The organism is Calothrix sp. NIES-2100 (assembly GCF_963875285.1).
In the GTDB taxonomy this organism is placed as follows: domain Bacteria; phylum Cyanobacteriota; class Cyanobacteriia; order Cyanobacteriales; family Nostocaceae; genus Aulosira.
The window spans coordinates 7,481,419-7,539,089 of the sequence record NZ_CAWNLA010000001.1 but is presented as its reverse complement, the minus strand read 5'-3'; the positions used below and the strand labels follow the sequence as shown (position 1 = coordinate 7,539,089).

At 42.1% G+C, this 57,671-nt stretch carries 44 protein-coding genes (2 of these 44 only partly in view); 18 read left to right on the top strand and 26 right to left on the bottom strand.

Annotation, left to right across the window (positions count from 1 at the left end):
* Nucleotides 1-1,011, top strand: the 3' portion of a protein-coding gene (locus AACU32_RS30725) for a DICT sensory domain-containing protein (protein ID WP_096605385.1). Its footprint begins 384 nt before the window's first position; the window shows 1,011 of its 1,395 coding nt (coding positions 385-1,395); its start codon lies beyond the left edge, outside the window; its stop codon occupies nt 1,009-1,011.
* The gene (locus AACU32_RS30720; RefSeq protein WP_096605383.1) at nt 1,008-1,643 is read left to right on the top strand and encodes a pentapeptide repeat-containing protein; all 636 of its coding nucleotides are present in this window, start codon (nt 1,008-1,010) and stop codon (nt 1,641-1,643) included. Before AACU32_RS30725 ends, AACU32_RS30720 begins: the two co-directional genes overlap by 4 nt.
* 99 nt (nt 1,644-1,742) lie before the next feature.
* On the opposite strand, the gene AACU32_RS30715 is transcribed toward AACU32_RS30720, so the two are convergent.
* From AACU32_RS30715 to clpS, 4 genes are all read right to left on the bottom strand, one after another.
* Nucleotides 1,743-2,129 carry a type II toxin-antitoxin system VapC family toxin gene (locus AACU32_RS30715; protein WP_096605381.1) on the bottom strand — a complete coding sequence of 129 codons (387 nt, stop codon included), beginning with the start codon at nt 2,127-2,129 and terminating at the stop codon, nt 1,743-1,745.
* Nucleotides 2,126-2,353 (bottom strand): type II toxin-antitoxin system VapB family antitoxin, encoded by a 228-nt coding sequence (gene vapB, locus AACU32_RS30710; protein ID WP_096605379.1) that lies wholly within the window; start codon nt 2,351-2,353, stop codon nt 2,126-2,128. Before vapB ends, AACU32_RS30715 begins: the two co-directional genes overlap by 4 nt.
* 109 nt (nt 2,354-2,462) lie before the next feature.
* Nucleotides 2,463-3,287 (bottom strand): CPBP family intramembrane glutamic endopeptidase, encoded by an 825-nt coding sequence (locus tag AACU32_RS30705; protein ID WP_096605377.1) that lies wholly within the window; start codon nt 3,285-3,287, stop codon nt 2,463-2,465.
* A 64-nt stretch (nt 3,288-3,351) separates the two neighbouring features.
* Nucleotides 3,352-3,633, bottom strand: coding sequence for an ATP-dependent Clp protease adapter ClpS (clpS, locus tag AACU32_RS30700; protein ID WP_339378395.1), 282 nt, complete (start codon nt 3,631-3,633; stop codon nt 3,352-3,354).
* Between the two features lie 203 nt (nt 3,634-3,836).
* On the opposite strand from clpS, the gene AACU32_RS30695 reads away from it, so the two are divergent.
* Nucleotides 3,837-4,244 carry a hypothetical protein gene (locus tag AACU32_RS30695; RefSeq protein ID WP_339378394.1) on the top strand — a complete coding sequence of 136 codons (408 nt, stop codon included), beginning with the start codon at nt 3,837-3,839 and terminating at the stop codon, nt 4,242-4,244.
* Nucleotides 4,245-4,276: 32 nt separating this feature from the next.
* On the opposite strand, the gene AACU32_RS30690 is transcribed toward AACU32_RS30695, so the two are convergent.
* Nucleotides 4,277-5,452, bottom strand: coding sequence for a pyridoxal phosphate-dependent aminotransferase (locus AACU32_RS30690; RefSeq protein WP_096605371.1), 1,176 nt, complete (start codon nt 5,450-5,452; stop codon nt 4,277-4,279).
* Between the two features lie 295 nt (nt 5,453-5,747).
* Nucleotides 5,748-5,945, bottom strand: a complete 198-nt coding sequence (locus AACU32_RS30685) for a hypothetical protein (protein ID WP_096605369.1) — start codon at nt 5,943-5,945, stop codon at nt 5,748-5,750.
* A gap of 461 nt (nt 5,946-6,406) precedes the next feature.
* On the opposite strand from AACU32_RS30685, the gene AACU32_RS30680 reads away from it, so the two are divergent.
* The 4 genes from AACU32_RS30680 to AACU32_RS30665 all read left to right on the top strand — a co-directional run bounded on the left by AACU32_RS30680 (nt 6,407) and on the right by AACU32_RS30665 (nt 13,273).
* The gene (locus AACU32_RS30680) at nt 6,407-6,709 is read left to right on the top strand and encodes an STAS domain-containing protein (protein ID WP_096605367.1); all 303 of its coding nucleotides are present in this window, start codon (nt 6,407-6,409) and stop codon (nt 6,707-6,709) included.
* Between the two features lie 529 nt (nt 6,710-7,238).
* A complete protein-coding gene (locus AACU32_RS30675) occupies nt 7,239-9,914 on the top strand; it encodes a TIGR03960 family B12-binding radical SAM protein (RefSeq protein ID WP_096605365.1) in 2,676 nt (891 codons plus the stop codon).
* A 552-nt stretch (nt 9,915-10,466) separates the two neighbouring features.
* Nucleotides 10,467-12,605 carry an Rne/Rng family ribonuclease gene (locus tag AACU32_RS30670; protein WP_096605363.1) on the top strand — a complete coding sequence of 713 codons (2,139 nt, stop codon included), beginning with the start codon at nt 10,467-10,469 and terminating at the stop codon, nt 12,603-12,605.
* Nucleotides 12,606-12,613: 8 nt separating this feature from the next.
* Nucleotides 12,614-13,273 carry a ribonuclease HII gene (locus AACU32_RS30665; RefSeq protein WP_096605361.1) on the top strand — a complete coding sequence of 220 codons (660 nt, stop codon included), beginning with the start codon at nt 12,614-12,616 and terminating at the stop codon, nt 13,271-13,273.
* 198 nt (nt 13,274-13,471) lie between these two features.
* Here the strand turns inward: AACU32_RS30665 and AACU32_RS30660 are convergent, their stop codons facing one another.
* A complete protein-coding gene (locus AACU32_RS30660; RefSeq protein WP_096605359.1) occupies nt 13,472-14,059 on the bottom strand; it encodes a DUF1997 domain-containing protein in 588 nt (195 codons plus the stop codon).
* A 459-nt stretch (nt 14,060-14,518) separates the two neighbouring features.
* Here AACU32_RS30660 and pheA point away from each other — a divergent pair, with 459 nt between their 5' ends.
* Nucleotides 14,519-15,388, top strand: coding sequence for a prephenate dehydratase (gene pheA / locus AACU32_RS30655; RefSeq protein ID WP_096605357.1), 870 nt, complete (start codon nt 14,519-14,521; stop codon nt 15,386-15,388).
* A 155-nt stretch (nt 15,389-15,543) separates the two neighbouring features.
* Here the strand turns inward: pheA and AACU32_RS30650 are convergent, their stop codons facing one another.
* From AACU32_RS30650 to AACU32_RS30610, 9 genes are all read right to left on the bottom strand, one after another.
* Nucleotides 15,544-16,194, bottom strand: a complete 651-nt coding sequence (locus tag AACU32_RS30650; protein ID WP_096605355.1) for an LON peptidase substrate-binding domain-containing protein — start codon at nt 16,192-16,194, stop codon at nt 15,544-15,546.
* 292 nt (nt 16,195-16,486) lie between these two features.
* Nucleotides 16,487-16,804 (bottom strand): 30S ribosomal protein S10, encoded by a 318-nt coding sequence (rpsJ, locus tag AACU32_RS30645; protein WP_010998474.1) that lies wholly within the window; start codon nt 16,802-16,804, stop codon nt 16,487-16,489.
* 170 nt (nt 16,805-16,974) lie between these two features.
* On the bottom strand, nt 16,975-18,204 hold the full coding sequence (tuf, locus tag AACU32_RS30640; protein WP_096605353.1) for an elongation factor Tu: 1,230 nt from the start codon (nt 18,202-18,204) through the stop codon (nt 16,975-16,977).
* A 22-nt stretch (nt 18,205-18,226) separates the two neighbouring features.
* Nucleotides 18,227-20,305 (bottom strand): elongation factor G, encoded by a 2,079-nt coding sequence (fusA, locus tag AACU32_RS30635; RefSeq protein ID WP_096605351.1) that lies wholly within the window; start codon nt 20,303-20,305, stop codon nt 18,227-18,229.
* A 140-nt stretch (nt 20,306-20,445) separates the two neighbouring features.
* The gene (gene rpsG, locus AACU32_RS30630; RefSeq protein ID WP_096605349.1) at nt 20,446-20,916 is read right to left on the bottom strand and encodes a 30S ribosomal protein S7; all 471 of its coding nucleotides are present in this window, start codon (nt 20,914-20,916) and stop codon (nt 20,446-20,448) included.
* A 382-nt stretch (nt 20,917-21,298) separates the two neighbouring features.
* Complete coding sequence (rpsL, locus tag AACU32_RS30625; protein WP_086687982.1) at nt 21,299-21,682, bottom strand: 30S ribosomal protein S12; 384 nt, start codon at nt 21,680-21,682, stop codon at nt 21,299-21,301.
* A gap of 188 nt (nt 21,683-21,870) precedes the next feature.
* Nucleotides 21,871-22,203, bottom strand: a complete 333-nt coding sequence (locus AACU32_RS30620; RefSeq protein ID WP_096605347.1) for a HesB/IscA family protein — start codon at nt 22,201-22,203, stop codon at nt 21,871-21,873.
* Nucleotides 22,204-22,465: 262 nt separating this feature from the next.
* A complete protein-coding gene (locus AACU32_RS30615) occupies nt 22,466-22,894 on the bottom strand; it encodes a cupin domain-containing protein (protein ID WP_096605345.1) in 429 nt (142 codons plus the stop codon).
* Nucleotides 22,895-23,178: 284 nt separating this feature from the next.
* The gene (locus tag AACU32_RS30610; protein ID WP_445223201.1) at nt 23,179-25,167 is read right to left on the bottom strand and encodes a phosphodiester glycosidase family protein; all 1,989 of its coding nucleotides are present in this window, start codon (nt 25,165-25,167) and stop codon (nt 23,179-23,181) included.
* A 722-nt stretch (nt 25,168-25,889) separates the two neighbouring features.
* Here AACU32_RS30610 and gltB point away from each other — a divergent pair.
* Complete coding sequence (gene gltB, locus AACU32_RS30605) at nt 25,890-30,590, top strand: glutamate synthase large subunit (protein ID WP_096605343.1); 4,701 nt, start codon at nt 25,890-25,892, stop codon at nt 30,588-30,590.
* 100 nt (nt 30,591-30,690) lie between these two features.
* Here gltB and AACU32_RS30600 read toward each other — a convergent pair whose 3' ends face one another.
* Nucleotides 30,691-31,599 (bottom strand): polysaccharide deacetylase family protein, encoded by a 909-nt coding sequence (locus AACU32_RS30600; RefSeq protein ID WP_096605341.1) that lies wholly within the window; start codon nt 31,597-31,599, stop codon nt 30,691-30,693.
* A 1,250-nt stretch (nt 31,600-32,849) separates the two neighbouring features.
* Between AACU32_RS30600 and AACU32_RS30595 the strand changes: the two genes are divergently transcribed.
* Entirely contained in the window at nt 32,850-35,285 is a 2,436-nt protein-coding gene (locus AACU32_RS30595; RefSeq protein ID WP_096605339.1) for a hypothetical protein, read from the top strand.
* Nucleotides 35,286-35,288: 3 nt separating this feature from the next.
* The gene (locus AACU32_RS30590) at nt 35,289-36,830 is read left to right on the top strand and encodes an ArnT family glycosyltransferase (RefSeq protein WP_096605336.1); all 1,542 of its coding nucleotides are present in this window, start codon (nt 35,289-35,291) and stop codon (nt 36,828-36,830) included.
* A 21-nt stretch (nt 36,831-36,851) separates the two neighbouring features.
* On the opposite strand, the gene AACU32_RS30585 is transcribed toward AACU32_RS30590, so the two are convergent.
* Both AACU32_RS30585 and AACU32_RS30580 read right to left on the bottom strand, forming a co-directional pair.
* The gene (locus tag AACU32_RS30585; protein ID WP_339378393.1) at nt 36,852-38,243 is read right to left on the bottom strand and encodes a DUF2079 domain-containing protein; all 1,392 of its coding nucleotides are present in this window, start codon (nt 38,241-38,243) and stop codon (nt 36,852-36,854) included.
* Nucleotides 38,244-38,263: 20 nt separating this feature from the next.
* Complete coding sequence (locus tag AACU32_RS30580; RefSeq protein WP_096605334.1) at nt 38,264-39,430, bottom strand: hypothetical protein; 1,167 nt, start codon at nt 39,428-39,430, stop codon at nt 38,264-38,266.
* 346 nt (nt 39,431-39,776) lie between these two features.
* Here AACU32_RS30580 and AACU32_RS30575 point away from each other — a divergent pair, with 346 nt between their 5' ends.
* Nucleotides 39,777-41,267 (top strand): mannosyltransferase, encoded by a 1,491-nt coding sequence (locus AACU32_RS30575; protein ID WP_096605332.1) that lies wholly within the window; start codon nt 39,777-39,779, stop codon nt 41,265-41,267.
* Between the two features lie 295 nt (nt 41,268-41,562).
* Nucleotides 41,563-42,759, top strand: coding sequence for a 1-deoxy-D-xylulose-5-phosphate reductoisomerase (gene dxr / locus AACU32_RS30570; protein WP_096605330.1), 1,197 nt, complete (start codon nt 41,563-41,565; stop codon nt 42,757-42,759).
* Nucleotides 42,760-42,874: 115 nt separating this feature from the next.
* On the opposite strand, the gene AACU32_RS30565 is transcribed toward dxr, so the two are convergent.
* Nucleotides 42,875-44,434: a cation:proton antiporter gene (locus tag AACU32_RS30565; RefSeq protein ID WP_096605328.1), complete on the bottom strand. Its 1,560-nt coding sequence runs from the start codon at nt 44,432-44,434 to the stop codon at nt 42,875-42,877.
* A gap of 123 nt (nt 44,435-44,557) precedes the next feature.
* Here AACU32_RS30565 and AACU32_RS30560 point away from each other — a divergent pair, with 123 nt between their 5' ends.
* The gene (locus tag AACU32_RS30560) at nt 44,558-45,568 is read left to right on the top strand and encodes a DUF389 domain-containing protein (RefSeq protein ID WP_096605326.1); all 1,011 of its coding nucleotides are present in this window, start codon (nt 44,558-44,560) and stop codon (nt 45,566-45,568) included.
* A gap of 88 nt (nt 45,569-45,656) precedes the next feature.
* On the opposite strand, the gene AACU32_RS30555 is transcribed toward AACU32_RS30560, so the two are convergent.
* Both AACU32_RS30555 and infC read right to left on the bottom strand, forming a co-directional pair.
* Nucleotides 45,657-48,668: an Npt1/Npt2 family nucleotide transporter gene (locus AACU32_RS30555; RefSeq protein WP_096605324.1), complete on the bottom strand. Its 3,012-nt coding sequence runs from the start codon at nt 48,666-48,668 to the stop codon at nt 45,657-45,659.
* A 292-nt stretch (nt 48,669-48,960) separates the two neighbouring features.
* Nucleotides 48,961-49,494, bottom strand: coding sequence for a translation initiation factor IF-3 (gene infC / locus AACU32_RS30550; RefSeq protein WP_086687969.1), 534 nt, complete (start codon nt 49,492-49,494; stop codon nt 48,961-48,963).
* A 608-nt stretch (nt 49,495-50,102) separates the two neighbouring features.
* Here infC and AACU32_RS30545 point away from each other — a divergent pair.
* On the top strand, nt 50,103-51,056 hold the full coding sequence (locus AACU32_RS30545) for an alpha/beta fold hydrolase (protein ID WP_096605322.1): 954 nt from the start codon (nt 50,103-50,105) through the stop codon (nt 51,054-51,056).
* A gap of 184 nt (nt 51,057-51,240) precedes the next feature.
* On the opposite strand, the gene AACU32_RS30540 is transcribed toward AACU32_RS30545, so the two are convergent.
* Nucleotides 51,241-51,627: a BON domain-containing protein gene (locus AACU32_RS30540; protein WP_096605320.1), complete on the bottom strand. Its 387-nt coding sequence runs from the start codon at nt 51,625-51,627 to the stop codon at nt 51,241-51,243.
* 276 nt (nt 51,628-51,903) lie between these two features.
* Between AACU32_RS30540 and ilvN the strand changes: the two genes are divergently transcribed.
* Complete coding sequence (gene ilvN, locus AACU32_RS30535; protein WP_096608245.1) at nt 51,904-52,425, top strand: acetolactate synthase small subunit; 522 nt, start codon at nt 51,904-51,906, stop codon at nt 52,423-52,425.
* A gap of 169 nt (nt 52,426-52,594) precedes the next feature.
* On the opposite strand, the gene AACU32_RS30530 is transcribed toward ilvN, so the two are convergent.
* From AACU32_RS30530 to AACU32_RS30520, 3 genes are all read right to left on the bottom strand, one after another.
* Nucleotides 52,595-53,449, bottom strand: coding sequence for an SDR family NAD(P)-dependent oxidoreductase (locus AACU32_RS30530; protein WP_096605318.1), 855 nt, complete (start codon nt 53,447-53,449; stop codon nt 52,595-52,597).
* 360 nt (nt 53,450-53,809) lie between these two features.
* Nucleotides 53,810-54,616 carry a PhzF family phenazine biosynthesis protein gene (locus AACU32_RS30525; protein WP_096605316.1) on the bottom strand — a complete coding sequence of 269 codons (807 nt, stop codon included), beginning with the start codon at nt 54,614-54,616 and terminating at the stop codon, nt 53,810-53,812.
* 362 nt (nt 54,617-54,978) lie between these two features.
* Nucleotides 54,979-55,197: a hypothetical protein gene (locus tag AACU32_RS30520; RefSeq protein WP_096605314.1), complete on the bottom strand. Its 219-nt coding sequence runs from the start codon at nt 55,195-55,197 to the stop codon at nt 54,979-54,981.
* 432 nt (nt 55,198-55,629) lie between these two features.
* Between AACU32_RS30520 and uvsE the strand changes: the two genes are divergently transcribed.
* Together uvsE and AACU32_RS30510 are read left to right on the top strand one after the other, a co-directional pair.
* A complete protein-coding gene (gene uvsE / locus AACU32_RS30515; RefSeq protein ID WP_096605312.1) occupies nt 55,630-56,583 on the top strand; it encodes a UV DNA damage repair endonuclease UvsE in 954 nt (317 codons plus the stop codon).
* Between the two features lie 190 nt (nt 56,584-56,773).
* A protein-coding gene (locus AACU32_RS30510) for an Hsp70 family protein (protein ID WP_096605310.1) crosses the window boundary here: on the top strand, nt 56,774-57,671 show its 5' portion. 701 nt of this gene lie beyond the right edge of the window; only the first 898 of its 1,599 coding nucleotides appear in the window; the start codon lies at nt 56,774-56,776; its stop codon lies off the right edge, out of view.

Here is a 57,671-nt window from a genome sequence, read left to right as displayed (position 1 = left end):
TGTCAAGAATTATCAGAAGCTGATTATGGCAGTGCTGGTATACCTGCATCCGACTTAGAGCGTAAATTCTATGGTTTATGGACATTTGAACCAGAGTTAGTCAGAGAGACAGCAGAATTAGCGATCGCCCACATTAAAGCATACAATTCAGAACTAGCAGACAAGCTGACCGCCCATAAAAATTCGATTCCGCCTAGCCTGGTGACACCAGAAGATTTGAGTACAGTTGTCTCCCTTGTGGTCGATTACCTCCAGACTGGGCAGGAAAATATACCCGTTCCTACAGCGTTGCGTCAACAGGTGCTAGACAGCAACTTGGTTTCTAACGAAATCCAAGCATTCTTACGCATGGCGCAATTAATAGATCAAGCAGATATCAATAACCCAATGGCAGCGGCGGAAGTCGTAGCCCTAGCAGAAACAATGGGGCAGCTGTTAAATCTCCCCGCATGGCAAATTAAAAGATTACGCTTAGCCGCTTTACTGCACCGCATAGATCCGCTACAAAAAGCAGAAACCGTTCTTGTAGCTGGTAGTTCTACACGTTACCACGAAGAAGATGCCAATCGTCCCTTAAGCTGTCCCTTAGTACCAGGCGCACAAGTACTGCGAACCATGCCTAGATTGCGAGCAGTTGCGCAAATTATTACTCATCAAACCGAATGGTGGAACGGTACAGGTGAACCAGCCGGTTTAGGGGGAGATGAAATTCCCCTAGAATCGAGAATTTTAGCCTTAGTCGCCGACTTTCAATGGCGAGTCAATCAGAAAAAATCATCCCCAATCAGTCGAGAGGAAATTTTTACTCAAGCTTTAGATGAGTGTAGACAACAATCAACCCGCTTTGACCCTAAACTGGTAGATACCCTAGCTTTGTTAGTCATGGGTTTGCAACAGGGACTCGACTTACCCTTAATAGAAACTAAAGTCAGTGCTGGCATGTGGCTAATTGATTCCCGATGGGATAGTCAAAACAAGACTAGTGAGGAGATTGGTAGTTACCCACAATGAATATTGAAGCTATTAAATTAGGAAATCTCAAACAACTCCCAGGGGCAGATTTAGAAGACGAGGAACTCTGCCAACTTGATTTAAGCCGCATCAATCTTGCAGGCGCAACCCTTGTAGGTACCAATTTCACTGGTTCCAAACTCGAAGGAGGACATTTAGAAGGCGCGAATTTGATGGGAGCAAATCTCCAAGCTACCGACTTGCGGGCGAACCTCATGGGCGCAAATTTGATGCAAGCAGATTTAACTGGTGCTGACTTGCGTGGTAGCAATTTGCGCGGCGCTAATTTCATGGGGGCGACACTCACTGATGTGTCCTTGGCGGGTGCTTTCTTGAGTGGTGCTAATTTAATGAACGTCAACTTACAAGGCGTTGATTTACGCAGTGCTGACTTACGCGGTGCTAACCTAACAGGCGCAAATCTCAAAGGTGCAGACTTAACCCGTACTGATTTGCAAGGGGCGTTGTTGAGTCAAGCAAATCTCGAAGAAGCCGACTTGCGCGGGGCGAACTTAGCCGGAGCAAATTTTACTGGTGCTAATTTATTATGTGCTGAGTTAGAAGGTGCAAATTTAAACGGCGTGAATTTAGATAGGGCTTGTGTGGTGGGAACAGTTGTGGAGAAAGTTTAATGACAAATCTTTTCAGGTAAATAGACTAGGTTTACCTGAAAACTACACGGTCTAAATACAAGGAGCTACATTCGCAAGAAATCGGAGTTTTTGCCTTCTTCATAACCACACCCGCTGAATAGAATAGGCATCAAAAGCCGGATCACGACTAATTAAAATCAGTCGATAATTCATCGCCTGTGCTACCAGAATCCGATCAAACGGATCTCGATGATGCAAAGGTAAATAACGGAATTGAACAGTATCGGTAAATGTAATAGGGAGAATTGTAATACCCGCAGCAATCAGTTGCGGTTCAATCTCTTCAAAAAGACCTTGTAGGGGTAGTTTTCCAATGTTGAGTTTAATCGCCATCTCCCACAGACTGACAATGCTGAAGAAAACAGTTTCAGCAGATTCTATCTTTTCTTTAGTTGAAACTGGCAGGTTTGCATCATTAGAGACAAACCATATCAAAGCATGAGTATCCAAGAGTAATCTATTCATTCCATATATTCTTTCATATCCTCAAGTGGCTCATCAAAGTCATCAGGTAGTGGCAAAACAAACATTTCTTTCATCGTTCCCGCAACACGATATTTTTTTGTTGGCTTTTCTTGGGTAGAGTTTTTAGTGTGCTTATCTATCAAAAACTCAATGTAATGAAGCACTTCTGTCTGAAGAGATTCAGGCAGTTCTTCTAATTTTTGTAAAATCACTGGTTCTATCATTGTTTGTTCTCCTTGGCAATCTTTACTTAAAACATCAAAGCTACACTTGTTTTAATATCAAACAAATTTTGTGCAAATTGAATAAGTTGCCTGCGCCTCTGTTTATACTTTAATTCTTAACTTTCCTACCCCGCATCCACAAAGCTAATATACTCATAAAGAATACACCCATTACACCTTGCAAAGGATTATTATTCACCCCCGTAATCCAATCAGGAACCTGACCAGAATATTTCATTAATCCCCCAATATTAATAATGTAATAGCCCCACACTAAACCACCATGCAAACCAATTGGTAAGCCAAGCCTGCCTCTACGCCAGCGTTTACCCCACACCTGCGTTAACCCCAATAGTACTAAAGCAGGGAATTGTGGCAGTGTGTGAATAATTGCTTCTAATGGCTTAATAAAGTGCAATCCGGCAAATAAAATCGCATCTGTCCACAAAGAAATTCTTGGACTGTAATTACGTTGTAATTCATTCAACAACCAACCTCGGAATAATAATTCCTCAGCAAAACCTACTCCTAAACCAACAAGAAAACCTTCTAAAACCACCTTTAATAAGAAAACATGAGGTTGTTGCCAGACTAACCAACCAAAAGCACCTTGCAAGCCAAATAATACTAATACGCTAATGATGCCAATAGCCAAGCCACGTAGCAAATCTACACCGTTGTGCCGAGAAATTTCTAAGCCATAATGGCGCAGTATGTGAGATTGTTGATAAACATATTTACCCCATAACCTCAGGAGAAAAATAAACTCTACATATAGCAACACCATTGTTAATATACTTACTAAGTTAGAATCATGTACTAGTAAGTAAATTGGTGTAGCAAAAGGTAACCATAGCAATAACAAAGCCAAAATAAAACAACCCAGCCTTATAGGGGCAGGGCGTTGAGCTAGATGGATAAAGTTAATTTTCATTTAAAATCAGTCAACAGTTACAAGTCAATATTCTAAATTGAGACTCGTAATTGATGACGCATCATTATTCATCAGGTTCAATAGTGCTACTCAAACCATGACTTTTCAAAGTTTCACAGTAGAACTCAGCATGTTCCTGAGCGCAAGTAATCACTAAAGCTAGCCCGTTAGTATGGGCTTCCATCATAATGCTAACAGCCTGGGGCTGGTTGACGTTCGGTACTGTGGTCATTAGTACCTGTACCACGTACTCCATCGAGTTGTAGTCGTCGTTATGGAGCAAAACGCGATACTGAGGCGCGAGCTTGCGGGTTGTGGAACGCTTCTCAATGGTTTCGACTGACACGGTTCTTTGCTCTTTGTTTTTTGATTTACTACAACAGAGAATCTGTCTAGCGATCGCTTAACAGTTATTCACTATTTTATAGCATTTATATCCAGATGCCGCACTAATCAAGGCTTTCTTTATTATACACTGCTGATAAACCCGGAAATTTCTGTAAAAATTGAGAAAATCTGCCAACTTTTTCAAACCCAAGCTGTGTGATTATGGACATGAGCCTCAACTTTCAACCAGGACAAATTGTGTCTTTAAAGCATGGCGACATGAATCTTTATGCAGAAGTCATTCAAGTCGTGGTTTCCCGTCAGTTATGCTGGGTACGTCCTTTAGTGCTAGTCGATTTCATCTCAGAACCGCCGCAGGTAACTGACCTGCGAGATGCTTCTGATTTACTATGGCCTGTAAATTTGTTTCAACCCGCCCTAGATACTGAAGTCATTACGATATTGAGTCAAGTTTTGGCAAAAGAACCTAAAACCGAACCTGACTCAGCTGCTAAGCAGAAACTCCATCAGTTTATTCACTTAGTTTGGCAGGAATATCAAGAGGGATTAGGGGCTAGGGATGAGGGGGATGAGGGAGACAAGGGAGAAATAACTAATAACAAATTGTAAATGCCCCATGCCCCATGCCCAATGCCCAATCCTCATGCATCATACCGAATCCCCGCATCCTTGAGGCGTTGAATTGCTTCGTGCATTCGCTCATCAGGTACAGTCAGGGCTATCCGGAAAAAGCCTTCTCCAGCCGCACCATAACCGTTGCCTGGAGGCACAAGAATGCCACATTTGTCAAGTAGCAGGGTGACAAATTCTGTAGAAGTATATCCAGGGGGAACCCGAACCCAGACGTAAAGAGTAGCTTGTGGTGGCTGAATTGGCCAGCCTAGTGATTGCAGTCCTTTGACGATAATATCCCGGCGATTTTGGTACACAGCAATTACAGATTGGAGTTCTGCTTCATTGGTAGAATAGGCAGCGATCGCACTTGCTTGAATTGCCTTAAACACCCCAGAATCGACGTTACTTTTAACCTGTGTCAAGCCTTTAATCCCGGTGGCATTCCCTACTACAAAACCAATTCGCCAGCCGGTCATGTTGTACGACTTTGACAGACTGTGAAACTCGATCGCTACATCTTTAGCGCCTGGAATCTGGAGTACACTCGGCGGTTTATAGCCGTCGTATGCCATTTCTGAGTAAGCATTGTCATGACACAGCAAAATATCGTATTGCTTGCAGAAAGCTACCAATTCCGCAAAAAATTCTAGTGTTGCTAGTGCCCCTGTGGGATTATTCGGGTAATTAATCCACAACAGTTTTGCTTGACGCGCAACCTCTTCGGGAATCCCCGTCAAATCAGGTAAAAATTGATTTTCTGCCTTCAAAGGCATAGTAAATGGCTCACCACCAGCAAATAATGTAGCAGTTCGATATACAGGGTAGCCAGGATCGGGTATGAGGGTATAGTCTCCTGGTTCCACAAAGGCTAAGAAAGTGTTGTGAATCGCTTCTTTAGAACCGATAGAAGAAACAACCTCTGTATTTGGATTCAAAAGAGCTACTCCAAACCGCCGTTCCATCCACTTAGCTGCCGCTTCCCGGAATTCTTGAGTACCTTGATAAGGTGGATAGTTGTGTGTGGAGGGATTATCTATCGCCTCATGCATTACTTGGAGTATATGGGTCGGAGTTGGCCTGTCTGGATCGCCCACCGCTAAATTGATGATATCTACTCCCTTAGCTATGAGTTCATTTCCCTTGCGATTAATCTCAGCGAACAGGTAGGGAGGAATGTTTTCTAGGCGTTTAGCGAACTGCATGGCGACTTGTTACTAATGCAAATGTTGATGCTCATTAGCACAGTTTACGCCAGACCAGGGATCTAAATATTCAACTCACTGAAAAATACCGACGATGACATCAGCTTAGTTATCGATGCCTTGGTTTTGCCAAAATTATGTTAATTATCTTGAAGTTATATGTAGCAATTCTCTTTTAATTGTGAAATTAGTCGTGGTGATAGGTAACGAGCAATAAATTTGATTCACGAATGATTTCCGATTGCTATAACTCTAGATAGAGAAAAAACCTGTAATTTTGAGCAATACTTGATAGTTATCCTAAGCTGGGAACCAACTTAATTCTGCCGGCATCCATCTCTGCCATTAATAATTCCAGAGCTTCGTAATCAACATCAGATATGTACCCCATTTGTGTCAATTCAGAATTGATTTCATTTTCAATTTCCGGCGTTAATTTTTTAATATCAAGGGCTTTTTCTACTAAATGCCGAATAGCATGTCTAGTTCTCATAAAGTCTTAACCAATTTGTATTTGCTCTTAATTATCCAAGATAGAGTTTGGTATAAAAAGTGATCTAAACCCATACTTATCTGTGATCTAGATCACAATCAATTGTAGGGATAATTCACCATCAAACTCAGTATTTACCGCTGTTCAGGCTAGGATTTAGGGATTTTTACGGAAAGGTAACCTGATTTTAAATCAGCCTGAGCGTAAGATAAAGTAGTTCTTTGGCAATAGCTACGTATGTTTATCTTGCTCTTGCGCTTGCCATGTTGATTGTTTGTGAACTTTCGATAAAAAAATGTATATATACATACATTTAGAACAATCTTTAAACAGTAGTACGTAAGTGGTAAAGATTCAGCAAAGACAGCTCAGACAATTGGTCGATGTTAGGCAAAAAAGTTTATGTTCAAATACATCTCAGATAAAGTTTAGCGTTCAATAATTTTAATTAGGATTTCATTATGCAAGCGGTACTTAAGTGTCCACAAATTACAGTTATTCGTCCCCAAGGTTGCCTAAATGCGTCCAACGCTTTGGAATTTGAGCGGGATCTGACTACAGCGTTGACACAAGATGATACCTCCATCTTGGTAGTGGATTTAGCAGAGGTAGAATCATTAGATAGCGCAGGTTTGATGGCTTTAGTATCTGCACTCAAGCTGGCTGGGAGTTTGGGAAGAAGTTTGCGACTGTCTTCTGTTTCTGCGGCAATTAGAATTATTTTTGAATTGACACAACTAGATCAGGTATTTGAAATTTTTTAAAGCAAATCTGGATAGACAGCAGTATTACTTAGGAGATGGGGCATTGGGCTTGTGGCGAAGGGGTATTGGGCATTGGGCATTGGAGAAGAGATGGGGAAGAAAACTCCCCACACTTCCTCATCTCCCCGAAGTTCTGTTCGTCGTTCGCGCAGCGTCTCCCCTTGGGAGAAGACGTTGGCGTTCGCGCAGCGTCTCCCAAGGGGAGACGCCAGACGCTCGTACCTCGCTACCGCTGCGCTAACGCCGGATGTCGGCGCTCAGACTTCTCTCCTTGTCTCCCTTGTCCCCCCTCATCCTCCGGTTGGTGAGTTTCGGATACGCTCAACTACCGCGAAGTCGTACTGCGTTCGCGCAGCGTCTTGTAGAGAAGCAGAACCCGCAGGGTACCACATCCTCCCCATCCCAGACCCTTGATTCTCCTAAAATGTAACAGAATTGTAAGTTACGGTTGTCAATTCTGTGAAAAGACCTAATCAATGCTATGGTTAGAGGTGAGTAGCTGTAATTAAGGTAGCTAGAAGATAGCACAGTGGCTGTTGCAGTTGAAAAGTTAATCACACCGGATATTTTAAAGCCAGCGCGTTACCTAGGTAATGAGCGCTTAGCAATACAAAAACCCTGGGAAAAGGCAGCAATACGTTGGGTACTAACCTATCCAGAAGTATATGAAGTCGGAGCATCCAACTTAGGGCATATCATTCTGTATAACATATTAAATGCCCAACCCGGGCAGTTATGCGATCGCGCTTACCTACCCGGTTCCGACTTATCAGCAAAACTACGCACAACAAATACACCGTTGTTTGCCGTAGAGTCTAAGCGATCGCTCTTGGAGTTTGACATTTTGGGCTTTAGTCTCAGTTATGAACTGGGAGCAACTAACATCCTAGAAATGTTGGATTTGGCAGGTATACCCCTAACATGGCAAGAACGGACAGAGGGTAATTACCCTTTAATTTTTGCAGGTGGGCAAACAGCAACTTCCAATCCCGAACCTTACACTGACTTCTTCGACTTTATCGCTTTAGGAGATGGTGAAGAACTATTACCAGAAATTGGCTTAGTTTTGTCAGAAGGCAAACAAGCCCGATTAAGCCGCAAACAATTGCTGCTGGACTTAGCCCAAATACCAGGGGTATATGTCCCGCAGTTTTATGGTAAGGCAGAGGATGGTTCAGTTCATCCTTTAGTCCCAGAGGTACCAAAACGAATTTTGCGCCGGGTGGCTACACCCATACCGGCTTATTCTATTGGGCTAGTTCCCTATGTCGAAACAGTACACGATCGCTTAACAATTGAAATTCGCCGGGGTTGCACTCGTGGTTGTCGCTTTTGTCAACCAGGAATGCTCACCCGTCCAGCTAGGGATGTCGCCCCCGAAAAAGTCGTAGAAGCAATTACAGCAGGAATGCAGGCGACTGGATATAACGAATTTTCCTTACTATCCTTGAGTTGTTCTGATTATTTGTCCCTCCCAGCAGTCGGGATGGAAATTAAAAATCGGTTAAAAAATGAAAATATTACCCTAACTCTCCCTAGTCAACGGGTAGACAGATTTGATGAAAATATTGCCAACATCCTGGGCGGGACAAGGCAATCCGGACTGACTTTTGCCCCGGAAGCTGGAACCCAGCGAATGCGGGATATTGTCAATAAAGGACTGACCAATGAAGAATTGCTCAGGGGTGTAAAAACAGCCTGGGAGAAAGGTTGGGATAAAATCAAATTATATTTTATGATTGGCTTACCTGGTGAAACTGATGCCGATGTTATCGGCATTGCAGAAACAGTAAGCTGGTTACAGAGGGAATGTCGGGACAAAAGCAGAAGACCGATCAACTTTAACTTGACGATTTCTAACTTCACTCCTAAGCCCCATACACCCTTCCAATGGCACTCAGTTTCTACATCTGAATTTGCGCGCAAACAAAAGCTACTGCGACAAGAATTTCGCCGGATCAAAGGAGTAAAGCTAAACTTTACGGATATCCGGATTTCCGCAATGGAAGACTTTATTGGTAGGGGCGATCGCTCTTTAGGGAAAGTAGTCCGCCGTGCTTGGGAGTTGGGTGCAGGCATGGATTCTTGGTATGAAAGTATAGATCAGGCGTTTGCAGCATGGGGAACTGCGATCACCGAAGCTGGTTTAGATTGGAAATACCGTCAAGTGGAAAAAGGTGAATGGAATTTATTTCCCACAGTCAAGGAGAAAAGCAGCGAAGCAGAGCCAGATGGGGAAGATGAAACAGATGGGGAAGTACTATCCTCCTCATCCGCTTCATCTGTTGCCTTACCTCTCTCCCTCGATCTGCCCTTACCTTGGGACCACATAGATACAGGAATTGACAAAAAGTGGCTTAAAGAAGATTTACAAAATGCCCTAGAAGCCGCAATCGTACCAGACTGTTCTTTTGACGGTTGTTCTCATTGCGGTGTCTGTGGGACAGATTTTGGGCACAATATCGTCATCGAGCCACCGACAGTTCCAGAATTCGCCGGTGAGTTTGTGCCGAATACAACCAAAGTGCAACGCCTGCGTGTCTGGTTTGGCAAGCAGGGAGACATGGCGTTGGTAAGTCATTTAGATTTACTGCGCTTATTTGACAGAGTAGTCAGGCGAGCTGGTTTACCAGTAGCTTTTACTGGTGGGTTTCATCCAAGTCCGCGCATTTCCATAGCTAATGCTTTAGCTTTGGGCGCTACTAGCAATGGTGAAATAGTTGATTTTGAGTTAACCCAGCTAATGGACGTGGATACTTTTTGCGAACATCTAACTAGGGAGTTGCCCACAGACATCCCTATATATAATGTCATGGAAGTAGATTTGAAAGCTCCCGCAGCTGCAAGCGCAATTGTGGCAGCAGAATATTTAATTACTGTCTTGGCAAATGAAGCAGCAACACCTGCACAATGGCAAAACTGGATCGAGCAAATTCAAGCCAGAAGCGAAATAACTTGGGAGCAAACCACCAAGTCAGGTAAAACCCAGTTAGTAAATCTGCGCGATCGCTTATTTGAACTGGAATTAATCACAACCCACGACACTCCAACCGATTCGGGTGCTATTCTCCGTTATCTAGGTAGCTGTCGTCCTGATGGCGTGTCGTTGCGTCCCGAACAAATTCTGTTTATGCTAGAAATAGTAGCTGGCGCAGAATTTATTCTGTTGCAGATCCAGCGCAATCGGCTAGTTTTAGGTATATAATCCGTCAAGGGTAGCTTGCTAGTAGCTGCCCTAATATGGTACATCGTGGGAATTGATTTTTGGCAAGGTTGCGTTAGAATGGGATGAAGAGAAATTTTCTGGCGCTGCATTGAATCAGCTGGTTCACTACCCTGTTAAGGGTTAAAGGCAAAGATATGAGAGTGCAACTTCTAGGATTTTATCCCGGAAAAACTGAGGCAGGTTAAAGAACACACTCTCTGTAGTAGCTACCTAGTGAATTAGTCATTAATAACAAGCTCGTCGGCAACTCTTCCTCTATTCTTTTAAAACAACTGCTCGATACCTAATACCTAAATGGTGAAGGTATAGCATCAAAGATCAACCACAGATGGTTGATTAAATTGCTTAAACATATGCAGCCTTTTTGGAATAATCGCGCGTGTAAACGCTTTTCCCAGCATCAATAGCTCTTTAACTTTGAGCTTAGATTTACAATTTTTATTACCAGCAGCACCTTTGAAGGATTGCAGGGGCGAGAGGCATCACAAACCTCCTTTACCAATCAGTGCTGCCAATTTTTGAGGAAATTGAATGCCAAAGCAAATTATCATCGCAGAACAGCATCAAATTGCTGCTGTCTTTTCGGAAGATCAAATACAAGAACTTGTCGTCGCCACAGGTCATCACCAAATTGGTGACATATACTTAGGTGTAGTGGAAAATGTATTACCGGGTATTGATGCAGCTTTTGTGAATATTGGCGACCCAGAGCGTAACGGCTTTATTCATGTGACTGACCTGGGGCCTTTAAAGCTAAAACGCACAGCAGCAGCAATTACAGAATTATTAGCACCACAGCAGAAAGTATTGGTGCAGGTGATGAAAGAGCCAACGGGAACCAAAGGCCCAAGGCTTACAGGTAATATCACTATGCCTGGGCGCTATGTAGTCCTCATGCCCTATGGCAGAGGTGTAAATTTATCTCGGCGGATTAAAAGTGAAAGTGAACGTAACCGCTTGCGTGCCTTAGCAATTTTGATTAAACCAGCGGGAATGGGTTTACTGGTACGTACAGAAGCTGAAGGTAAGCCAGAAGAAGCAATTATCGAAGATTTAGAAGTATTGCAAAAGCAGTGGGAAGCAATTCAACAAGAAGCCCAATCCACTCGTGCCCCAGCTTTGCTGAATCGGGATGATGACTTTATTCAGCGCGTCCTGCGGGATATGTACGGCGCAGATGTGAATCGCATTGTGGTGGATTCGAGTACTGGTTTGAAGCGAGTCAAGCAGTATTTACAAAACTGGAGTGGGGGTCAAACACCGCAGGGATTGTTAATTGACCATCATCGCGATCGCTCGCCAATTTTAGAATACTTCCGCATCAATGCCGCGATTCGAGAAGCCCTGAAACCAAGGGTAGATTTACCTTCTGGAGGATACATCATCATTCAGCCTACAGAGGCATTAACAGTTATAGATGTTAACTCCGGTTCCTTTACACGCTCCGCCACAGCTAGGGAAACAGTCCTTTGGACTAACTGTGAAGCCGCCACAGAAATTGCTCGCCAGATGCGTCTACGTAATATTGCTGGGGTAATTGTTGTGGATTTCATAGACATGGAATCGCGACGCGATCAACTGCAAGTTCTGGAGCATTTTAACAAAGCCCTGAAAGCAGACAAAGCTCGTCCCCAAATTGCCCAACTTACCGAGCTAGGTTTGGTTGAGCTGACCCGGAAACGTCAAGGTCAAAATATTTACGAGTTATTTGGTGAAACTTGTCCTACCTGTGGTGGTTTAGGGCATACTGTGCGTCTGCCCGGAGAAAGCGAAAACAGATTGCCCATAACATCACCAGAAATTCCCGACCGCTTCGTATCTTTGCCTCATAGAGAACCAAGAGAACCCAGAGAGCCAAGAGAACCCAGAGAACCCAGAGAACTCAGAGAACCACGTCTGCCAGCTGCCCGCATCCCAGAACCACGAGAAACCTACGATGGTTTTGGAGAAACATTTGATCCGGATTCAGACTTGAGTGCTTTGCATTTGATGAATCATCCCAGCTATCAAGAACTGGGCGATAACAAGCGCCGTACCCGTACCCGTCGCAGTCGGATTGGTATCGGTACTCCAAATGGCAAAGATGAACCTCGGGTGATTAACAATCCACTCGCTTTTGGCAACGAACCAGACTTAGATATTGATGCTGATAGTGAACTAGCGACAACACCAGAAATACCTGCACCTAGCCTCAACAAACAAGGTTGGAGTGAAAGAGGAGAGCGGACTAAGATTACCAAAGTAGAGCCAGTCAAACCAGTGGTAGAACCACCGGAAATTCGAACTGTAGAGATGTCACTAGAGGAACAGGATGTTTTTGCTTTAATGGGTGTTTCGCCTTTGGTGAAGTTAGACCGGGAAGTTAAAAATCCTAAGTCTGTGATTATTAATATTGTTCAACCAGGACAACTGCCAACTTCACCACCTGAATCGCCTTTAGAGTTAACTGTCCCTCCCCCGAAAACTAGTAGTGAAGTTAGCCCGATCAAATTACCTACACCACAAGTTGAGCTAGAACCCAAACCTTCACCCGAACCAGTAATTGAACAATCAGGATTTACTGATATTCCCGATGAAAGTGAAGTTAATAGTTCTACCGCCGCCAGCCGTCGCCGCCGTCGTCGATCTTCGGCAATTGACGGTAGTACCTCCACCATAGAAGAAAGTTAATTTTAATCATGGTGGAAACCAGACAAACTGCCGCAGATATTTGCTCGCTGACATCCCCAAGCGAACTCAATTGGCTGGAGTTGTCTGCCTTATCAGGTACTTCAGGTGTGGCTGGTGTAGATGAAGTAGGGCGAGGTGCGCTATTTGGCCCTGTAGTTGCGGCAGCAGTGTTACTACCAGATCATGCTTGGCCGGAACTAATGGCAGCTAAAATTAAAGATAGCAAAAAGCTGTCTAGTTCCCGCAGGACTCAACTAGCACAACAAATTTGTGCGCTAGCAATAGACTGGAAAATTGGCTTCGCGTCCACTGCGGAAATCGATCGCCTCAACATTTTGCAAGCAACACTGTTGGCAATGAAGCGGGCTGTGCTAAAACTGAAGGTACAGCCTGCACTCTGCTTAATTGATGGTAATCAGTCAATTAAAGACTTGTTACTACCACAACAAACAATAGTCAAAGGAGATGAGCGATCGCTTAATATAGCCTCAGCTAGTATTGTGGCTAAAGTTTGGCGTGACGAACTGGTGCTGCGCCTAGCATCAAAGTACCCAATGTACGACCTAACACGTAACAAGGGTTATGGTAGCCAAAAGCATTTACTAGCTCTGCAAAAATACGGACCCTCACCCCTGCACCGTAAGTCTTTCCGTCCTTGCCAAATTTAGTGCTGAAGAACCATTGCGTTCTTCGGCTTTCTTCGCTGGAAAATAGGGGCTAGGGGCTAGGAAACAAATATTTTCCCAACTTTTTTGTGTGTTTTATCACATAAAATTTGCTCGGGAAAACGGGGGAAAATTCTGTCTCATTTTAGGCTAACTCCGGGTCTGTTGAGTGTTTAAAAACTCTACAAAATAATCCAAGGCTTATTCTATATTCAGAATTGGTAATTCTAGACTGTTATCCGCAAGCCCTTGTTCTTTTGTTTGAACGATCGCCCAACGGCTATAATCTGCTAAAAGTTGATGTAGCAGTCTTTGCTTAACTGTTAATAGCACACTCTTGAGTAAACCATTACCAGTAGCTTCTAAAATTGGTTTAGGAGTAAAACAAAATGGTGGTGGTAGTTCCACCTGGACTTCTAAATCGGCTTTGCCTTGCAGGTAGGTTCCGGTGCTACGTTGAGAGGGTGATAGATAGCCTTTTAAATTTAGAGCAAAGCGTTGATTAATATACTCGACACCTAAAATTTCACAACCTACAGAGCGCAAATAAATATTTCCATCAGATTCTGCCCATACTCTCATATCTACAGTAGGTTGAATACTTAGTGTCATAAAACTTAGAGGACGCATTTTCAACCGAAATACTTCCTCAGAAAGTTGCTGAATGCGATTGGTATCAACCAAAGCATGAACTAGACGTTGGGGCTGACGCAAGTAGTGCTGAATGGGAATAGGCTGCTTTGGAACAGCTATTTCAACCGATTGAGAAGCCGTAAACTGGGTAGCCATGAGTAGATACGTATATTATGTTATTTAATTTTAATATTTTTTTAAATATTAAAATTACTAGTAAAAAGTTTAAACTTATTTAATTATAAAAATAATTGTTGCTCATAAACTATCGCTTATGGGTAAAAACTTGATAATCTCATTACTATCTTTGGATAGAAGAATATATGAGTAATCATCGAAATTAATGATTGACAAAATAAAAAAAATATGCGCAAGATGATTACTATCAAATAGTACAATTATTCATCAATCCTGTGAAAGATTAAGTGACAGGTTAAGAGTAATCTATATTCTAGAAAACAATTTTTGTCAGCTTAATTTACCTATAGTAAAAATCCCACGCTACTTGCGGGAATCTTAATTTTGTCAATTATGCCCAATACCTTTTGACAACTGACAACTGGCACATGAAGCGACGCTATTTCTCACTTAAAATCTTACTTAAAAGTTAAAAGCATGACATTATCGATCGCACATTTAGGCCCCCCTGGTACTTACGCAGAGCAAGCAGCGGTTTTTTATGTTAACTGGCTGAAGCAGACAACAGGAATTGAAGCTACGTTATGCCCTTATCCCAGCATTGCTCAATCACTGCAAGCTGTTGCCCAAGGACAGACTCAGTTAGCGGTAGTGCCAGTGGAAAATTCTATTGAAGGCAGTGTTACCATGACAATGGATACACTGTGGGTGTTGGATACTTTGCGAATTCAATTAGCTTTGGTTTTGCCTATTACCCATACTTTAATTTCTTGCGCGACAAGTTTAGATAGCATTCAAACTGTTTACTCACATCCACAAGCTTTGGCACAATGTCAAGCATGGTTAGAGCGGTTTATCCCGACTGTGCAGCTGATTCCCAGCAATTCCACAACCGAAGCATTACAGTTACTCAAGCAAGATATTACATCTGCTGCGATCGCATCTATGAGAGCAGCTGAACTTTACAATCTACCTACTTTAGCTACAGGTATCAACGATCATCCAGAAAACTGCACACGCTTTTGGGTGATCAGTCAAGGTCAAACAGACAATTCTTACCACATATCTTCACCCAGCCGTACTCATACTTCACTGGCTTTTAGTTTACCTGCCAATCTACCAGGCGCACTTGTCAAATCTTTGCAGATATTTGCACAATTAGACATCAACTTGAGTCGGATTGAATCTCGTCCGACAAAGCGCTCTTTGGGAGAATATTTATTTTTCATGGATTTAGAAGCAGATGCTGATACAGCAAAAATGCAATCTGCTTTGGCAGAATTAAGCACCTACACAGAAATCTTAAAAATTTTTGGTAGCTATAATATTCTCCCGATCGCAATTTAACATGGGGCATGGGGCACTTGTACTGAGCGAAGTCGTTGGCGTAGCCTCTCGCAGAGAAGTATTGGGCATTGATTATTTTTCTACGCCATAGCGCCAGAAAGTCTCCTTGTCCCTCTCATCACCCTGATTCAGGAATGCCATTGTTTGCTATTAACCTATAACTTCTGGTTAAATGTGTCTTTGAGGACAGTACGTGCTGCCAAGTGATTCCTGGTAGAAGTCAGAATTTCTGATTCCCGTTCTAGACGAGCAGCAGTATCTCGCATTTCTAACAATGACTGCTGCTCTGCGGCTACACCATAAAGGTTACTGGCTACCCAATAGGATAATTCTGTGGGTAAATCAGGTACATCTTCTGGTAGTTCTATATTTTGTTCTGTTAACTTTGCTGAAAGACGCACAACATCACGCAGCAGCTGTTCTACCTCAGAGGCTAAAGGCCGCAAATCTTTTGTTGGTGGTTGATCTTCAATCCACTCAACTAAGGCTACTCGATAAGGTTTTTCGCGAATATATTCTAAAACACGGAATCTTTGCTGTCCTAAAGTTAACATCTTCATCCGGTCATCTGGCAGTCGCTGGTAATGAATAATTTCTGCACAGCAACCAACATTAGCAATAGTACCTTTGACTGGATCGACCATCAAAACACCAAACCTGCGATCGCTTTCGAGAATCGTGTTCATCATGATTCGGTAGCGAAATTCAAATATATGCAGCGGTAATGGTCTGCTAGGAAAAAGAACTACATCAGGCAACGGGAACAGAGGTAGTTCGCGAACTGCAATTCTAGAAGAGGATGTCATAGTTACTTTGGTATAAAGTTAATCTTTAAGATTTAAATTTCTCTGCTTCTCCCGTAATTTGTCTATATTCTATCATTTGTTTGATTGCTAAATAAAAAGCCCTGAGATAGATTACTTCAGGGCCATGTCAATCTTAATACAAGAGTCAGTTGTTAGTTGTCAGTTGTCAATAGTCAAGAAATTCTCAACTGTGGACTTTTGTCCGGGCGGGTTTAACCAAAATATCTGTTTTCTCGGTTAATATTTCGCCAAACCCTTTCCTACTGACTTTTGACTATGGACTAATAACTAATTAAAGTTTAACTTCGATATCCACACCTGATGGTAGATCCAACTTCATCAGCGCATCAATAGTTTTAGAAGAAGGTTGATAGATATCAATAATCCGGCGATGGGTGCGAGTTTCAAAATGTTCTCGGGAATCTTTATCTACGTGAGGCGATCGCAGCACACAATAGATCTTACGTTTTGTTGGTAAAGGAATCGGTCCAATAGCTGTGGCGTTAGTGCGGTTAGCGGTGTCTACAATCTTCTCGCAAGATGTATCTAATAAGCGACGATCAAAAGCTTGTAAGCGGATTCTAATTTTCTGCTGCTGTAGAGTTGCCATCTTTAGTTTTCTAGGTTCTGGTTAGTTAAGGGACTGGAAAGAACTGGTGGCTGGGGACTGGAAGATGAAATTTCCATTCCCAATTGCCAATCCTTTCAAAATAGGGAAGAGAAAGGAGCAGAGACTGATTGTGCCATCTCTGCTCCTTTTTAATGAGAGCTACAAAGGTGCTATTTGATAATCTTGGAAACAACACCAGCACCGATGGTGCGACCACCTTCACGAATCGCAAAGCGCATACCTTGCTCAATTGCGATCGGGTTGATCAATTCTACAGTCACTTTGATGCGATCGCCTGGCATGACCATTTCTACAGCAGCACCTTCATCGGAGGTGAAAGCTTTGATGGTGCCTGTAACATCAGTTGTCCGTACGTAGAACTGAGGACGATAGCCAGCGAAAAATGGTGTTTTCCGACCACCTTCTTTTTCTGTCAGAACGTACACTTCACCTTCAAATTGAGTGTGAGGGGTAATTGAACCTGGTTTGGCAATTACCATTCCCCGTTCAATATCAGCTTTCTGAATACCCCGTAGTAGTACACCTGCGTTATCCCCAGCCATACCTTCATCGAGACTCTTCTTGAACATCTCGATACCAGTTACGGTGGTGTTACGAGTGTCTCTAATGCCTACTAATTCAACGTTATCACCAACTTTGACTTTACCCCGCTCAATCCGACCTGTGGCGACTGTACCACGACCTGTGATGGAGAACACGTCTTCTACCGCCATCAAGAAGGGCTTATCTATATCCCGCTCTGGGGTGGGGATGTAGGCATCTACAGCATCCATTAGTTCGTAGATTTTATCTACCCACTCATTTTCACCCCGTTTTGTCTTGGGATTGGCGGTCATTGCTTCGAGGGCTTGTAGACCTGATCCTTTGATAATGGGGATATCATCACCTGGGAAATCGTAGCTAGAAAGCAATTCTCGCAGTTCTAATTCTACTAGTTCCAACAGTTCTGGGTCATCCATCAAGTCTTCTTTGTTCAAGAAGACAACCAAACTGGGAACGCCTACCTGTTTTGCCAGCAGGATGTGTTCGCGGGTTTGGGGCATAGGACCATCGGTTGCCGCAACTACGAGGATACCTCCATCCATTTGCGCCGCACCAGTGATCATGTTTTTCACATAGTCAGCGTGTCCTGGACAGTCTACGTGAGCATAGTGCCGCTTTTCGGTTTCATACTCAACGTGAGCGGTATTGATGGTGATACCCCGCGCCTTTTCTTCTGGTGCGTTGTCGATTTGGTCGTAGCCTTTAGCTATAGCTTGGCCCAGAGCCGCCAAGGTCAGGGTAATGGCTGCTGTTAATGTTGTTTTACCGTGGTCAACGTGGCCAACAGTTCCGATGTTAACGTGGGGTTTATTCCTTTCAAACTTTGCGCGTGCCATGAATGCTTGTTTCCTTTTTTAATTAAGCGTTCCCTTTACTTTTTGCAATGATAGTTTCAGCCACGCTGCGAGGCACCTCTTCGTAGTGGCTGAACTCCATCGTGAAGATACCCCGACCTTGGGTCTTCGAGCGGATATCAGTAGCGTAGCCGAACATGGTCGCCAGTGGAACTTTGGATGCCACTTTCGCGAGTCCCTGTTCAGTGCTTTGGCTTTCAATCTGCCCCCGACGGGAGATGAGGTCGCCAATGACGTTCCCAATATAGTCTTCAGGAACTTCCACCTCGACTTTCATCATCGGCTCTAATAGTACTGGTGAAGCTTTAAGCACAGCTTCTTTCAGTGCCATTGACCCAGCAATTTTGAAAGCCATTTCCGAAGAGTCTACATCATGGTAAGAGCCATGAACTAACGTTGCTTTCACGTCAATTAGTGGATATCCAGCTAAAATACCAGATTCACAGCTTTCTTTCATACCTTGCTCGGCGGGGCCTATGTACTCTTTCGGTACTACGCCACCGACAATTTTAGAAACGAATTCAAAGCCACTACCTGGTTCTCCTGGTTCCAAATTGATCACAACGTGACCGTATTGACCTTTACCACCACTTTGACGGATGAACTTGCCTTCTACGTTGGTAACTGTTTTGCGAATCGTTTCGCGATAAGCTACTTGTGGCGCACCAACGTTCGCTTCCACTTTGAATTCGCGCAACATCCGGTCTACGAGAATTTCTAGGTGGAGTTCCCCCATCCCTGCAATTACAGTTTGGTTGGTTTCTGGGTCAACGTTGACGCGGAAGGTTGGGTCTTCTTCTGAGAGAGATTGCAGAGCCTTGGATAGCTTATCCATGTCGTTCTTGGTTTTGGGTTCAACCGCTACCGAGATCACTGGCTCTGGAATAAATAGGGATTCCAGAATTACTGGTGATCCTTCATCAGTGATAGTATCGCCTGTTAAAGTATCTTTTAAACCCAGCGCAGCTCCCAGATCACCTGCTCTTAGTTCTTCCACGTCTTGGCGATCATCTGCCTTCATTAGAACTAAACGGGAAATCCGTTCTTTTTTATTCTTGGTAGCATTTAAGACGTAACTACCTTTTTTTAGAACGCCCGAATAAACACGAACAAAGGTGAGGCGACCGTAAGGGTCAGCCATAATCTTGAATGCCAGAGCGGCTAAGGGTTCGTTATCATCAGCCCGACGCTCTACTGTATCGCCATTGAGGAGTGTACCTTGAATCGGCGGTACTTCTGTAGGTGCGGGTAAGTAATCTACCACTGCATCCAGCATTAGCTGTACGCCTTTATTTTTAAAGGCAGAACCACAAAGCACAGGTACGATTGTACCGGCTATTGTACCTTTCCGCAGGGCAGCCCGAATTTCCTCTTCTGTAAGTGGTTCGCCATCGAAGTACTTAGTCATCAGAGCGTCATCGGTTTCTGCAACTGCTTCCACCAGCTTGGTGTAGTACTCTTCGACTTGATCTTGTAAGTCTGCCGGGATATCTGTTTCTTCGATATCTGTACCTTGGTCGTTGTTGTACATATATGCACGCTTCCGCACCAAGTCTACAATGCCTTTGAAGTCGTTTTCGCTACCAATGGGCAATTGGATGGCAATGGCATTTGCCCGCAAGCGATCGCGCATTTGCTCATGAACTCTGTAGAAGTTCGCTCCTGTACGATCCATCTTGTTGATGAAGGCAACCCGAGGCACTTTGTAACGGTCTGCTTGCCGCCAAACTGTCTCCGATTGGGGTTGTACACCACCCACGGAACAAAATACCGCAATTACACCATCCAATACCCGCATGGAACGTTCAACTTCAATTGTGAAGTCTACGTGACCAGGAGTATCGATAATGTTAATTTGATAATCTTTCCAACTGGTACTAATCGCCGCAGCAGTGATGGTGATTCCCCGCTCCCGCTCTTGTTCCATCCAGTCGGTTACAGCAGTTCCTTCGTGAACCTCACCAATTTTATGAATTATTCCAGAGTAAAATAATATTCTCTCTGTTGTCGTGGTTTTGCCCGCATCTATATGCGCCGCAATACCGATATTGCGTACTTTCTCTAGCGGGTTTGTACGTGCCACAATAACCTCCTATAGTTTTTGCCTCATGATATCTTGTATATTACTCTTTGTTAAGATTCTATACTTTTAGGGAAAACCGACTTTTTTTTTGAAAAGTTGCGATATATCGCTGTCATGTAGACGATATACCGCTTCTAGACTTAGTAACGATAGTGAGCAAAGGCTTTGTTTGCTTCTGCCATGCGGTGTGTTTCTTCCCGCTTGCGAATGGCATTTCCGGTTTCGTTGGCTGCGTCCATTAACTCATTGGCTAATTTGCCAGCCATTGTGCGTCCGGGTCGAGAACGAGAAAATTGTACCAGCCAACGTAGTGCTAGGGTAGTACCCCTTTCTGAACGCACTTCCATCGGTACTTGATAAGTGGCTCCACCAACTCGGCGAGCTTTTACCTCCACTAAAGGCGTTGCATTTCGCACTGCTCTTTCAAAGGTTTCTAACGCCGGATTCCCAGTGCGTTCTTCAATGGTTTTTAGGGCATCATAAACTATGCGTCCTGCCAGTGATTTTTTCCCATGACGCATTATCCGCCGCATCATCATGCTAACTAGGCGGCTATTATAAACTGAGTCAGGCGGAACTGGGCGCCTTTGACTAACACCACGACGAGACATACTTCACCCTTAATTCGGTTTTGGCAACGAAATTATATGCTATCAGACACCGGAAACTAAAAGCGGTACGAACCGCCGCTCAAACTTCCACAATTTTTCTTTTCACAGATGCAGCCAGGTAAACCTAATTCACTTGTTACCTGACATCAGATAAACAAGGCGACAACATTAATAAACCTTAATATCTAGATTAAAGCGTTGCTGTCACTTTCTACAATTTGGGTCAAAAGTTCGTACACTTGCTCGCTTAGTGCAGAACTTGATTTGTTGACACAGACAAAAGAAGTATAACTAATGCTGCGGCGAATGCCCTTTTTTTGTTCGGTGGGCGTTTCTAGGTGAGACGATTAATCGTACTTTCATGCGATTAACCGCCTAGTTCCTATTTTTTCGCTTCTTTGGGACGCTTGGTTCCATATTTGGAACGTCCTTGCTTGCGATCTTTGACCCCGGCTGTATCTAAGGTGCCACGGATAATGTGGTATCTCACGCCAGGGAGATCCTTAACCCGACCACCACGAATCATCACAACTGAGTGTTCTTGGAGGTTGTGACCTATACCTGGAATGTAAGCTGTGACTTCAAATCCAGATGTCAGCCTGACTCTTGCCACTTTCCGGAGTGCTGAGTTAGGCTTTTTAGGTGTAGTCGTGTATACTCTGGTACAAACACCCCGCCGTTGGGGGCATTGCTTCAGAGCAGGAGACTTGGTTTTCTGACGCGCTTTTTCGCGTTCATTACGTATGAGCTGCTGTATAGTTGGCATGAGTTACAGCGCGTGAAGCTGCTTAGGGTCTAAGTTTTAACAAATCCTAATTATATCTTTTTTCGGTATTCTATGTCAATTAAATTTGTCAATGGGCGTTGGGCATCCCTTCGGCTCCGCTCAGGGCAAGTGGGCGTTGGGCATTGATTATTTCTGTGCTTACCCTTGTCCCCCTTTCCTTGTCTCCCTCATCCCTCTGATGTCAGGTTGAAAGAATTACCACAGCCACAAGTTGCGCTCGCCTGGGGATTTTGGAAGCGAAAGCCACCACCCATCAGATCTTCTGAATAATCCACCGTTAAACCATTAATATATTTTAAACTTTCTGTATCGATCACCAAGGGAATGCCATTCAGGTCAAAAGTGCGATCGCCAACTTTTACGGTTTCATCAAAAGACAGGTCATAAAACCACCCAGAACAGCCACCAGGTTTAATTGCTAATCGGAATAAAACATTTTGCGGCTGCTTTAATTTTAACCGCAAGATTTCATTTGCAGCAGCCGGACTCAATTGAATCATAGAATTTATTTTAGACTTTTCAAACCTCATATTTTAGAGTATTACAGAATGGGGCATGGGGCATGGGGCATTGGGCATGGGGCATTGGGCATGGGGCATTGGGCATTGGCGGGACAAATCACTACTGCCTATTGCCTTCTTAACAACTGACAACTTGCCCTGAGCGCAGCCGAAGGGCTGACAACTGACTATTGACTCTTAATGGAAAATCCCACCCGACAAGCAGGTGGGAGGAGTGACAATACTGCTAAATCAAGACCATTTAACGGCTTTGCTCGCCAGTACGGGCATAATCATCTTGATAACGAATGATGTCATCTTCACCCAAGTACTCACCATTTTGTACTTCAATCAAAACCAAGGGAATGACACCAGGATTCTCTAGGCGGTGGGCTGTACACTGAGGTACATAGGTAGACTGATTATTGGTTAACAAAACTTCGCGATCGCCGCAAACTACCCGAGCTGTGCCAGAAACAACAATCCAGTGTTCGCTGCGGTGATGGTGCATTTGCAGGCTGAGGCGGTGTCCAGGCTTAACTTCGATGCGTTTAATTTTGTATCCGCGTCCTTCTTCCAAAACTGTAAAAGAACCCCAAGGGCGCAATTCTGTGGCTGCAACGCCTCTGGAAGTCACAGATGAAGGTAAGGGCAGAGTGTTAGTCTGTGTTGTTTCGGAAATTTGAACCATAGTAACCTCATTGAAAGACATTACAAACAGTCTGTACTCTAAGAACCATTGATGAGAATTCTGGCGTTAGCGTGCAGTAGCGAAAATCAAGAATTGAATCGCACCTTGCCCACAATAGCAAAACAAACTTCTATTGGTGTAAAAGACCTCTAGTTAAACTACTGCTTCTATACCAATTCTTCATCAATCAAAATCCCAGCTTATTCTTAACTTTAAAAAGGGGCTGGGGATAAGGGAGACAAAGGAGACAAATGACCATTGACAAATGACAAATGACAAATTTATTACTTTTGTTCCAAGAAAATACCAATGCCATTATGGACACGGGCAGCAGTACTAGGGGAACGATCAAGCAATTGCCCTCCTAGGTAAAGACTGGTGGAACTGCCACCGTCTAAATTGAGAGCATCTACACATCCTAGAAGTTGCATTAGCTGGGCATGTTCCGCTAAGGTGGGGCCGGGGCCGCCGGCACGATTATGTACAGCGGCAATCATCAAATGACCTGTAGTATTTGTGCAAATGCCACTGCGAATGGCTTTTTCGGCAATAAAGGCATCACTGAATTTTTCGCCTTTAGCATCGAGGACAATTTGACGATTTTTGATCAATAGTGGCCCTGCACCAATGATGTTGGGATAACGACTAAAGTCATTAGAAGTGGTGGTGCTGGTAATACTCAGTGTTGTACCTATAGGTAATTGGGCAGCAGTATTGACAGCGTTACCTCGGAAAATTAGAAGGTAGCCATCAGGAGGAATAGGAAAGTTGGTTTGCCCAGCTTTACCACCAGGTAGTTGATTGATAACTTGCTCTTTCTGGACTGTCAAGATGATTTCGTTATCTGAGAGGGGGGTGTAAGAGATCCCCCAAAGGGCGGTGTAACGGGCAATACCACTCTGGACATAGGCACTGTTAAGAAAGAGAATTGGCGAACGCACATTATTGGCAGCAACTAAAGTTTCTTGTAAGCTCAAACGATCAAAGTAAAATTGTCCTGAATCGTTCCAAGCGATCGCTCCTCGGTTTAATATCGGCCCTGATACCCATTGACCATCCTGACGAATTGCACCTAAAGGCAAGCGATTATTGCGGTTAAAATAACCACCATTAATTGCTGCTGCTGCTGAGTACTTAGGTGCTAGTTGCATTAATGGAGCAGTCCCTCCTACAGCATTAGGATTACTCCGCATCGGTTTCAGCTTTAACCCAAAGGCACGGGGATTAATTTCTAGCCAGACAATCGGAAAGTTTTCTGTGCCTAAATTTACCAACTGCTGCCGCCAGCGCAATCCTCTAGCCCAGGTAATATCTTTTGCTACCAACGCATCAGGTCTAACATCGATGATGAGGCGATTGGGGTTAGCTAGAGTACTAATTCGCGGAGACATCCCAAAAGGAATGCTCAAACTCATCACTGTTTGGTTGTTGACTACCTCGACTTGCTTAATTAATGGTTCTGGTGCAGGTAATAACTGTTTGAGCAAATTTGGTATTGGCACTGGTAAAGGTGCTGGTGGTAGCGGAGTATACCGTTGGATTAAAGCTGGGTCAGCTATGCCATCTATGCTAATTTTCCAGATTCTATTGGGTATTTTCGCAGGTTTAAGAGTTGGGGTGTCAGGGTCTTGGGGACTTTTGACGGGTAATTCTTGTGACACTTGCCAAGGTGTTGGGCGGTCTAAATCTAGTAATATGCGATCGCCAAAACTTTCTTGATTCTGAGTAATCTCTGTAACTTTTGTAACTGGGGTGGAAATCTCTAAAATGTTGCCATTGGCTTTGATCTGCCATCCTGCTGATTGGGCAAAATTTGTAATATCTAAATAGCGGTATCCTCTTTGCAGCCAAGCGCCTAAAAACATTGCTGTTGTACTTGGCGAAAACCACTCAATTGGTTGTTGGGCAGGATTGTTGGTGTTTAATAAATCTACTCCGATTAATTGCCTGAGTGCGCCGTCACTCAGATGAATTGTTGGTTGATCCGCACTTAAGGGTCGCTGCAACCAAGCTCCTGATAGAGTACGACCATTGAGCAAAATTTGATTACCAGAGGTTATTCCCCTAAATGCGGGAACTGTAGACTGTTCTGGCTCTAAGGTTGGTGTGGGTAATGGTGTGGGTAACTGCTGGGCGTTAGTAGTACTGGTAGTATATAAACACAGCACTGTAGCCATAATTGGCGAAATATTCAGCCAAAACAGTCGGCTATAACCCTGATTGATAAGAGCAGTGCGGTATTTTTGGCGATCGCAATTCGGCATTTTCATCATGAGACGAGGTACTTTGGAAAGCTGTAACCCAAGATCTAGGTTTGCTGATGATGCAAAATTCTTAAAAAATAACTATCTTAGCCTTGAGGGCATGTGATAATATATAAAATGGCTTGCTATCTCTTGTAGAAACAAACAAGCATTTCTTTATAAAACTACTGCAACCAGTGTTTTAACTGGCACTTCCAGTACCCCAAGATGGTAGTCTTGGTAATTAATGCTGGAATAAAATATTCCCTCCTCACCGATGTTTGCTACCGTCGCTGCTTAAGTGAGGTATAGCTAGTAGTAACGCCAGTGGCAATCAATAAAATCAACAAAATCTAGATAACAAGAGCAATATTTAGGAATTGTCAAATGGGCATATAGTGTAATAGGCTGAATTTTATTACCTCATTCAGGTAACTTCGGCAACTTTTGTTTCAGGTTGCTTATAATTAGCTTTACCTGGAAAAATAGCTCTCACCGGGGAAAATTGAGAAAATACTTAGCTACAAGAAATAAATAAAAAGTTACAAGGGCAAAAGTAATTTGTCTAACTCAGCATAAACACATAAGAAAATATCGTCATTATTTTAACACGGGGAATGAAAACGTAAAACCGAAGTTAAAATTTTTTTTCCCTAAATTTCGGTGATTCTAGTTTTCTCCATAACTCAATCTGAGAAATTTTTTCACAAGCAAGCGGCAAAATTCGTAACTCAGCATTTCAGGAACAGGCTATGAATAATAAACCAAGGAACCAAGTGCAGAAAATGTCATTTTCAGATACTGACTCAAGGGATAGCTACGAGGGGCAAAGATGGTTAGTTGAAGAACGAGATGCTTGTGGTGTAGGGTTTATTGCCCATCGCCAGAATTCTGCCAGCCATGAAATTGTAGACAAAGCTTTAGCGGCTTTGACTTGCTTAGAACACCGGGGTGGTTGTAGTGCTGACCAAGATTCGGGTGATGGTGCAGGGATATTGACAGCTATACCTTGGGAGTTGTTCCAAGAAGACTATATCCAAAGGGCTAGAGAATCGTCATCCCCGAAAAATTTGGCTGTAGGCATGATTTTCTTACCGCAAGATACCCAAGCAGCGCAAAAATCGCGGGAAATGGTTGAGCAAATAGCGGCTGAGGAAAAATTCACTGTACTGGGTTGGCGAGTAGTCCCCGTAAAGCCCGATTCATTAGGGATACAAGCTGCATATAATCAACCCCAAATCGAACAAGTCTTTTTATCTTCTGCCAAAAGCGGTGAAGAACTAGAACGGGAACTGTATATTACCCGCCGTCGGATTTTTAAAGCTGCAAAAAATATCTCCGAGGACTTTTACACTTGCTCCTTGTCGAGCCGGACAATTGTCTATAAAGGCATGGTGCGTTCTGCGGTGTTGGGAGAGTTTTATCAAGATTTAAAAAATCCTGCTTACAAAAGTGCCTTTGCTGTTTATCATCGCCGGTTTAGTACTAACACTATGCCCAAGTGGCCTTTAGCCCAACCGATGCGGTTGTTGGGACATAACGGCGAAATCAACACTTTGTTAGGAAATATTAACTGGATGATGGCACGGGAAGCTAGCCTAGCTAATCCAGTATGGGGCGATCGCATTGACGAACTCAAGCCATTAGTCCACATTGACAATAGCGACTCAGCTACCCTAGATAACGTTCTCGAACTATTGGTGCGTTCTGGACGCAGTCCTTTAGAAGGCTTGATGATGCTGGTTCCCGAAGCTTATCAAAATCAGCCTTCCTTAAAGAACTATCCGGAAATTACCGATTTTTACGAATATTACAGCGGTTTGCAAGAAGCGTGGGACGGCCCAGCACTGTTGGTATTTAGTGATGGGCTAAGAGTTGGTGCAACATTAGATCGTAATGGCTTAAGACCAGCTCGTTACGCCATCACCAAAGACGACTACATCGTCGTTGCTTCCGAAGCAGGTGTAGTAGACATCCCAGAAGCTAACATCGTGGAAAAAGGTAGACTTGGCCCTGGGCAAATGATCGCCGTAGATTTAACTACCAACGAAGTACTAAAAAATTGGGAAATTAAACAGCGCATTGCCAAGCAGTACCCCTATGGGGAATGGTTGCAAAAGCATCGCCAAGAATTGAAAGACTTGGTAAATGGTCATTCTGCCACCAGTAACGGGAATGGAAATGGGGCAAGCAACACCAACGGTAATGGGTATTCGGCAACTAACAACGGACACCTAACTACAGAGAAAATTGACAGACAAACCTTGCTGCAACATCAAGTGGCTTTTGGCTACACCACAGAAGATGTGGACATGGTAATTCAGCCAATGGCGATGCAAGGAACTGAACCAACCTTCTGTATGGGCGATGATATTCCCCTAGCGGTGTTGTCAGAAAAACCCCACTTGCTGTATGACTATTTCAAACAGCGCTTTGCTCAAGTAACAAACCCAGCCATCGACCCCTTAAGAGAAAAGTTAGTTATGTCTCTGAAGGTCGAACTAGGCGAACGCGGTAACTTATTAGAAGTGAAGCCCGAATATGCCAAGAGAATCAAACTCGATTCGCCAGTACTGACCGAGACAGAATTAGAAGCAATCAAACTTTCAGGATTCGCTACCGCCCAATTATCAACTTTATTTGAAATTGCTACAGGCCCAGAAGGTTTGAAAGCAGCAGTGGAATCTTTACAAGCCAAAGCCGCTGAATCAGTGCGGGCGGGTGCGAAGATTTTGATATTAAGCGATCGCTCACCTTTAGGCACAGAATACAGCTATATTCCCCCATTGTTGGCAGTTGGTGCAGTCCACCATCACCTAATTAGTGAAGGGTTGCGGATGAAAGCCTCCCTGATTGTCGATACAGCCCAATGTTGGAGTACCCATCACTTTGGCTGTCTGATTGGCTATGGTGCAGGTGCAGTTTGCCCCTATATGGCTTTAGACACTGTGCGCGATTGGTGGTCAGATCCCAGGACTCAGCAGTTTATGACCAGGGGTCAAATTGCTAGTATCACCCAAGAACAAGCTATAGCCAACTATCGCAAAGCTGTAGAATCTGGTTTGCTAAAAATTCTCTCAAAAATGGGAATTTCTCTGCTTTCCAGCTATCAAGCAGCACAAATTTTTGAAGCCATCGGGATTGGTGGCGATTTGTTAGCACTCGGATTCAAAGGTACAGCCTCCCGCATCGGTGGCTTGAGTATCAGTGAGTTAGCAACCGAGATACTTTCCTTCCATCACAAAGCTTTCCCAGAACTAACCAGCAAGAAATTAGAAAACTTAGGTTTTGTCCAGTACCGTCGCGGCGGCGAATACCACATGAATAGCCCCGAACTGGCAAAAGCGCTGCATAAAGCTGTAGATGGGAAGCAATACGACCACTACGAAGTTTACAAACAACACCTGCAAAATCGCCCAGTCAGCGCCTTGCGTGACTTGTTAGACTTCCAAAGCGATCGCACTCCCATCCCATTAGAAGAAGTAGAATCAATCAGCGATATTGTCCAGCGTTTCTGTACTGGGGGAATGTCTTTGGGTGCTTTGTCAAGAGAAGCACACGAAACTTTAGCGATCGCCATGAATCGGATTGGCGGTAAATCTAACTCCGGCGAAGGTGGTGAAGATCCAGTCCGTTATAAAGTGTTAAATGATGTCGATGAATCTGGTCACTCACCCACCCTCCCCCACCTCAAAGGATTGCGGAATGGTGACACCGCTTCAAGTGCGATTAAGCAAGTTGCATCGGGAAGATTTGGTGTAACACCTGGTTACTTAGCCAGCGCCAAACAAATTGAAATCAAAATTGCTCAAGGTGCTAAACCAGGGGAAGGTGGACAACTACCAGGACCCAAGGTTAGTCCGTACATTGCCATGTTGCGGCGTTCTAAGCCCGGTGTGACTTTAATTTCCCCGCCTCCGCACCATGACATTTACTCGATTGAAGACCTCGCCCAGCTAATTTTTGACCTGCATCAAATTAACCCTAAAGCCCAGGTATCTGTGAAGCTAGTGGCAGAAATTGGCATTGGGACAATCGCCGCCGGGGTAGCCAAAGCTAACGCCGATATCATCCAGATTTCTGGACATGACGGCGGTACAGGTGCGTCACCACTGAGTTCAATTAAACACGCTGGTTCACCGTGGGAACTCGGATTAAGTGAAGTGCATCGTGTCCTCATGCAAAACAGCCTGCGCGATCGCGTCATTCTGCGTGTAGATGGCGGACTGAAAAGTGGCTGGGATGTGCTAATTGGTGCATTGATGGGTGGCGAAGAATTTGGTTTTGGTTCCATCGCCATGATTGCCGAAGGCTGTATTATGGCGCGGATCTGCCATACAAATAACTGTCCTGTCGGTGTCGCTTCCCAAAAAGAAGAACTGCGGAAGCGGTTTACAGGTATGCCAGAACACGTAGTTAACTTCTTCTACTTTATAGCCGAAGAAGTGCGTAGTCTGTTGGCGAAACTAGGTTACCGTTCTCTATCGGAAGTCGTTGGACGTGCAGATTTGTTGAAACTGCGTGAGGATGTCAACATCACCAAAACTCAATCACTCAACCTTAACTGCTTGCTTCAGCTACCAGATACCAAAGAAAATCGTAGCTGGTTGGTGCATGAAGACGTTCACAGCAACGGTGCGGTTATAGATGATCAATTACTAGCCGATCCAGATATCCAAGCGGCGATCCGTCACCAATCTACCATTGCGAAAACTGTAAAAATCGTCAACACCGATAGAACAGTAGGTGCAAGATTAGCCGGGGCGATCGCTTCTCAATATGGTGATAGTGGCTTCGCCGGACAAATTCATCTCAACTTACTCGGTAGTGTCGGGCAAAGTTTTGGCGCATTCAACCTTCCGGGAATGATTCTCCGGTTGGAAGGAGAAGCCAACGACTATGTAGGTAAAGGAATGCACGGTGGTGAAATTATCATCAAACCCCCAGCGAGTGCCACCTATGACCCTGCACAAAATGTCATCGTTGGCAATACCTGCCTCTACGGTGCTACCGGTGGGGTGTTATTCGCCAACGGTTTAGCCGGAGAAAGGTTTGCTGTGCGTAACTCCAAAGGAATAGCAGTCATTGAAGGCGCTGGAGATCACTGCTGTGAATATATGACTGGCGGTGTGATTGTCGTCCTCGGAAAAGTTGGACGCAACGTCGCCGCTGGGATGACTGGGGGACTAGCTTACTTCTTGGATGAAGATGGTTTATTCCCGGAATTGGTTAACAAGGACATTGTCAAAATTCAACGGGTGAGTTCCGAAGCCGGTGAGAAACAACTGCAAGAATTAATTCAAACACATTGCGATCGCACTGGCTCAGCAAAAGCTAAGTTAATTCTGCAAAACTGGCAAGAATATTTACCTAAATTCTGGCAATTAGTACCTCCTTCTGAGGCTGACAGTCCAGAAGCCAATCCCCAAACTAAACAGTTGAGTACAGTTTAGTCATTTAGTTTCTAGCAGTCCCATTTGATTTGTAAATCCCCGACTTCTATAAGAAGTCGGGGATCTTTTTGTACAACAATGATGAATGATTGTTAGAGAATTATTTTTTATTTGCAAGTACCTTTTGTTCTTTATCTTGCATTTCTAAAAGTTCTGGAACAGTCACAAAGCTGTAGCCTTCCTTCCGAAAATTTTCAATAATAGTGGGTAAAGCTTCTACCGTTTGGGACCGATTACCGCCGCCATCATGCATCAGCACAATACCACCTGGTTGTGCCTGTCTAAATACATTCTTGACTAACCGTTGCACACCGGGGCGGGAGTAATCAATAGAGTCAGAAGACCACATGATAATAGCGTACTTGCTATTTCTCGCGTAAGCCGCTACACCATTATGCATGTTGCCTCCAGGTGGGCGAAACAGGTTTGTTTTTACACCTGTAGTTTTAAAAATTATGTCTGTTGTATTCTCAATTTCATAAGCCGCTACTTGTGGATTCATGTGATGATACCAGTGATGCCAAGTATGGTTGGCAATAGTATGACCTTCAGCCACAACTTGCTTCGTCAAATCTGGATAATTTTTGACGTTCTGCCCAACAACAAAAAATGTAGCTTTAATATCATTTTTTTTCAGTATATTTAGCACCTGTGCAGTGCTTTCAGGCCAAGGGCCGTCATCAAAAGTCAGCGCAATGACTTTCTTTTCTGGACTGAGTTTTGCTGCATCAATGGTAGCTCCCAGAAAGCTTGCTGGTAAAGCATAAGCAAAACCTTTTGCTTGCGCTTGTTGTTGCCAACTTGTGAGCATCATCGCCTTTAAGCTTTCAATCCGCGCCTGAGTTCCGGCTTTAGCAGATGTAGTAATTTCATTTATACTTTGCTGACTCTGGGCTTCCGAGGTATTTGGTTTGACAAGCATCATCAAGCCAAGACTAAAACTACCCACTAAGCCAACTAGTGCAATTAATAGTCCTTGTGACCAAAAAAACGACTTATGATTTTCCACGTAATAGCTCCTTCAAGGGTCGAACCATCAATTACGTACATGACGGTACGTTATAACACTTTTTTTACACAATTAGATACAGTGAGAATTACTGTTATTCTTCAAAAATTGAATCAAGATTAACAGAAATTTTGCAATTAGTCATATAGATGTAAAAAATTCCGATGAAATCAAATTTCTCTGATTTCGTGAAAATTGATACTTACACGATACTTGGTACTAATGTCAACTCAGCAATCCCAAATTATGATGGATTGCATTTGTGCTTAGTTAATAGCTAAAACTAGGAAACAGCAAGATCAAGTGATTTACTGCACCTGAGAAAAATTGTGCTTGCATGAGTACTAAATTTGCTCAGACCTGTTGCTTATTAGTTGATAACTTAGCAAAGTATCTACCCTTACTGAATTAGGCTTGTCAATATCTTAGTTTTCTTGAAGAATTAAGCTAATTAATTAGCCTATTGGGTAACATCGAACCAAAAAGCATCTAACGAATTATTCAGTTTTGTAGGTAACAAGGTATATTGTACTGTTGACAGTGAATTTTTCTTTTTTAAGAAAAAGTTAAATTTTCAACTTTTGGACTATTAACCTTACCTTCCATTAAGTATATAGACTACATTCACTAGAATATAGTTTCCCATTTCTCAAACCAATTTAGTAGTTAACCTAGATACTCTTTACTCATTTACCAACAAAAATTTTGTGGCATCTGAGTGAGATGAATTAGTAATAGTACTTCATAATACTTTAATTGTTAACCAATTGATAGTTGGTTGCAATAGCAAACAATTATCTTGGCTAATTACATAACTGTACAATTTATTACCTTAATCAAAGTGAATGATTTCGCAAATTCATCGATATTAAAAATACCCGATTTACCGCATATTTACATAGATGATATTTATTTTATTTGGAAGTGATCATATCATATGTAGCGAAAAAAATCAATTATATTTCTTCTGTTAACTGTCGCCAAGGTTATGGTCGTAAATTTATTTAAGTACCAGTTATATATTATACTTTGACAGCACAAAATCTTCTATACCCCATAGCTAAAATTACCTCACATTGGGCAGACAGTACGTTAGTATCCAGGATAACCTTCGAGGCTAAGCATAAATTTTGATGCCCTAAAGCCCTAAACAGGAAATTACTCACCCAAGTTTTTATCTAAACCTATATACTTTATGAGACAAATAATAGATAAAATCTAATTAAATTTTGATTGGCTATAAAATAAATATGACTTATTCAAATAATAAACTTCCGAAGGATTATATAATACTATTAATAATTTGGTTCGTAGGATTAGTTATAGATAGATTGTGGTTTTTCTTAGATGAATCGATTCCATCCTACGATCAAAGCGCACATTTAACAACAGCATTCCATCATTATCGAATTTTTCAAAATTTCCATATTTTCTCAGGTGACTGGTGGTTATCTTTGTGGCAACTAACACCTAGTTATCGCTCTCCTTTTATATATATTTGTACAGTCCCGTTTTTGTTTTTGTTTGGCAGGGGATACGATCAAGCGAGTTTAGTTAATTTAATATATAGTGCGATCATTATTATCTGCGTATATCATTTAGGTAATTATTTATTTAATAACCGAAAAATAGGTATCACTGCCAGCTTATTTTGCCTGTTATTTCCCATACTGGGAATTATGCGAACAGATTATTTATTAGATTATGGTTTAACGGCAATTGTTACATTCACTTTCACCATATTAACAATTTGGAAAGATTGTTATCGTGGTTTTATATCATGGATATTAACCCTAGTTTTTGGTTTAGGTATAGGGTTAATCATGCTTGCTAAACCTACAGGGTTTATTTTTATTTTAATTCCTTCAGTTTTGGCATTAATCAGCTTTATCAGACAACGTAAATATACTAAGCTACTGCAAACAGGTTTATCTTTAATTTTAGCTTGGTTAATTTGTGGTTCTTGGTACAGTTTAAATTGGTTAACGATTATTACCTCTGCAATCAATGCTAACAATGTCGGTAAAGCTGAGGGAGATCCACCACCTACTACTATTGCTGGATGGTTAGTTTATCCGCAAATGATACCAGAAACTATTGGTTTGCCGATATTATTTGTGAGTCTAGGGATTTTATTAGTTTATTTGGTTAAACATAAATTTTCTAGAGATGTACTAATAGCCAAGTGGAATACATCAGGCATAAATTGGTTAATAATTTTCTTGGTAAGTAGCTATATTATTTGTTCCCTAGGTACAAATAAAGATGTGAGATTTATTTTACCTTTATTTCCCATAATTAGTTTAATTTTGTCTTACTGCTTTAATTTAATTGAAAATCAAAATTTTGATAAAATTAGATTCATAGCTATTAGCTTAAGCGGCATAATATTACTCAATAATTTATTTCCCTTACCCCTAATTCAAGGATGGGGAGGGAGACATTTACCAAATGATGAAGGTAAAAGATATCCTCTGGCTCAATTAATAAAGAAAATTCATCAAACAAATCCATATTTAAGGTCAACTTTAGGTGTGATTCCAGTTTCTACACCTCAAGTTAATGAGTTTACTTTAGATTATTTTGGTACCTTAGCAGATTTTCGGGTGTATGGCAGGAAACTAACGACTAAATTATCTCAAATAGAACAAGATTTAGAGTATTTTTCTTGGTATGTGACTAAAGATAATGAACCAGATGAACCAGGAGAAAGGGGAGAAACTAAACGCAAATTAAAATCTTTAGTAGAATCTTCTCCAGATTTGAAATTACAGGATGAGTGGATATTACCGAGTAAAGATAAATTACGATTATATCAAAGAGTCAATCCTGCTGTAGTCATTGAGCAAGTAAATAATACTAATTCTGCAATTAGTTTCAAGCCAGTAATAACTGCTAATCAATTAATAGTCGCTCAAAATAACTCTGTTAGTTATCAAATAATAGGGTCGTGGGATGATCTGCAAAATGGCTTATTACTATTAAAATGGCAGAATGAGCAGTCTTCTTGGTATCACGATCATGCCATTGCTTTGGGTAATTTATATTGTGGGTTAAAATGCCATCCCCAAGGTAGTTTTCAGGTAACTGAAACTATCTCTACATTTATACCCCAAAGTTTACCGCTAGGAAAATACCAACTTTCTGCACAGTATTTAGATAGAAGAAATGGCAAAGTTACACCTTTCAATATTCCCAACACTACTGTAACTGTAACAGATAAGGGGAAAATAGAAAAAGCACCAGCATTAGACTTAGTTTCCCGAATGTCACAATTAGGATTAGAGTTACAAAAAGGGAAGTTAGATAATATATTTGTCCAGATAGATAATTTCAATCAATACGATCCTACCCAAGATTATTTAAAACAAATTGAATTAGCAGCTAATTATCGCCTGCAAAACGAACCAAATAACCTCAATTGGCGTTATACTCTACTCCTAGCAGAACTGTTACAGCGCCAAGTTCCCGAATTAATCCAAAATTTAACAGAATTAACTAAATATGATGCTAAAAATCCTTACGTATGGCTTTATTTAGCTTTTATTTATCTATACGATTTTCAACCGAGACAAGCCGAACCAAAATTAGCGATCGCAGAAAAATTGAACCCAAATATACCTGAGTTAAAAACTTTAAAAACAGTGACAAATATTATGAAATTTTTACCATTAATTCATTTTTAAAATATGCGTTCCTTCACAGACAAAGAATGGTTATTCAGCTTGCTAGTAGCTTCTCTAGTTTTGTGGCTGATATTTTTGGGTAATTTACCCTTAAGAGATTGGGATGAAGGTACTTATGCTATAGTCTCTAGAGAAATTTACCGCACTGGTAACTGGCTTTATCCAACACTTCAGGGAGAACCATTTTGGTTAAAACCACCTTTGATGCAGTGGTTAATTGCACTGTGCTACCACATTGGAGGAATACAAGAATTTACCACTCGTTTTCCTGGTGCAGTGTTAACAGCTTTGGGAGTACCTTTACTTTACTTAGTAGGGCGTTTAGTTTTTTCAGAAAGCCTACCAGCATTGTTTGCTGCTTTAGTTTACTTAACAATGCTACCAGTAGTGCGTCATGGCAGATTGGCAATGTTAGATGGGATGACAATTACGTTTTTTCTAATGTTGTTGTTTTGTCTATTAAAGGCGCGTCATAATCGAAAGTATGCTTTAGGTGTAGGCTTTTGTTTGGGGCTAATTACTCTGACTAAAGGCTTATTAGTTTTGGTTTTGGGAGGAATTGCGGGTTTATTTATCCTGGTAAATAGACAATTGGTTTTATTAAAAAGCCCATATTTATGGGTGGGAATGTTATTAGGAAATGCCCCGGCGATCGCTTGGTATCTTACCCAATGGCAACATTATGGTGATATTTTCTTAAAAGTGCATTTTCAAGCCCAAGCTTTAGATAGACTTGGGCAAGCTGTAGAAGGTAATAGCGGACCAATCTGGTACTATTTAATTGAAATACTTAAATATAGTTTTCCCTGGCTATTCTTTTTACCAGGAGGTTTATCTTTAAGTTGGCAAAAACGCCAGACGCTTTGGGGTAGTTTAATTCTCATCGGCACAATTATGTATTTAGGCATTATTTCCTTGATGAAAACTAAATTACCTTGGTATGTGATGCCTGTATATCCCTTTTTAGCTTTAGCAATTGGCGCAAAATTAAACAATATTTGGCAGCAGCAAGATAAATTTAAAAGTAAAGTTTTGGCTGTATTCTTTGGTGTTCTTTCTGTTGCTGGGTTGGGAGGCTGCGTTTACTTTATTCTTGCCGAACCACAGCCCAGTTTAATTATCATGAGTATTGTTTTGGCAATTAGTATGGGTATAACCTCATGGCTAATTAAACAGCGTAATCGTCACTTTATTCTAGTTTTATTTTCTGGGCTGTATTTAGTTTTAGCGCTGTTCGTAAGTTCCCAATCTTGGGTTTGGGAGTTAAACGAAGCTTTCCCAGTCAAACCAGTAGCCGCATTAATTCGAGAAAATGTACCAGCAGGAACACAAATTTATACTTCTTTTGCTTATAGTCGCCCCAGTTTAGATTTTTATAGCGATTGCAAGGTTACTGCTGCACCTGTACCAGTTTTACAAGAAAAGTTGGCGAAAAAATCTTATTTATTGTTAGATGATATAACTTTGCAGAATATAAATTTATCTGGTAGTAAAGTACTTGGTAAATCTGGAAACTTTACTTTAGTTTCACCGCCAATTAGCTAAGTGCTTATTCCTACTTGGATTCTAGTTACTTTTTTTAACAAATAAGTAGACATCATCACGCTGATATTGTAATTTAAACTCTGACTGAGTTTGTAATTTATTAATCAAATTCTGATAATCTGTTGTGCTGGCTGCCCAACCAGGGTGACGAAGATTAAGCAATATATAATGAAAATTATTTAAGTCGTTAAGATTATATTTAAAACTAATTAATTTTCTATGAGTTAAATGGGGTGTAATGATATCTGTAGTAAACACGCTATCTTGAGTTTTGACTAAAGAAATCCCTTCTTTTGTGGCTTGCCAATTATCCATATTTTTGAGATATCTTGAGGTAAAGAATCCAAACTTACCTAAAGCTAAAAATCCAATTAAAGACCACAAAATAATTACTTTGTTTTGTTTTAACCATGCTTTACCACTGGCGAGGCTGGCAATTAAAGCTAAGATTAAAAATGGTAGTGCTGGTAATGAGTAATGCAAAACTAGATTTTTTTGTGATGGATGATTGGCCAGAAGATTCAATGCTATACAAGGAATTGCCCCTATTAAGGGTATCATGTATTGTGGTCTTAAACCCCAGAAAACAGGAGCTAATAAAAAAAATAAATATTCTAAATTGATGGATGAAAAAATATTATTAAAAATAACTTCTGGGTGGGATAGTAAAATTTGCGCCATCTCAGAAAACGAGTTTCCTAAATAGCTATAGCGATAAAGATGGCGGTTGAGTAATGCTGCTTCTCCTCCAAAAAAGGGGATAATAAAGTTATTAGCAATGACAAACCAAGCTGTACCGCTAAAAAGTGCGATCGCACCATAGAAACGTCGCTGTTCAAACAACAGTAGCCAAATTCCCATAGCCACTACAGTCAGGGATAATACGGCTTTACAACCCAACACTAAAAGAATACTGAAAATAAACCAAGCTACTTTTCTGGTTCTCGCTGCTAACACTGCTGTTAAAAGTCCGGGTACAGCAATAACATCTGGATGAAAATCACACAAATTGCTGTTATAGGCTACCGGGTAGAGGAGATATACAGCACTTACCATTAATGCTTGGCTTTTTTTTAACCCCGCTTCTAATGCTAGTAAATATGTAGGTAAAGCACCTAAAGCCAAAGCACAAGATTGCACTGCAAATAGCCAATAAACACTAGGATAAATTTTGTACAGTAAAGCCAAGGGATACAAAATCCAAGCAGCATGATCGGCTAAAGCATGAAAACCTATGATCGAAGAAATTGGCGTTTGTCCCTGACTAATTAAATAAATTCCTTGATCAAAAAATGCTAAATCCCCAGATGAATTAAATAATTCGTGTCTCAGGCTGCTGGATATAAATAAAATGCAGGCGCTAATCCCAATAATTACACTGAGGATATTAATTTTTTTGAAAGCTTTTTCCACTATAATTTATTATTAAGATTTTAAATTTTTTTCGGTTTTAATTTGGGATAAATCATATCACAATTTCGGACAATAAACCAAAGGGTAAAACCTAAAGGTATTGAAAAAATTTGGATATATATATGAGTGCCTATGTAGCTAAATAATGAAGACATTTGGACTGCGATCGCCACCCAACGATATTGCGGAAAGTAAAAGGCAAAGATAATTGATAATATGTCAGCAGGATAAAAATATCTTTCATGCATTTTGGGGAGGATATATGGCATAAACAACACCGAGATTGTCGCCAAATGTATTAATCTATCTTGAGTAATTTCTAGCCTGCTTTTATAAACAAGATATGCCAATAACAGTATGGCAGCTACAGTTAAACTTAAACCAATAGGGACAACAATATTATAGAAATCATTAGAAATCCATTGATAAAGGTTAGGAGAATTTTTAGCTAGTTCTTTATATTTATTAGCTTGATTAAAGTAGACTAAGAGCAATTCTGAAATTGGTCTACCTGCAAACCAAGCTGGTAGCATCAAAGCTAGATATACTAAGGGAATCAAAGTTAATAAATACCAAGATATTCTTTTTTTTACTACCATAATTAACAACAGAGGTGTTAAAAACATCGCTTGGAATTTAAAAGAAACCGCTACGCCAAAACTTACCAAGGCGGGAATTTGTTTATGAATAGATAGAAAGTAAATAGAAGCGATTAATCCTGTGGTATAAATAACATCACATTGACCCCAGAGGGCACTATTATAAATAACAGTTGGACTTAAAATAACTGCCAAAAAAGCTAACATTCCCATGTTACCTGTGGGGTATTTTAATTTGACAATTTTGTAAGTTAAAAAGGCACAAAGAAAGTCAACAGACATGGCGAAAAGCTTGATAGCTAAGATTTTTGGCAATCCAGAAAGCAGAGTAGCCGCAATCAAAATCCAGTAGAGATAGGGGGGTGTATAATCGGCAAAACCATATTTTAAAGCGCTAAAGCCACCGTTATCGGCAATGAAATCATACCAAGGAGATAAAAAATATTTATAATCAACAGATTTATTGGGAACACAAACCCAGCGGATGATGACAGCAAATATCATGCCTGCTATTAAATATTTTGTACCTGGATCATTGAACCAAGATTTGATTGATTTTAATAATGTCTTATCTGAAGTTTTCGCCATAAACGTCAAGTTGTTTGTAATGCAGGGTTATATAGCTATCGGTGTAGGAGTTGTGAAAAATATTTTTTTATTGAACCGCACCAGGCGCAGCGAAAAGTCTGAGCGCCGGAAGCCGGCGCTCAGAACTTTTCAAGACAGAGAACGCAGAGAGATCAGAAATAGAGATTTTCACCAATGATTTAGGACTGCTATAGGTTAGGTAGCATAGCAAAATACTAATACCATAAACTAGACCACTCATAAGAGCGCTCATACAATTCATGATTTTGTCTACGATTTGGATAGGTATAATATTTGTCTTTCCAGCATGATGCAAGCCGGATAAAATTCTCGTACAAAGCAGCAGATGAATAGCAAATTTAAGTTAAACACGCTCATATGTAGCACTCTAATTTTACTTGCACTACTGCTTCGCGTTGGCTGCGCGTTGGCTTTTCCCAACATTTTTTGGGCTGACGAGATATTCCAGACTCAAGAACCAGCACACCGACTGGCTTTTGGTAATGGAATTGTCAGCTGGGAATTTAGAGATGGTGTCAGATCGTGGGTTTTTCCCGGAGTACTAGCAGTTATTATGCGGCTGACTGCTTGGATGGGAGATGGTTCCACTGGTTATGTTACTGGTGTAGCCGTTTTTTTGTGTCTGCTTTCTTTAACTACTGTAGTTATTGGCTTTCTCTGGGGACATCGAACAGGCGGATTGTTAACGGCTGTCATCACTGCGGGTATTTGCAGTATTTGGTTTGAGCTTGTTTACTTCGCACCCAAAGCTTTTAATGAGGTGGTAGCAACTCATCTTTTTCTCCCAGGAATTTACCTCGGTGTTCATGGGAAATCTTTTCAGCCTCGGACTCGCCTATTTTTGGCGGGTTGCTTGTGTGGGTGCGCTTTAGGTTTACGCATTCAATTACTTCCAGCCGTAGCGATCGCAGTAGTATGTATTTGTTGGCACAAAGATTGGAAAACTAGATACCTCGCCATGATGGCTGGTATTATCGGCCCTTTACTGATTTTCGGGATGGTGGATGCATTTACCTGGGATTACCCCTTCCAATCTTTTTGGAAAAATTTCTGGGTGAATATTGTTGAGAAAAGAAGCCATATTTATGGGGTATCACCCTGGTATGAATATTGCTTATACTTGCTGAAAAGTTGGTCTTTTTTTATTGTACCGATCGCACTTTTAGCGATGATCGGTAGCCGCCAGAGTCCAATTTTGGCATGGATAGCGATCGCGGTTGTTTTGACTCACAGTATCCTAGCTCACAAAGAATACCGTTTTATTTATACCGCATTGCCGATGGTCATGATCTTGGCTGGATTAGGAACAGCAGAGATTGTCAAATACTGGCTTGTACGGTGGCGATCGCATTGGGTGAAACTCGTAGCAATATCGTTATGCTTTATACTTTGGGGTTCGACTTCTGCTGTTTTGGCTGGACGATTTAATCTCTATACAGAATTGAGCTGGCAGACGCTTTGCAATCATAATCAGGGGACACATTGGAATACGGAAGCTGGCAATCTCAAAGCCTTGCAAAAATTAAGTCAGGAAAAAACGCTTTGTGGGGTTGGTCTTTGGGGTATTCATTGGACTTTATCTGGCGGCTATACCTACCTTCATCGTGATGTCCCCATGTTCTTCATCGAAGAAGCTCAGGATTTCAATACACAAAAAGAAAACTTTAATTATCTTGTTGCTAATGACCCAATAAAGCAACCAGGCTATGCATCGCAGCAGTGCTGGGGAAATACCTGTATTTATAAAAGAGAAGGTGGCTGTAAGCCAGTCAGAAGTGACCAGATCAACGAAGTGATCAAACAGACCGGTGGATAGGGTGAGTCAGGACTAAAGTCGGTGAATTTTGAAGCACCGAACTGCTGATACCAATTCTTCATGAATATGCACTCTCTTTTTTAAAGACGAACCGCCCTCCGGGTTCAGCAGTTCCTCATGGGGAAACCCCCAAGATCGGACTGCTTCACCAAGTACGCCAAGTACGCCAAGTTAAAGAGGGGTAATCATTAAGTGCAAATTTATAGAGAATTGGTATTACTAAGTTCTAAATTTGCTTTGAAGATAGAGACCTCAGCAATTTATAGTGAGAGTTGTGTGTAAATCTTAAACAATTGTGAAAGCGATTACTCTTGTTGGTTCCACTGGCTCTATTGGTACTCAGACTTTAGATATTGTCGCCCAGTACCCGGATCAATTTCGGATTGTCGGATTAGCAGCGGGAAGCAATGTAGAAATGTTGGCTGCGCAAATTCGGCAGTTCCGGCCGCAGATAGCAGCCATTTGTTTAGAAGATAAATTGCCAGCGCTGCAAGAAGCAATCAAAGACCTTGATCCCCAACCAATTCTTCTAGCTGGTGAAGCTGGAGTGATAGAAGTTGCGCGTTATGGTGATGCGGAAACAGTCGTCACTGGGATCGTCGGTTGTGCGGGATTACTTCCCACCATCGCCGCTATTGAAGCGGGTAAAGATATTGCCTTGGCGAATAAAGAAACTCTGATTGCTGGGGGGCCTGTAGTTCTACCTTTAGTAGAGAAACATGGTGTTAAATTACTACCAGCCGATTCCGAGCATTCCGCAATCTTTCAATGTCTCCAAGGTGTGCCCAAAGGTGGTTTGAGAAAGATTTTGCTCACTGCTTCTGGGGGTGCTTTCCGAGATTGGGATGTAGAAAAGTTAGCAGAAGTTACAGTTGCTGATGCCCTGAAGCATCCTAACTGGTCGATGGGACGGAAAATTACCGTAGACTCTGCGACTTTGATGAATAAGGGTTTGGAAGTAATTGAGGCGCATTTTCTCTTTGGCGTAGATTATGAACAAATTGAGATTGTCATTCATCCTCAAAGCATTATTCATTCCCTAATTGAACTGCAAGATACTTCAGTTTTAGCCCAACTTGGCTGGCCGGATATGCGCTTACCGTTGTTGTATGCTTTATCTTGGCCCGATCGCATTTACACCGACTGGGAACGCTTAGATTTGGTGAAAGCTGGCAATTTAACCTTCCGTGAGCCAGATCATCAAAAGTATCCTTGTATGCAACTAGCTTATGCTGTGGGTAGGGCTGGTGGTTCCATGCCGGCTGTATTGAATGCCGCCAATGAACAAGCTGTGGCTTTATTTTTATCAGAAAAAATTCGCTTTTTAGATATTCCCCGTTGTATTGAATGGGTGTGCGATCGCCATCAAAATGATAACTTGCAAAATCCCTCTTTAGATGACATTTTGGCAGCAGATAAATGGGCAAGACAAGAAGTTTTAACCGCCACTGAAAATCTCGCCAGTCACGCCCAGGTAATTTCACTGCGATAGGTCACTAAACCCAGCAAATTATTGATTTTGTTGGGTTTTACTTTGAAAATTGGAACAGGACAAAAAAGACAAGGGAGACAATTGACCAATGACTATTGACCATTGACAAAAACTCTTATTCCCCCTTCTGTAAAACTTCCTGAAGCATAGGCGCAAGTTCTTTACTTAATCGGCCAGACCGGACAAATTCTGCATAGGTATCTGCTTCGATTGCTAAAAGTTCTCCGCGAAGTTGTTCCAATGTAAAGCTTTTCACGTTGGGATATTCGGTTTGTAATTTGTCTATTTCTGTTTGTAAATCTTCCAGTTCACCTTTAATTAGTGCCTCCTGATAACGGTAAAATTCTTGATCTATGCCTGGGCGATGATCTGTTTGGAGGTGTTGCAGAACTCGTTCTAAAGCTACATAACGAGCAAGCAATTCTAAATAGCGATCGCGTAAGGGAGCATCGCCTAAAAGATTGAGTTTTTGCAATAAAGGTTTAATAGTTAATCCCTGGACTAACAAAGTAAATAAAACCACTCCAAACACGGTGGCGATAATTTTTTCGCGTTCTGGTAGTATTGTCGGTACGCTCAATGCCAAGGCAATAGAAACTGAACCACGCAATCCACCCCACCACAAAATAGTTTGGTCAGGTAAAGAAATTTCTGAGGAAGTGAGCCTAGTACTCAAGTTGCTGAGAAGATAAATTGCAATTAAGCGCATCAAAATCATCGCGCCGACTGTGATACCTATAATGTGCAAATTTTCTGCCAAACTTGTAAAGTGAATTTGGTCGCCAATCAACAGAAAGACTATTGAGTTCACAAAAAAAGCTAAAAATTCCCAAAACTCAGAAACAATTATTCGGGTACGGGGATTCATACCTATACGAGAGCCAAAGTTCCCTAAAATTAAACCTGTGGTTACAACCCCAATCACTCCCGAACCACCCAAATCTTCGATAATCAGGTAAGTTCCATAAGCTGAAACTAAGGTTAGAGACTGTTCCACCAATGGTAGATCGAAGCGTTGGGTGAGGTAGGAGATGCTAAACCCAATTAAAGCTCCCACTGCCACACCGATACCGACAACAGTAAACAGCTGCAACAAAATCGGTTGGAGTTGTAATCGTGCATTTCCTAAAGGTAATGCCACTAAAAAACCAAAAGCAACTACCGCCATACCATCATTAAATAAGCTTTCACCTTCCATCAGAGTGCTAAGACGGCTACCTACACCTAATTCTCGAAACAAAGCAGTCACTGACACCGGATCGGTAGCTGACAAACTTGCGCCAATGAGTAGAGCTGTAGTTAATGATAGTCCAGCAAATTGATTAAGACCTATTGCCACCCCGACAATAGAAATAACTACTCCCAACACCGCATACAAGCAAATTGGTAGGAAATCCTGCTTCAATTCCAACCATTTCAAATTCCATGCGGCTTCAAATAACAAGGGTGGTAAAAAAATTAACAAAATTAATTCCGGCGACAGATTGACTAAGCGGATATCAACAAATGCCAACCCCAATCCGACAATTACGAGTAGTAAAGTATAAGGAATCTGGCGAAACCAGCTAAATATTTGGGGTAAAGTGGCTACCCCTAAAGAGACTGATAGTACTAAAAGAAATTGCTTGATATTGCCGGCAATAACTTCCTCACCAATTGCTGATGCAAGCGTCATAAACAGAATCCTGGTAGAATTTTTCCTGGGAGCATCTGACTATTTCCAGATGACACAACTTAAGTATGGGATTTTAATTAACCAAGAACCAAAAATCTACCGCTAACTATAGTATTCAGGAGGATGGTCTTGGGTATTAACATTCGAGACCGCTTTAAAAATTTCCGTCGCCAAGCATCTCAACCAGAGCAACTCCAACAAATACAAACAGATTTGCTGGCGGAATCAACCTTAGACCCATCCTACATAACTTTGATTGTCGGTTCCTGTGCGATCGCTACTTTTGGTTTATTGTCCAACAGTAGTGCGGTCATTATCGGTGCCATGATTATTGCACCCCTCATGTTACCAATTCGGGGGTTAGCTTTTGGTGCTTTAGAAGGTAATGTCACTCTCTTCCGTAAAGGAGTAATTGCTGTGGTAGTAGGTACACTCCTTGCTGTAGTCATGGCTTATACCTTAGGGATACTCGTATCGATACCCAGCTACGGTAGTGAAGTGCTGGCTCGTTCCGAACCTACACTGTTAGATTTGGGTATTGCAGTTGTGGCAGGTGGTATCAGTGGCTACGCTAAAGTTCAGCCGAAAATTTCTGGTAGTGTGGCGGGGACTGCGATCGCAGTGGCGCTGATGCCTCCTATCTGTGTGATTGGTTTAGGCTTGGCACAAGGAAATTGGTCACTAAGTTTGGGGGCAACCCTGCTTTACCTAACTAATTTGCTGGGTATTACTTTATCCTGTATGCTGACATTCCTGCTAGCAGGATATACATCTTTATCACAGGCACGTCGCCCCTTACTTTGGACATTAGCTTTAACCGCAGTCTTGCTAATTCCTTTGGGTGTCAGCTTTGCTCGACTTGTACGACAAGGCCAATTGGAAATCAGCTTACGCAGAGCATTATTGAATCGAACCGTCACCTTTCAACGTTTACGGTTAATCAACAGTAATACAAACTGGCTAGCAAATCCGCCAGAAGTGCGTTTGATTGTGCGCGCACAGCAACCAGTCACACCTCGGCAAGTGCAATTATTAGAAAATTTTATTGAGAGGGAGATGGGCCAACCCTTCACCCTGATTTTTGAAGTAGGTCAAGTAGAAGAAATTCGCTCTGAAGATTCTCAATCTAAATAATAGTCAGTTGTCATTTGTCAGTTGTCATTTGTCCCCCATGCCCAATGCCCCATGCCCAATGCCCAATGCCCCATGCCCCATTTCCCATCTAAACTTCCTGCTCAACTCTATAATTTTGACCTTGATATTTTGCCATCAAATTTTTAACTTGAGCCACTACCAGGGGATGTTTATCTTTTTGCAGTTGTGGTAGAAGTTGTAGGAGAACACGGTTTGATACCAAGCTAAGATAAGCGATCGCGGCTTCTCTCACAAAGCCTGTGGGATGGCGCAAAGCAATCATAATTTCCGGAATTGTCAAGCGAATTTGGCTAACTTGCGCAAAATGAAAACAGCAAGCTAAACACCAATCAGATAGGAAATTAGATAGCATCAACAACCCACGCAGTCTTTCGCTGACTGACAAATGCTCATATTCTACTAATCCTGCTGCTGTCAGGTGATAAAGTTTTTCTTCGTGCGATCGCCGATCTAAAATATTTAGCACCAAAGATTTACAAGATAGATTTACAGTATGGTCTAAAATTTCTAAACCTCGTGCTAAGTTGACTCCTGACTCAGACCGGATATTAAAAGCTGCTGCTTGCATCTTTTCTGGAGAATAAATTAACTTCAGTAGCAGTAATAATCTTTCTTTAACATCTATTTCTAACTCTAGGAGTGCGCGTTGTAATAACTCAAAAATTACTTTTGATTGCTGATTTTTGAGATTATGCTGGAGTGTGAAGTCTATATAAGCTGCATAAATATCGCCTAAAAATTTTAATTCTTGCTTAATTAATGTTTCTACCCTACCTTCGTAAAATTGATCCTGTAAACTTCTAATTTCTGGTTGTTTATGTATTTTTAGTAAACTGCGCAGAATATGAGTTCTGGTAGAACCCCAAGATTGTTCCAAGTTTTGCCATAAACAATCCACCGCTTCCAAAGTGCCTATTTGCGCAATGCTACGCCAGGCATATATACGTACTAGTTCAGGTCTGTAAATATTGGTAGCTAGGTGCAACAGCATTTCTAAGGCTTCATTTTCTAGTTGCACTAAGGCACTCATTGCTGTAATGCGGGTGGACTTATAGTATAGTGCCGCCAAGAGCGCCGAATAGTATTCCTCTAAACGAGTAGCTGCAATCATTTCCAATACAGCACAGCGCACCCGTAAGGAATCATCCTGCAACAAATTTGGGATGTGAATGCGCAAGGCTTGCAAGTAAACAGCTTCCCTTAAAGCTTTGACTCCATTCACCCGTTCCCGTTCTTGTTTATGAGTCAGCATCCGGCGCATAGCTTTGGTCGCTGCGGCTTTTTGCATTGGCGTTCCCTGACGCAAAAGTAAGGCGGCGGCGGTGGCGCGAATGAGTGAGTGTTGTCGGGGGTGGAGATACTCTTCTAATAAGCTTAAATTAGGGTGTGGTTCAGCTAGCCAAACGTAGCGCAAAGCCAAAGCAAACACCTCTGGTGTCACATCATCTTGGGACTGTTCTAATAAAGGGCGGACATAGGGCAAATAAATCGGATTAGCCTCAGCCATCAGCATAACTTCCAAGCTTTGGCATTGCAAATCAGGGGGTAATTTCACTAGCAAGGGTGCTAAAACTTCTACCGCACCTGGCAAATCTATTTGCACTAACAGTTCAATGCAAGAGCGTTTATCTGCCAAACTGCCCTTTTCTCCTAAAGCCTTGACTACTCCTTGTTGGAAAACTCGCAGACCCACGTTTGTCGCACTCAGTTCACCCCGGTCTGCACTTAAAACTAATAAGTCAACATAGCGCGATCGCAGTAACAAAACTACTCTTAAACAAATCCCAGCTACCACCACTGTTTCTAAGATAAATACCCATTTGTGTATTGCTTCCGGCACAAACCGCCCGCAAATGAATAAGGTAATAATAATTACTATTCCCGCCGAACCTGTGGCGATCGCTTCTGCCGTTCCGCCCGACAATATTTGTGTCCGGCTACGAATTCGTTCGGGAATTGGTTGATAAAGTGCTGGGCCGCTACTCATGATAAAGGTGTAGCGCAAAAGTTCATCGCAGAATTTGAGAATTATTAGCCCCCAGAAAAAGTTGGGCAATTGCAGCCCGGTAAATAGATTGAATATGGTGATCCCCGCTGGTATTAAACAACCTACGGTGATTGGTAACAGCGCCGCCGCAAAAAATACTCCGACACGTTCAATCAGGCGGCTAGAAATAAACCATTGTGTCATTAACTCACACAATCCCACCATGCCACCAAATAGTCCCAAGAAGCTAGCTAACTCTCGGTCATCGAAATTGGACTTCAATTCGCGCAGATATTGGAAATCTATTAGCAATCCAATCACTTGCAAAAGACCAACAAAGGCAAATAGCAGCCAGATATAACGTCTGAGTGGTGCTTCCAGGCGGCGGTGTCGGGAAGTTTGTTCAGGAGAATTGAGTCTTTGTGGCGCGTCGGGAAATGCTTCTCGATAGTGATGACTGAGGTAGAAAAGAATTCCTGTACCGACAATAATCACTACGCAAGCGATGACAATTACCTTATTTAGCTTGGCGAATGCTAGCAGCCAAGGTAAACTAAAGCCGCTGATCACATCGGCGACCAGCAACCCACTACTCACGAGGGGATAGGTGCGCTTAATTTCACGAATATTAAATAGTTGATTAGCGACGATCGAGGTATTGAGGTCATTGACTACATAAAGTGCGTCTACCCAAAGCCGCATCAAAAATACAAGAATAACTGTCAAGTAGGAAATATGTATTCCCCGATGCAAGAACACCAATAAAATTAATGGCATCACCATGCAAGGTGCGATCGCCACAATTACCCAGCGCAAGGGGAAAATCTTTTGTAGCCAAGAATATAAAACAACCAATCCAAAACCAAGCGCTGCACTGGCAATATACATCCAAGGTAGAGGATTAGCCCCATATTCATCTAAAAACAACGCTACTGTACTGTCTTCTGCCCACCGCAAACCTACAGATACAGTTGTATAAAAGGCAAACATCATCCACGTCCGTTCACTCTCCTCAGGTCGGAGATTCAACCACTGTAGCAGCCGGGACATAGTGCCTCTATTTGCCGTTAACCAGGTATTTTTTAGTTCCATTCAGCTTTTCTTTCTGGTATATTTACCGTGCATGGGGCATTGGGCATGGGTCACTTGTACTGAGCGGAGTCGTTGGCGTAGCCTCTCGCAGAGAAGTATTGGGCATTGATTATTTATCTCCCTAGCCCCTAGCCCCCTAAAAGGCGTTGCAACAGAACTTACCTAGAAATGGCAAAAGTCCTGAACAACTGAGTATTATTTTTCCCTCTCAGCGTTCAGGACTATCATTATTTTGAGAAATTCTACCGACTTCTATGTCAGCTTTAAATCTTCAAGCTTAGAACAAGGAACATTACTTTTTGGGAGAGATCAGCATCATCATGTTCCTTCCTTCTTTTTTCGGTGCTTGCTGCACCTCGCCAAATGGCTCTAAATCAGTCGCCATTCGTTTGAGCAAATCTTCTGCTAAGTCACTGTGTTGAATTTCTCGACCCCGGAACATCACAGTAGCTTTAACTTTATCCCCATCCTTGAGAAAGCGTTCTGCTTGCTTGACACGCACGTTGTAATCATGCTCTTCTATTTTGTAGCGCATCTTCACTTCCTTGACATCAGCTGTGTGCTGCTTTTTCCGGGCTTCCCGCGCTTTCTTCTCTTGTTCAAACTTGTATTTCCCATAGTCCATGATCCGACAAACTGGCGGATCAGCTTTGTCACTTAGCAGCACTAAATCCAACTCTTTTTCTTCTGCTAGCTGTAGTGCTTCTTGAGGAGGCATAATTCCCAATTGCGCACCATCAGTGTCAATTACCCGAATTTTAGGGAAGCGAATACGTTCGTTAATTTGGGGCAGATCGCGAGTTCTTTTTTTCTCAATCACAGGCATTATGATTCGTGGGAGCTCTTTATTAAGAATTTGGTTTGGTCTAGATTGGCTGAGTTGTTGATTGGTACGCCTCAGTGTAAAGTACTCAAATAACTGAGGACTTAAAAAATTAGCCTTACAGTTATAGCTTAGCTAATCCTAATGGTAGTTGTGACTTAGTCTGTATTTGTCAATTCTACTCAGTCTGAGAGAATTTCTCTGAAATCGTTAATCTAAATTACACAACCTAGAGAAGCATTAAGTATTGTATCAATTGTTTAACAACTGATTAACATTTAGTTTTACAACTATAATTTCCAGAATAGCAATATTACAGATAAAATACCTTGTTACCAATAAATTGTAATATTTTATACAAAAATTAACAAATTTGCGCTTCGCGTGTCATTGGTCATTGGTCATTGGTCATTGGTCATTGGGCATTGAGCATTGGGCATTTGTTATTTCTCCTCTGCTTCCTTGTCTTCCGAAAGCTGAGCGAAGTGGTTCGCGCAGCGTCTCGCAGAGAAGCTTGTCCCCTTTCCCTTTTCGCCAAGTCCCCGTGTCCCAATTCCAGCTCTTAAGATTGAAATTAAGAGGATTTTGAGATTGAGGAATGGGAGGGAAGTGTGACTACTGGAATACACTGGCAACAGCGGGTTGGTAATCAAAGAGACTGGATTTGGCGAGGCTGGCAAACCCGCTATACTTATATCCGCTCTGCCCAAAATCACCAAAAGACAATACCCTTAATTTTGTTACATGGGTTCGGTGCTTCTATTGGTCATTGGCGACATAACTTAGAAGTATTGGCAGAACACCACACAGTCTATGCTCTAGATATGTTGGGTTTTGGGGCTTCGGAAAAAGCCTCAGTGAACTACAGCATAGAAATGTGGGTAGAACAAGTTTATGACTTTTGGAAAGCCTTTATTCGTCAACCAGTGATATTAATTGGTAATTCCAATGGTTCACTAATTTCTTTAACAGCTGCTGCCACCCATCCTGAGATGGTGCGAGGTATAGTGATGATGAGTTTGCCCGATCCTTCATTAGAGCAAGAAGCGATCCCGGCGGCACTGCGACCAGTTTTAATGCCAATTATCACGACCATTAAAAAGATAGTCGCTTCTCCCATTGTACTAAAACCTGTGTTTAATTTTGTCCGTCAACCAGGTGTATTACGCCGTTGGGCAAGTCTTGCTTATGCTAACCCAGAGGCGGTTACCGAAGAACTTATAGATATTTTAGCTGGGCCTCCTCAAGATCGAGGTTCTGCTCGTGCTTTTAGTGCCCTGTTTAAAGCGGCTATGGGTGTTAACTTTAGTCCTAGTGTCAAAACTATGTTGCCAACTTTAACAATTCCCATGCTTTTAATTTGGGGACAAAAAGACCGATTTGTTCCTCCAGTACTTGCTAATCAATTTGCTCAGTACAATGAGAAATTGCAGCTGCTTAACTTAGAAGATGTGGGCCATTGTCCCCACGATGAAAATCCAGTGTTAGTAAACCAGGCTATTTTAGATTGGATTAATCACTGCCTTGACGATACCCAACAGCTTGCGACTTTCCCAAATAAATAAGGGAGTTGCATAAAAATAAAGTACCAGTAAACCGAGTTTCGACTGCGCTCAACTCTCGACTGCTGAGGGTTGAGCGCAGTCGAAACCCGGCTCTTTGGGACACTATTAACCCGCAAATCCCTAAGTTGTCCTAGTCAGGACTTTACTTCTGATTTGAAGCGCTTAAGTGCTGACTACGTAATAGCTAGCCAATCGTCACTTGGTTAGTCTCAACACCTGTGGCTCCATTAACAGAACGCGCTACAGAAACCATTCTGGTGAGAATTTCCTGATTGGGAACTTTGCCTTTAAGAACCACAGTCCCTCCTGTCTGAGCAACCCAGAGGCTGTTAATATCATCCAATTGGGGATCTTGGTCAAAAGCTAGGGCTACACGCTTTGCTAAACCACTTTGATCGTATTCTCCGTTCAAGCCTAAACGTTCTGGGGGAATAGTTTGAGTAGCAGCAGCAGGAGCAGTAGTCTCAGGCGCAAAGGTAGCATTAGAATTTTGTGGTACTGCTTGGGGAGTAGGGTTTACTTCTGCGTTTTGTGGTTTTTCTAATCCAAATAGTCTTTTGAGCCAACCCATAAAAACTTTTCTCCTATAAGAGGTTCATACAATCTGAGGATAAAATTTTTACAGTTCTTCCACATCTGCCAGTGAAAAGATATTCATCCATAGAGATTTCTGCTTGCAGAATGATTTGTCTAGGACTTGAAGTTATATCTAAGAGTGTAATGAGTGCAGTTTTGAGTTTAAAATTAACGAAGATTTACTTATCAATTTAGTAGACAGTAGGTGTAGGGCAATCATTAGCTCATAATTTTTATTAGTAAAATGATGCCTGAGCCTGTGTTGGCAAAGATGAAACATACTCTTTCAGTTCTAGTAGAAGATGAGGCGGGGGTTCTGTCCCGCATTTCGAGTTTATTTGCCCGTCGCGGTTTTAATATAGAAAGCCTAGCTGTTGGTCCAGCTGAGCAGGGAGGAGTTTCCCGGATTACGATGGTTGTACCTGGTGACGATCGCGTAATTGAACAGCTGACTAAGCAACTATACAAGCTAGTCAATGTCCTCAAGGTGCAGGACATTACCGAGACTCCCTGCGTCGAACGAGAATTGATGCTCCTCAAGGTTAATGCTACTAGCAGCAACCGTTCAGAAGTCATCGAGCTATCTCAGATTTTCCGGGCGCGAGTGGTAGATGTCGCAGAAGATTCTCTCACGCTGGAAGTAGTAGGCGATCCTGGTAAGATGGTGGCAATTGTTCAGGTGCTACAGAAATTTGGTTTAAGGGAAATAGCCCGAACTGGTAAAATTGCGCTGACTCGTGAATCTGGTGTGAATACTGAGTTGCTAAAATCTTTAGAAGCAAAAGCGAGTTAGGGAACTCCAAAAAATAAATTATTCCGCTTAAATTCGTTGACTGTTGACACTTCGACTTCGCTCAGGGTCAAGGCTCTTGCGAGTCTAAGCCTTGACTGTTGACTGTTGACTGTTGACTGTTAACAATAGCAATGGAATATTTTTTTACGAGTAAGTCCCTGAGCAACTTTTACAAACCCATTGAATGTAAAACCAGACGGTCATACACTCTATCGGGTAAAAGATGTTTGAGCATAGCGGCAATTTTGGCATCCTGTCCTACGAGATAACGTGTCTTGGGATGTTTGGCGGTGAGTGCATGGACAACAGCCTGAGCAACAATATCCGCAGAAATTCCCTTTGATGCCAAAATTCCTACTTGTTTACGGACTGCATTCATCGCCTGACCGTAAAGATTTTGGGCGGATTCAGAAAGATTCTCCTTGTCTATGTCGGCTTGAGTTAAAGATTTATCCCAAATTGGCGTAGCAATTGTACCAGGTTCAATAATTGAAACGGAGATTCCCCAAGGTCGTAACTCTAAACGCATGACATCGGTGATTGCTTCGAGTGCAAATTTGGAAGCATTGTAAGCGCCCAAAAACGGTGCAGCACTGCGACCTGCAATTGAACCCATATTGACAATTCGACCCTGACCCTGGCGCAATAAACCTAAAAATGCTTGTGTAACTGCGAGTTGTCCGGTGAGATTAACTTGTATCTGGTGTTGAAAATCGGCAATTGGTAGCAATTCTAACGGGCCGGGGATAGCAATTCCGGCATTATTGACTAAGCCCGCCAGCTTACCATTACTTGCATTGGTTACTGTTTCCACTGCAAATGCGATCGCATCAGCATCGGTAACATCTAAGAAAATCGGGGTGAGTCTTGGTGAGGCTTTCTCTTTGAGTTTTTGAGCATGAACTTCTTGACGTACACCAGCAAAGACAGAAAATCCCAACTGATCTAAAAGCAATGCACAGGCTTCACCAATTCCTGTAGATGCGCCTGTAATTACGACTGTACCTGAAGTTTCGGTAAACATTCGTCTTCTCTACGCCACGACCTCTTAACTATAAAATTACTTGCTGAGTACAAATGACAGTTTTGCTACGGCCGCACAGTTGTCATGTTTTTGTAATACTCACGTCAAAACCATCTGTAATAGTGAAGTTGGTATTTGGTTACAAAATGCTTTGATTTCGGTTAGAGGTGGGATTTCCTACCTTTAACTGATTTTTTCTGTTGATTTTATTACCTCTACACCCAAAAGTTTTGCGTTGACGGTTGACACTTCGAGTGAGCTTCAGTGCGGCGCTGTTGACTGTGAACAATAGGAATGGAATATTTTTTTACGAGTAAGTCCCTTAATTGGGTTTTGGGTGCATTCCCATCACAGATTGAGTTAGCAACAACTTGCTGATAACTCCCCCCGCAGCACTGTAACAGCTTGTCCGCCTAAAAAAACGCGATCGCCTCCCCCATATCGCACCTTCACCACTCCCCCACGGCTGGATGCTTGATAGGCCAAAAACTCATCCTTACCCAGGCGATCGCGCCAATAAGGAGCAAGACAGCAATGCGCCGCACCAGTCACAGGGTCTTCATTTATACCCAATCCTGGTGCAAAAAAGCGAGAAACAAAATCGTACTCGGAATCAGAGTGAGTCACGCTAGTAACAATCACATCAGCAACAGGCAAATTTCTGAGTTGTTGAAAATTGGGCTGCATGTGCCATACCAAATCCTCAGATTCCACTTCCACCAAATAGCCGAGAGAATTGTGATAGACAGATTTACATTCTACACCCAAAGCTTCATTCAGTTCCGCAAAAGCATCAGTGACTTGTGAATGATTGACAGGAAAATCTAACTCAATCCACTCACCTTTTTTTGTAGCTATCAACACACCGCTTTTAGTAGAAAAACGGGCAACTTCATTCGGTGACAGATGTCCTTGGGACCATAGTACATGGGCGCTGGCTAAAGTTGCATGACCACAAAGCGGTACTTCTACAGTCGGTGTAAACCAGCGCAGATTAAAGCCATCATCCTGTTTGACGAGAAAAGCCGTCTCCGATAAATTCATTTCCTGCGCTACATTTTGCATCCAGCGATCGCTTTGGGGAGTAGGGAGAACACACACAGCAGCCGGATTACCTGCAAATGGCGTATTGGTGAAAGCATCAACCTGTGTAATTATTTGTCCCATAGTGTCACCCTTATGTAAGACTTAGACAAAGTTGGATAATCTCAGCTTCTCACAACCTGTATATTTCTCGCAGCAAAGGCGGGATAAGTGCAATTTCATTAAAAATAGGGGGAATTCCAATGATTCAGAATTCCCCCTACGCTTATCAATATAAATAACTTTTTTTGCTTGCTGTTTGTTTGCCCTAGCCGCCATATTTTATTTACATATTTATGGTGGTAAAAAGTGTTCTCTCTCACATAATGCACCTACTGGTTTTCGGAAAGTCTTTGGAAGCCAATATACTAATTTCCCAAGAATCTCAGGTTCTAACCTTTCCTCAAGCACGCTTTGCGCTGAGTGCAAAATTATTTATTTGATGATTATGCTCTCGATACTGGCTTCAAAAATAGCCATGCTACCAAAAATGTAGCGGCTGTAAATAGTTGCGTCAAATCCGAAGCTGATAAATAACCATCTGCAAAGGAAGCAATACTACGGTCTGTAATCCCAAATACCCAAGATGAGAGGCCAAATAGCCAAATCCCATTCTTAAAGTATCCCAGAGGATCTTTAGAGTCTGATGGTTTTTCGTCGTTCATGCTTTTCTACTCCGTTGGTGAAGAATTTCACTCTTAACGCTGAATGTATATTCATATTAATAAATATTTCAGGGTATTGACTAAACTGCCAAAAGATACATATCGATTCGCTGACATTCCTCCTTTGGATGTGCGATCGCATGATCAGGGCAAAATCTGGAGTACGAAAGCTTGTTAAGAGAAAAAGTGTGTTAAATTATTACGATATCTATACAATAACTATACAAAAATTAAATTTTCTTTACAGAAGATAAGTCAAAAGATAGATGTATGTTGTAAAAACTTAGTTAGACAACAAATACACAGAATCTAGATAGCTGCTGTGTGCTGTCTTCATCTGTCAAAATCGAGAGTTCTGTCTTTAGATAGCGATCGCCCTGAGAAGAACTTAGTTAAATCAAAGAAGCGCCAAGATTTGAGCAATTAAAATCAATGACTGCAATCCAGTACCAAAATCTACCTAATTTACAGCTAGCAAAAGGTTTTCTACCAGAGTTAGGGCTGGTTTGCATTACCTTGGACAAACAAGTGCGTTTTCGGACAATGACGCGCACGCGCTATTTACAACTCACGCCTGAACAACGCCAAAGCGCCCTGAAAGAACTCTATCAAAGTAACTTGCAACGCTTGGATCAAGCATTATCTTTTTGTGAGGAAAACAAGATTCGGCTGTATCGGATGTCCTCGGCTTTGTTTCCGCTGAGTGATATGGAAGACGAGATTGGCGCAAATATTTTAGAAGAAATGAGCGCTGATTTAGCGAAAATCGGACAGCGATCGCTGTCTTTAAATATCAGAATGGTGCTACATCCCGATCAATTCGTCGTGCTGAGTTCTGATTCTGACCAAGTTTTACAAACAAGCATCAAAATTTTAGAACGCCACGCCCGCACGTTAGACTTATTAGGATTACCGCGATCGCCTTGGTCATTGATGAATATTCACGGCGGTAAATCCCAACGTGCTGAACAACTGGTAAAAGTAATTTCCCAACTACCCGAAGCAATTAAAAGCCGCTTAACCTTTGAAAACGACGAATACGCCTATAGCGCCAGTGAAATTTTAGCAGTGTGTAAGCAAGCTGGTGTGCCAATGGTCTTCGATGCGCATCACCATATTTGCCACGAAAATCTCGACAGCTACGACGATCCGAGTGTGGCGGAGATGTTTTACGCAGCGCGCGAAACCTGGGAAAATCCAGATTGGCAATTAGTCCATATTTCCAATGGTGACAGCGCTTTTAAAGACCGAAAACACAGTGATATGATTACCGCCATGCCTAATGTTTATCATCAAGCACCGTGGATCGAAGTCGAAGCCAAACACAAAGAAGAAGCGATCGCTAATTTGCGCTCATGGTGGTTAATAGAGAATAATCACAAATGAGTAGTTTGTTGTGATGGGCATTGTCTGGAAGTTGAAAACCTCGGAATTCGGTTTGGTGAAGGGGGAAAGGGAAAAGGACAAAGGATGAATTCACACCTTTCTCCTTTTACCCTTACCCTTTTCCCCAACCGTATAGGAAAACCTCTGCCAGCAAGCGCCCTGACTTTGGCATGAGATATTAAATTAAGATATGGCGATCGCAATCGATTTTGGTACTAGCAACACAGTCATTGCTCGTTGGAACCCTGTCACCCAGCAGCCCGAAACCCTGAATATACCTGGTTTATCAATTCAACAAAGTCTAAATCCGCCACTAATTCCCAGCTTGGTGTATGTGGAAGATGCAACCCAAGGTAAAGTTTTAGTAGGGCAACAAGTACGCGATCGCGGTTTCGACCTCAAAGGCGATGCGCGATTTTTCCGCAGCTTCAAACGCGGTATTGGCGCGGATATTCAAGGTTACTTACCCGAACTCGATGGACAAATCGTCACCTTTGAACAAGTAGGTAAATGGTTCCTCAACCAAGTGATTGCAGAATTAGCACCCCTAGAAGGCGGGTTAGATTCTCTAGTTTTAACCGTACCTGTAGATAGCTTTGAAACTTATCGCCACTGGTTAGGACAAGTTTGTCAAGCACTTCCCGTCGAACAAGTGCGGATGTTAGATGAACCGACAGCCGCAGCTTTGGGTTATGGTTTAGCAGATCAAGAAATTCTCTTGGTGATTGACTTTGGCGGTGGTACTTTAGATTTATCCTTGGTGCGCTTGGATCGCAGCGCCCAAGCAAATACCAAGCCTGTAGGATTTTTGCTGAAGTGGGGTAATAAATCCTTAGCTGAAGACTCCAAGCAAAAAGTTAAAACCGCCCGCGTACTAGCGAAAGCTGGACAAAATTTAGGTGGTACAGATATTGATACCTGGATAGTAGATTACTTTGCCAAAACCCAAGATTTAGCGGTAAGTCCTTTAACTACGCGACTAGCAGAACGAGTTAAAATTCAACTCTCAACTCAAAATCAAGCCAGTGAAGTGTATTTTGATGATGAAAATTTTGAAAGTTACGAATTAGAACTCAACCGCGACAGTT

Coding starts and splice junctions, on each gene's coding strand:
- AACU32_RS30720 (WP_096605383.1), top strand. CDS start 1,008: ATGAATATTGAAGCTATTAAATTAGGAAATCTCAAACAACTCCCAGGG.
- AACU32_RS30715 (WP_096605381.1), bottom strand. CDS start 2,129: ATGAATAGATTACTCTTGGATACTCATGCTTTGATATGGTTTGTCTCT.
- vapB (WP_096605379.1), bottom strand. CDS start 2,353: ATGATAGAACCAGTGATTTTACAAAAATTAGAAGAACTGCCTGAATCT.
- AACU32_RS30705 (WP_096605377.1), bottom strand. CDS start 3,287: ATGAAAATTAACTTTATCCATCTAGCTCAACGCCCTGCCCCTATAAGG.
- AACU32_RS30695 (WP_339378394.1), top strand. CDS start 3,837: ATGGACATGAGCCTCAACTTTCAACCAGGACAAATTGTGTCTTTAAAG.
- AACU32_RS30690 (WP_096605371.1), bottom strand. CDS start 5,452: ATGCAGTTCGCTAAACGCCTAGAAAACATTCCTCCCTACCTGTTCGCT.
- AACU32_RS30685 (WP_096605369.1), bottom strand. CDS start 5,945: ATGAGAACTAGACATGCTATTCGGCATTTAGTAGAAAAAGCCCTTGAT.
- AACU32_RS30680 (WP_096605367.1), top strand. CDS start 6,407: ATGCAAGCGGTACTTAAGTGTCCACAAATTACAGTTATTCGTCCCCAA.
- AACU32_RS30670 (WP_096605363.1), top strand. CDS start 10,467: ATGCCAAAGCAAATTATCATCGCAGAACAGCATCAAATTGCTGCTGTC.
- AACU32_RS30665 (WP_096605361.1), top strand. CDS start 12,614: ATGGTGGAAACCAGACAAACTGCCGCAGATATTTGCTCGCTGACATCC.
- AACU32_RS30660 (WP_096605359.1), bottom strand. CDS start 14,059: ATGGCTACCCAGTTTACGGCTTCTCAATCGGTTGAAATAGCTGTTCCA.
- pheA (WP_096605357.1), top strand. CDS start 14,519: ATGACATTATCGATCGCACATTTAGGCCCCCCTGGTACTTACGCAGAG.
- AACU32_RS30650 (WP_096605355.1), bottom strand. CDS start 16,194: ATGACATCCTCTTCTAGAATTGCAGTTCGCGAACTACCTCTGTTCCCG.
- rpsJ (WP_010998474.1), bottom strand. CDS start 16,804: ATGGCAACTCTACAGCAGCAGAAAATTAGAATCCGCTTACAAGCTTTT.
- tuf (WP_096605353.1), bottom strand. CDS start 18,204: ATGGCACGCGCAAAGTTTGAAAGGAATAAACCCCACGTTAACATCGGA.
- rpsG (WP_096605349.1), bottom strand. CDS start 20,916: ATGTCTCGTCGTGGTGTTAGTCAAAGGCGCCCAGTTCCGCCTGACTCA.
- rpsL (WP_086687982.1), bottom strand. CDS start 21,682: ATGCCAACTATACAGCAGCTCATACGTAATGAACGCGAAAAAGCGCGT.
- AACU32_RS30620 (WP_096605347.1), bottom strand. CDS start 22,203: ATGATTCAATTGAGTCCGGCTGCTGCAAATGAAATCTTGCGGTTAAAA.
- AACU32_RS30615 (WP_096605345.1), bottom strand. CDS start 22,894: ATGGTTCAAATTTCCGAAACAACACAGACTAACACTCTGCCCTTACCT.
- AACU32_RS30610 (WP_445223201.1), bottom strand. CDS start 25,167: ATGATGAAAATGCCGAATTGCGATCGCCAAAAATACCGCACTGCTCTT.
- gltB (WP_096605343.1), top strand. CDS start 25,890: ATGAATAATAAACCAAGGAACCAAGTGCAGAAAATGTCATTTTCAGAT.
- AACU32_RS30595 (WP_096605339.1), top strand. CDS start 32,850: ATGACTTATTCAAATAATAAACTTCCGAAGGATTATATAATACTATTA.
- AACU32_RS30590 (WP_096605336.1), top strand. CDS start 35,289: ATGCGTTCCTTCACAGACAAAGAATGGTTATTCAGCTTGCTAGTAGCT.
- AACU32_RS30580 (WP_096605334.1), bottom strand. CDS start 39,430: ATGGCGAAAACTTCAGATAAGACATTATTAAAATCAATCAAATCTTGG.
- AACU32_RS30575 (WP_096605332.1), top strand. CDS start 39,777: ATGAATAGCAAATTTAAGTTAAACACGCTCATATGTAGCACTCTAATT.
- AACU32_RS30565 (WP_096605328.1), bottom strand. CDS start 44,434: ATGACGCTTGCATCAGCAATTGGTGAGGAAGTTATTGCCGGCAATATC.
- AACU32_RS30560 (WP_096605326.1), top strand. CDS start 44,558: ATGGTCTTGGGTATTAACATTCGAGACCGCTTTAAAAATTTCCGTCGC.
- AACU32_RS30555 (WP_096605324.1), bottom strand. CDS start 48,668: ATGGAACTAAAAAATACCTGGTTAACGGCAAATAGAGGCACTATGTCC.
- infC (WP_086687969.1), bottom strand. CDS start 49,494: ATGCCTGTGATTGAGAAAAAAAGAACTCGCGATCTGCCCCAAATTAAC.
- AACU32_RS30540 (WP_096605320.1), bottom strand. CDS start 51,627: ATGGGTTGGCTCAAAAGACTATTTGGATTAGAAAAACCACAAAACGCA.
- ilvN (WP_096608245.1), top strand. CDS start 51,904: ATGAAACATACTCTTTCAGTTCTAGTAGAAGATGAGGCGGGGGTTCTG.
- AACU32_RS30530 (WP_096605318.1), bottom strand. CDS start 53,449: ATGTTTACCGAAACTTCAGGTACAGTCGTAATTACAGGCGCATCTACA.
- AACU32_RS30525 (WP_096605316.1), bottom strand. CDS start 54,616: ATGGGACAAATAATTACACAGGTTGATGCTTTCACCAATACGCCATTT.
- AACU32_RS30520 (WP_096605314.1), bottom strand. CDS start 55,197: ATGAACGACGAAAAACCATCAGACTCTAAAGATCCTCTGGGATACTTT.
- uvsE (WP_096605312.1), top strand. CDS start 55,630: ATGACTGCAATCCAGTACCAAAATCTACCTAATTTACAGCTAGCAAAA.